The organism is Neisseria sp. P0007.S010, assembly GCF_051962875.1.
Lineage (GTDB): Bacteria > Pseudomonadota > Gammaproteobacteria > Burkholderiales > Neisseriaceae > Neisseria > Neisseria subflava_A.
In genome coordinates, this window is record NZ_JBQCUX010000003.1 from 1 (window position 1) to 56557 (window position 56557).

General features: G+C 51.0%; 54 protein-coding genes, 2 tRNA genes and 1 pseudogene (1 of these 57 cut by a window edge). 27 read left to right on the forward strand and 30 right to left on the reverse strand.

Going from position 1 to position 56557, the window contains the following annotated elements; genetic code table 11:
* Positions 1-349 precede the first annotated feature (349 nt).
* From ACTHR7_RS02800 to ACTHR7_RS02815, 4 genes are all read right to left on the reverse strand, one after another.
* Positions 350-2062 carry a flotillin family protein gene (locus tag ACTHR7_RS02800; RefSeq protein ID WP_440370285.1) on the reverse strand — a complete coding sequence of 571 codons (1713 nt, stop codon included), beginning with the start codon at positions 2060-2062 and terminating at the stop codon, positions 350-352.
* Positions 2063-2274: 212 nt separating this feature from the next.
* The gene (locus ACTHR7_RS02805; RefSeq protein ID WP_293206003.1) at positions 2275-2940 is read right to left on the reverse strand and encodes a YqiJ family protein; all 666 of its coding nucleotides are present in this window, start codon (positions 2938-2940) and stop codon (positions 2275-2277) included.
* A 213-nt stretch (positions 2941-3153) separates the two neighbouring features.
* Positions 3154-3822: a PspA/IM30 family protein gene (locus ACTHR7_RS02810; RefSeq protein ID WP_293206001.1), complete on the reverse strand. Its 669-nt coding sequence runs from the start codon at positions 3820-3822 to the stop codon at positions 3154-3156.
* Positions 3823-3875: 53 nt separating this feature from the next.
* Complete coding sequence (locus ACTHR7_RS02815) at positions 3876-4376, reverse strand: hypothetical protein (RefSeq protein WP_070459750.1); 501 nt, start codon at positions 4374-4376, stop codon at positions 3876-3878.
* 181 nt (positions 4377-4557) lie between these two features.
* Here ACTHR7_RS02815 and polA point away from each other — a divergent pair, with 181 nt between their 5' ends.
* From polA to ACTHR7_RS02830, 3 genes are read left to right on the forward strand one after another with little or no spacing between them, the layout of a single operon-like run.
* A complete protein-coding gene (gene polA / locus ACTHR7_RS02820; RefSeq protein ID WP_440370286.1) occupies positions 4558-7353 on the forward strand; it encodes a DNA polymerase I in 2796 nt (931 codons plus the stop codon).
* Positions 7354-7399: 46 nt separating this feature from the next.
* Complete coding sequence (locus ACTHR7_RS02825; RefSeq protein WP_293205993.1) at positions 7400-8731, forward strand: AAA family ATPase; 1332 nt, start codon at positions 7400-7402, stop codon at positions 8729-8731.
* A gap of 5 nt (positions 8732-8736) precedes the next feature.
* Positions 8737-9660 (forward strand): DUF4435 domain-containing protein, encoded by a 924-nt coding sequence (locus ACTHR7_RS02830; protein ID WP_293205990.1) that lies wholly within the window; start codon positions 8737-8739, stop codon positions 9658-9660.
* 269 nt (positions 9661-9929) lie between these two features.
* Here ACTHR7_RS02830 and ACTHR7_RS02835 read toward each other — a convergent pair whose 3' ends face one another.
* Positions 9930-10376 carry a DUF1775 domain-containing protein gene (locus tag ACTHR7_RS02835; protein WP_293205987.1) on the reverse strand — a complete coding sequence of 149 codons (447 nt, stop codon included), beginning with the start codon at positions 10374-10376 and terminating at the stop codon, positions 9930-9932.
* A gap of 592 nt (positions 10377-10968) precedes the next feature.
* Here ACTHR7_RS02835 and ACTHR7_RS02840 point away from each other — a divergent pair.
* Positions 10969-11769 carry a sulfite exporter TauE/SafE family protein gene (locus tag ACTHR7_RS02840; protein ID WP_070459741.1) on the forward strand — a complete coding sequence of 267 codons (801 nt, stop codon included), beginning with the start codon at positions 10969-10971 and terminating at the stop codon, positions 11767-11769.
* 53 nt (positions 11770-11822) lie between these two features.
* On the opposite strand, the gene ACTHR7_RS02845 is transcribed toward ACTHR7_RS02840, so the two are convergent.
* From ACTHR7_RS02845 to gap, 3 genes are all read right to left on the reverse strand, one after another.
* Positions 11823-12356: an SMI1/KNR4 family protein gene (locus tag ACTHR7_RS02845; RefSeq protein WP_107867972.1), complete on the reverse strand. Its 534-nt coding sequence runs from the start codon at positions 12354-12356 to the stop codon at positions 11823-11825.
* A 154-nt stretch (positions 12357-12510) separates the two neighbouring features.
* The gene (uvrD, locus tag ACTHR7_RS02850) at positions 12511-14718 is read right to left on the reverse strand and encodes a DNA helicase II (RefSeq protein ID WP_293205980.1); all 2208 of its coding nucleotides are present in this window, start codon (positions 14716-14718) and stop codon (positions 12511-12513) included.
* Between the two features lie 100 nt (positions 14719-14818).
* Complete coding sequence (gap, locus tag ACTHR7_RS02855; RefSeq protein WP_188208850.1) at positions 14819-15847, reverse strand: type I glyceraldehyde-3-phosphate dehydrogenase; 1029 nt, start codon at positions 15845-15847, stop codon at positions 14819-14821.
* Positions 15848-16628: 781 nt separating this feature from the next.
* Between gap and ACTHR7_RS02860 the strand changes: the two genes are divergently transcribed.
* The 8 genes and pseudogenes from ACTHR7_RS02860 to ACTHR7_RS02895 all read left to right on the forward strand — a co-directional run bounded on the left by ACTHR7_RS02860 (position 16629) and on the right by ACTHR7_RS02895 (position 22606).
* Entirely contained in the window at positions 16629-18164 is a 1536-nt protein-coding gene (locus ACTHR7_RS02860; RefSeq protein ID WP_083290018.1) for a sodium-dependent transporter, read from the forward strand.
* Positions 18164-18256 carry a methionine/alanine import family NSS transporter small subunit gene (locus ACTHR7_RS02865; protein WP_036472778.1) on the forward strand — a complete coding sequence of 31 codons (93 nt, stop codon included), beginning with the start codon at positions 18164-18166 and terminating at the stop codon, positions 18254-18256. The genes ACTHR7_RS02860 and ACTHR7_RS02865 overlap by 1 nt, the downstream gene beginning before the upstream one ends.
* 232 nt (positions 18257-18488) lie before the next feature.
* Positions 18489-19961: a magnesium transporter gene (mgtE, locus tag ACTHR7_RS02870; RefSeq protein WP_440370287.1), complete on the forward strand. Its 1473-nt coding sequence runs from the start codon at positions 18489-18491 to the stop codon at positions 19959-19961.
* 100 nt (positions 19962-20061) lie between these two features.
* Positions 20062-20205, forward strand: a pseudogene (locus ACTHR7_RS02875) (FAD-dependent oxidoreductase); the annotation flags it as partial.
* A gap of 67 nt (positions 20206-20272) precedes the next feature.
* Positions 20273-20731, forward strand: a complete 459-nt coding sequence (locus ACTHR7_RS02880; RefSeq protein ID WP_440362525.1) for a methyltransferase family protein — start codon at positions 20273-20275, stop codon at positions 20729-20731.
* Positions 20732-20844: 113 nt separating this feature from the next.
* The gene (thiE, locus tag ACTHR7_RS02885; protein WP_440370288.1) at positions 20845-21462 is read left to right on the forward strand and encodes a thiamine phosphate synthase; all 618 of its coding nucleotides are present in this window, start codon (positions 20845-20847) and stop codon (positions 21460-21462) included.
* A gap of 42 nt (positions 21463-21504) precedes the next feature.
* On the forward strand, positions 21505-21699 hold the full coding sequence (gene thiS, locus ACTHR7_RS02890; RefSeq protein ID WP_440370289.1) for a sulfur carrier protein ThiS: 195 nt from the start codon (positions 21505-21507) through the stop codon (positions 21697-21699).
* Between the two features lie 118 nt (positions 21700-21817).
* Positions 21818-22606 (forward strand): thiazole synthase, encoded by a 789-nt coding sequence (locus tag ACTHR7_RS02895; protein ID WP_049332237.1) that lies wholly within the window; start codon positions 21818-21820, stop codon positions 22604-22606.
* Between the two features lie 71 nt (positions 22607-22677).
* Here the strand turns inward: ACTHR7_RS02895 and ACTHR7_RS02900 are convergent, their stop codons facing one another.
* The 9 genes from ACTHR7_RS02900 to ACTHR7_RS02940 form a co-directional block, all read right to left on the reverse strand.
* Positions 22678-23445, reverse strand: coding sequence for a uracil-DNA glycosylase family protein (locus ACTHR7_RS02900; protein WP_440370290.1), 768 nt, complete (start codon positions 23443-23445; stop codon positions 22678-22680).
* Positions 23439-23882: a ribosomal protein S18-alanine N-acetyltransferase gene (rimI, locus tag ACTHR7_RS02905; protein ID WP_440370291.1), complete on the reverse strand. Its 444-nt coding sequence runs from the start codon at positions 23880-23882 to the stop codon at positions 23439-23441. Before rimI ends, ACTHR7_RS02900 begins: the two co-directional genes overlap by 7 nt.
* Positions 23879-24553, reverse strand: coding sequence for a tRNA (adenosine(37)-N6)-threonylcarbamoyltransferase complex dimerization subunit type 1 TsaB (gene tsaB, locus ACTHR7_RS02910; RefSeq protein WP_440370292.1), 675 nt, complete (start codon positions 24551-24553; stop codon positions 23879-23881). The genes rimI and tsaB overlap by 4 nt, the downstream gene beginning before the upstream one ends.
* Before the next feature lie 162 nt (positions 24554-24715).
* On the reverse strand, positions 24716-25390 hold the full coding sequence (locus ACTHR7_RS02915) for a glutathione S-transferase family protein (RefSeq protein ID WP_440370293.1): 675 nt from the start codon (positions 25388-25390) through the stop codon (positions 24716-24718).
* Between the two features lie 8 nt (positions 25391-25398).
* Positions 25399-25794 (reverse strand): hypothetical protein, encoded by a 396-nt coding sequence (locus ACTHR7_RS02920; protein ID WP_070459667.1) that lies wholly within the window; start codon positions 25792-25794, stop codon positions 25399-25401.
* On the reverse strand, positions 25795-26961 hold the full coding sequence (locus tag ACTHR7_RS02925; protein ID WP_440370294.1) for a beta-ketoacyl-ACP synthase III: 1167 nt from the start codon (positions 26959-26961) through the stop codon (positions 25795-25797).
* A 19-nt stretch (positions 26962-26980) separates the two neighbouring features.
* Positions 26981-27226, reverse strand: coding sequence for a GNAT family N-acetyltransferase (locus tag ACTHR7_RS02930; RefSeq protein ID WP_137041221.1), 246 nt, complete (start codon positions 27224-27226; stop codon positions 26981-26983).
* 34 nt (positions 27227-27260) lie between these two features.
* Positions 27261-28169, reverse strand: coding sequence for a dialkylrecorsinol condensing enzyme (locus tag ACTHR7_RS02935; RefSeq protein ID WP_440370295.1), 909 nt, complete (start codon positions 28167-28169; stop codon positions 27261-27263).
* A gap of 308 nt (positions 28170-28477) precedes the next feature.
* A tRNA-Phe gene (locus ACTHR7_RS02940) sits at positions 28478-28553 on the reverse strand.
* 203 nt (positions 28554-28756) lie between these two features.
* On the opposite strand from ACTHR7_RS02940, the gene ACTHR7_RS02945 reads away from it, so the two are divergent.
* Positions 28757-29317 (forward strand): hypothetical protein, encoded by a 561-nt coding sequence (locus ACTHR7_RS02945; RefSeq protein ID WP_440370296.1) that lies wholly within the window; start codon positions 28757-28759, stop codon positions 29315-29317.
* A 47-nt stretch (positions 29318-29364) separates the two neighbouring features.
* Here the strand turns inward: ACTHR7_RS02945 and coaD are convergent, their stop codons facing one another.
* The 3 genes from coaD to ACTHR7_RS02960 form a co-directional block, all read right to left on the reverse strand.
* Positions 29365-29877, reverse strand: a complete 513-nt coding sequence (gene coaD, locus ACTHR7_RS02950) for a pantetheine-phosphate adenylyltransferase (protein WP_440370297.1) — start codon at positions 29875-29877, stop codon at positions 29365-29367.
* A gap of 106 nt (positions 29878-29983) precedes the next feature.
* Positions 29984-30670: a Bax inhibitor-1 family protein gene (locus ACTHR7_RS02955; RefSeq protein ID WP_440370298.1), complete on the reverse strand. Its 687-nt coding sequence runs from the start codon at positions 30668-30670 to the stop codon at positions 29984-29986.
* Positions 30671-30834: 164 nt separating this feature from the next.
* Positions 30835-31110, reverse strand: coding sequence for an oxidative damage protection protein (locus ACTHR7_RS02960; RefSeq protein WP_070459650.1), 276 nt, complete (start codon positions 31108-31110; stop codon positions 30835-30837).
* Between the two features lie 127 nt (positions 31111-31237).
* Here ACTHR7_RS02960 and glnE point away from each other — a divergent pair, with 127 nt between their 5' ends.
* The 5 genes from glnE to ACTHR7_RS02985 all read left to right on the forward strand — a co-directional run bounded on the left by glnE (position 31238) and on the right by ACTHR7_RS02985 (position 38893).
* On the forward strand, positions 31238-33922 hold the full coding sequence (gene glnE, locus ACTHR7_RS02965) for a bifunctional [glutamate--ammonia ligase]-adenylyl-L-tyrosine phosphorylase/[glutamate--ammonia-ligase] adenylyltransferase (protein WP_440370299.1): 2685 nt from the start codon (positions 31238-31240) through the stop codon (positions 33920-33922).
* 267 nt (positions 33923-34189) lie between these two features.
* Positions 34190-35284: an FAD-dependent oxidoreductase gene (locus ACTHR7_RS02970; protein WP_440370300.1), complete on the forward strand. Its 1095-nt coding sequence runs from the start codon at positions 34190-34192 to the stop codon at positions 35282-35284.
* Between the two features lie 168 nt (positions 35285-35452).
* Entirely contained in the window at positions 35453-37516 is a 2064-nt protein-coding gene (gene glyS / locus ACTHR7_RS02975) for a glycine--tRNA ligase subunit beta (protein ID WP_440370301.1), read from the forward strand.
* A 162-nt stretch (positions 37517-37678) separates the two neighbouring features.
* A complete protein-coding gene (gene apbC / locus ACTHR7_RS02980) occupies positions 37679-38758 on the forward strand; it encodes an iron-sulfur cluster carrier protein ApbC (protein ID WP_107723784.1) in 1080 nt (359 codons plus the stop codon).
* A gap of 59 nt (positions 38759-38817) precedes the next feature.
* Positions 38818-38893, forward strand: a tRNA-Lys gene (locus tag ACTHR7_RS02985).
* A gap of 195 nt (positions 38894-39088) precedes the next feature.
* Here ACTHR7_RS02985 and ACTHR7_RS02990 read toward each other — a convergent pair.
* From ACTHR7_RS02990 to ACTHR7_RS03005, 4 genes are all read right to left on the reverse strand, one after another.
* Positions 39089-40342, reverse strand: coding sequence for an ABC transporter permease (locus ACTHR7_RS02990; RefSeq protein WP_293203896.1), 1254 nt, complete (start codon positions 40340-40342; stop codon positions 39089-39091).
* Positions 40339-41253, reverse strand: coding sequence for an ABC transporter ATP-binding protein (locus ACTHR7_RS02995; RefSeq protein WP_107792155.1), 915 nt, complete (start codon positions 41251-41253; stop codon positions 40339-40341). Before ACTHR7_RS02995 ends, ACTHR7_RS02990 begins: the two co-directional genes overlap by 4 nt.
* A 113-nt stretch (positions 41254-41366) precedes the next feature.
* Positions 41367-42365, reverse strand: a complete 999-nt coding sequence (locus ACTHR7_RS03000; protein ID WP_107792154.1) for a BtrH N-terminal domain-containing protein — start codon at positions 42363-42365, stop codon at positions 41367-41369.
* A gap of 71 nt (positions 42366-42436) precedes the next feature.
* Positions 42437-43285 carry an RnfABCDGE type electron transport complex subunit B gene (locus ACTHR7_RS03005; protein WP_440370344.1) on the reverse strand — a complete coding sequence of 283 codons (849 nt, stop codon included), beginning with the start codon at positions 43283-43285 and terminating at the stop codon, positions 42437-42439.
* Between the two features lie 163 nt (positions 43286-43448).
* Between ACTHR7_RS03005 and ACTHR7_RS03010 the strand changes: the two genes are divergently transcribed.
* Entirely contained in the window at positions 43449-43916 is a 468-nt protein-coding gene (locus ACTHR7_RS03010) for a YchJ family protein (protein ID WP_107768685.1), read from the forward strand.
* A 264-nt stretch (positions 43917-44180) separates the two neighbouring features.
* Here ACTHR7_RS03010 and ACTHR7_RS03015 read toward each other — a convergent pair whose 3' ends face one another.
* Complete coding sequence (locus ACTHR7_RS03015; RefSeq protein WP_003684681.1) at positions 44181-44969, reverse strand: inositol monophosphatase family protein; 789 nt, start codon at positions 44967-44969, stop codon at positions 44181-44183.
* A gap of 159 nt (positions 44970-45128) precedes the next feature.
* Here ACTHR7_RS03015 and ACTHR7_RS03020 point away from each other — a divergent pair, with 159 nt between their 5' ends.
* The 4 genes from ACTHR7_RS03020 to ACTHR7_RS03035 all read left to right on the forward strand — a co-directional run bounded on the left by ACTHR7_RS03020 (position 45129) and on the right by ACTHR7_RS03035 (position 47954).
* On the forward strand, positions 45129-45854 hold the full coding sequence (locus tag ACTHR7_RS03020) for a 16S rRNA (uracil(1498)-N(3))-methyltransferase (protein WP_293203900.1): 726 nt from the start codon (positions 45129-45131) through the stop codon (positions 45852-45854).
* 83 nt (positions 45855-45937) lie between these two features.
* Complete coding sequence (locus ACTHR7_RS03025) at positions 45938-46228, forward strand: acyl carrier protein (protein ID WP_003748215.1); 291 nt, start codon at positions 45938-45940, stop codon at positions 46226-46228.
* On the forward strand, positions 46225-47283 hold the full coding sequence (locus tag ACTHR7_RS03030; protein ID WP_107867996.1) for a beta-ketoacyl synthase N-terminal-like domain-containing protein: 1059 nt from the start codon (positions 46225-46227) through the stop codon (positions 47281-47283). Before ACTHR7_RS03025 ends, ACTHR7_RS03030 begins: the two co-directional genes overlap by 4 nt.
* Complete coding sequence (locus ACTHR7_RS03035) at positions 47265-47954, forward strand: hypothetical protein (protein ID WP_107867997.1); 690 nt, start codon at positions 47265-47267, stop codon at positions 47952-47954. The genes ACTHR7_RS03030 and ACTHR7_RS03035 overlap by 19 nt, the downstream gene beginning before the upstream one ends.
* A gap of 110 nt (positions 47955-48064) precedes the next feature.
* On the opposite strand, the gene ACTHR7_RS03040 is transcribed toward ACTHR7_RS03035, so the two are convergent.
* From ACTHR7_RS03040 to cyaY, 3 genes are all read right to left on the reverse strand, one after another.
* A complete protein-coding gene (locus ACTHR7_RS03040) occupies positions 48065-49408 on the reverse strand; it encodes a hypothetical protein (RefSeq protein ID WP_293203904.1) in 1344 nt (447 codons plus the stop codon).
* Positions 49409-49563: 155 nt separating this feature from the next.
* Positions 49564-50070, reverse strand: coding sequence for an S-ribosylhomocysteine lyase (gene luxS / locus ACTHR7_RS03045; protein WP_440370302.1), 507 nt, complete (start codon positions 50068-50070; stop codon positions 49564-49566).
* Between the two features lie 54 nt (positions 50071-50124).
* A complete protein-coding gene (gene cyaY, locus ACTHR7_RS03050) occupies positions 50125-50448 on the reverse strand; it encodes an iron donor protein CyaY (RefSeq protein ID WP_063076828.1) in 324 nt (107 codons plus the stop codon).
* Between the two features lie 50 nt (positions 50449-50498).
* Here cyaY and lptM point away from each other — a divergent pair, with 50 nt between their 5' ends.
* Together lptM and lysA are read left to right on the forward strand one after the other, a co-directional pair.
* Entirely contained in the window at positions 50499-50690 is a 192-nt protein-coding gene (gene lptM / locus ACTHR7_RS03055) for an LPS translocon maturation chaperone LptM (RefSeq protein WP_003684659.1), read from the forward strand.
* Between the two features lie 17 nt (positions 50691-50707).
* A complete protein-coding gene (gene lysA, locus ACTHR7_RS03060; RefSeq protein ID WP_440370303.1) occupies positions 50708-51928 on the forward strand; it encodes a diaminopimelate decarboxylase in 1221 nt (406 codons plus the stop codon).
* 102 nt (positions 51929-52030) lie between these two features.
* Here lysA and ACTHR7_RS03065 read toward each other — a convergent pair whose 3' ends face one another.
* Positions 52031-52258 (reverse strand): SlyX family protein, encoded by a 228-nt coding sequence (locus ACTHR7_RS03065; protein WP_107857877.1) that lies wholly within the window; start codon positions 52256-52258, stop codon positions 52031-52033.
* Between the two features lies 1 nt (position 52259).
* Positions 52260-53633 (reverse strand): Na+/H+ antiporter family protein, encoded by a 1374-nt coding sequence (locus ACTHR7_RS03070; RefSeq protein WP_440363057.1) that lies wholly within the window; start codon positions 53631-53633, stop codon positions 52260-52262.
* Positions 53634-53983: 350 nt separating this feature from the next.
* On the opposite strand from ACTHR7_RS03070, the gene ACTHR7_RS03075 reads away from it, so the two are divergent.
* Both ACTHR7_RS03075 and adhE read left to right on the forward strand, forming a co-directional pair.
* The gene (locus ACTHR7_RS03075; protein WP_440370304.1) at positions 53984-55303 is read left to right on the forward strand and encodes an MFS transporter; all 1320 of its coding nucleotides are present in this window, start codon (positions 53984-53986) and stop codon (positions 55301-55303) included.
* A 317-nt stretch (positions 55304-55620) separates the two neighbouring features.
* A protein-coding gene (gene adhE, locus ACTHR7_RS03080) for a bifunctional acetaldehyde-CoA/alcohol dehydrogenase (protein WP_440370305.1) crosses the window boundary here: on the forward strand, positions 55621-56557 show its 5' portion. The gene runs 1679 nt beyond the window's last position; the window shows 937 of its 2616 coding nt (coding positions 1-937); its start codon is at positions 55621-55623; the stop codon falls past the right edge of the window.

Sequence of the window (56557 nt, forward strand, 5' to 3'; positions counted from 1 at the left end):
AAGGTGCTCATGGAAAATCCCCTAAATGTCTTGGTGGGAATTTAGGGGATTTTGGGGAATTTTGCAAAGGTCTCAGATGGTAAGTTTGAAATCGAAACGGTAGAACTGGCTTTTATGACTAAATTGTTGGTGGATCATTATTGAAGCAGTTAGCCTTGTGATTCATTTAAAATAACCCCCAATCTTTTTATCCTAAAAAATAGATTAGATGAATCCTAATTTATTGCAACCGCAATAGAATTGAATTTATCAATATTGAAAATATTAGTGTTTTTCTGAGCTTGCATACAAAAAAGACCGTCTGAAAACCTGTTTCAGACGGCCTTTAAATCATTATGACGGTATCTGTTTATGATTGGTCGATGGTTTTATCAAGTCCTTGGGTCAGGCCGTTGATGTCGCCACCATTCAATCCCAACTCTTTCAAGAGACCGTCAACCAACGGGGCTTGGCTGCGGTAGCGCAGGGCGCTGTTGACCATTTGGTCTGCAAGGCTGGCTTGTGTGGTTTGGCCGTCTGAAGCACCTTCCGCGCTGTTTGCACCACCGGCAAAGCCACCTAGACCATTGACTTGCAAGATTTTGATGTCTTCGATTTTTTCCATTGGGCGGACGGATTCGCGGATGATGTCCGGCAGGTGTTTTAAGAGGGCAAGGCGGACTTGCATTTCAACCTGTTCAACGCTCAGGACGTTGGCAGCTTCGTTCACAGCGCGGGTACCTTCTGCATCAACCTTGTATTGTTGCTCTTGCGCTTGCGCCAACAGAATTTTGGCATCGGCCTCACCTTTGGCTTGCAGGCGGTGTTTTTCGGCTTCGGCTTCAGCAGCAATACGCACGGCTTCTGCGCGGTCTTGTGCGGCTTGTTTTTCTGCTTCAGCGGCAACAGTGAGCGAAATCGCATCTTTTTGCGCGGCTTCTTCTGCGGCAATCAATTCAACCGCTTTGGCACGCTCGGCGCGTTCGGTTTCGCGTACGGTAATCACGCTCTCTTCTTCGCGAACGGCGGCGGCGCGGGTTTTGTCGGCTTCGGCCTTGGCTTCGGATTCGGCACGCGATTTTTCGGCAACGGCGATGGCGCGGTCTTGCTCGGCCAATTCGATGGCTTTGCGGCGTTCAACCTCGGCCTGCTCAACGGCTTGGGCTTTTCTAATGTCTTCGTTTTTAATGTCGCGTTCGGCGGCAATGCGTTTCAAATCCACTTCGCGTTCAGCGGCAATTTTGGCTTCTTCCGCTTCACGTTTTTTCTGAGATTCTTGCTCGGCAATGCTGGCCTCTTGTTCGGCACGGCGGACGGCAATCTCACGCTCTTGTTCGAGTTTGGCGTATTCTTCTTCGCGCGAGATTTTCAGGCGTTGCTGCTCGGCTTCGAGGTTTTTGGTTTTGATTGCCAAATCGGTGTCTTGTTCGATTTCGTTACGTTTTTTGCGGCGGCCTTCGATGGTTTCGGTCAGTTTGGTCAAACCTTCCGCGTCAAAGGCGTTTTGCGGGTTAAAGAACTCAAAGCTGGTTTGGTCGAGGCCGGTCAGGGAAACGGTTTCGAGTTCGAGACCGTTTTTGAACAAGTCTTCGCTCACGACTTGTTGCACTTTCTGAACGAAATCAACACGTTTCTCATGCAATTCTTCCATTGCCATTTCAGCGGCAACGGCGCGCAGGGCGTCAACGAATTTACCTTCGACGAGGTCTTTCAACTCATCGGGAGACATGGTTTTCATACCCAGCGTTTGTGCGGCGGTCGCAATGCTCTCGGCGCTGGGTTTAACGCGGACGTAAAATTCCGCCATCACGTCAACGCGCATACGGTCGCGGGTAATCAGCGCTTGTTGGGCAGCGCGGCGCACTTCAAGGCGCAGTGTATTCATGTTGACGGGGATGATTTCGTGCAATACGGGCAGCACCATCGCACCGCCGTTCATGATGACTTTTTCACCACCAAAACCGGTGCGGACAAATGAAACTTCTTTGCTGGCACGGCGATACAGACGGGTCAGGATGAGGCCGAGTACAAACAGCGCGACGAGTATGACGCCGGCGATAGTGCCGATGGAGACCAAATTCATGGTTTTTCCTTTCTTCTTGTTAATATGCCTTTTGGGGCGGTGGATTCAGAAGGCTTTGAGAGAAAGAGGCCGTCTGAAAGGGTTAAAAATATGGGTTGAAATAATAGGGTGGTTGTTTTTTCTCATTGTTATTTCAAATTTCTAGATGGTGAGGATAGAGCGGTGAAGTATCTATTTTTACCGTATCGATAAATCAGCAGTTTCAGACGGCCTTAATCAACCAAGCTGCCGCTCGGATTCAAAATCGCTTTAAATGTATTTCCATCCAACGACACTAGCAATACCGCATCTCCTTGTTTTAATACATCTTCAGAGTCAGGCTCTACCATCACATAATGCTGTTGGCCGTAAGCATCTTTCACGCGCACTTGCGCCGCATTGCCTACCCGAGCTTCGCCCAACACCACCGTGCCGACGCGCCCGATCAAACTTTCCTGCGAAACGGCAGTGGTTTCATCTTTTGGCATAATTTTGTACAAACCGCTAGCCGTTACGCGTACTAAGGGCAGGGAAAGAAACCAAACGATGACTGCTGCCAGTGTGCCATTCAGATAACTGCCGAATACAGTGGCAAAGGCCGTCTGAAACAGATAACCCGTTAATCCGTATACGGCAAGAAACACCACCATCAACATCAACACCGGGATACGTCCGACATACAGCCAGCTCAGGAAACGCACGAATATGCCTGCATCCACCACATCCAATCCGACCTCGGCGTGCGCGGTTTCGGTCAGGCTGTCGGGTAACAGGTTGTCCAACCAGTCGCTGATACCGCCTGCCAGCATGGAAATGACTTCCAACACACCGAGCAAAACCATTAGCGCAATGGCAATACCGAAAATTTCAGTTTCAGGGGCGTTGATTAAATTCCACATATTGCATTTCCTTATTCTTTTTAATTTTCAGACGGCATATATTTTATTTTAAAGTTAAGCAGATTGGATATGGGTTTTTTATTAATTTGTCGTAACTGACAGGATTTTTCCCAATCCGGCATCTTCTTGTTATTGAGGCGTGTATGGTTCTCTTTTTTCAGACGGCCCCGTGAAGATAGAGGCCGTCTGAAACTGCAATTTTCTCAATATGGCTTATGATTTCGCTTTCAATGCTGCCAATCTTTCGGCAATGCGGTTGTTGCGGCTTAAGTCTTCCAGTTCTTTCAGCTTTGCCAACTGCGCCGCATCGGTGCTGTTGTGTACCGAGTTTTGGCGACCCATCACACGGTCGAAAGCATTGCCGCTTTTTTCGGCATCACGGGCGATACGGTTGAGGTTGCTGCCGTTGCCACCGGCTGTTTTGCCTGTACCCATGCTTTGCTGTGTGGCACGCCAGTCTTGCAACTGCTGCTGCATCTCGCGTTTTTTCGCCTGCAGGGCAGCGATAAAGCCTTCCAGCTCTTTTTCTTGTGCAGCACAGTCAGCAATGGTGTTTTCCAAGATGGGCAGACGCGCTTCGATGTCCATCTGCTCGGCGATACCCGCTTCGGCAAGGTCATCGCGACCGGCATCTACGGCGGCTTGCAGATTGGCATCGATGGCCTCGTGGCGGTTGCTTTCATCGGCCATTTTCTTAGCGGCAAGGTGTTTCTGCGCCAACACTTTGCCCAATTCAGCACGCACCTCATCTACTGCGCGCTCAATTTCGCGGATGCTTTCGTTCATAACCGCTTCAGGCGCGAGGTTTTCCGCCGCATCAATCAGGGCATGAAAACCGCCGCTCACCAGACGGCCTACTCGGCGGGATAGGGTTTCGCTCATTTGGATTTTCCTTTCACTAAAATGTGTTTGTTTCATTTGGTATGGAGGCAGTCTTAAACTTCATTTGCCTGTTGTACAATCTTCGCCAGTTTCAAAGTGTTTTCAAGCTGTTGCAATACGCTGTCGTCGTATGCCGCGCCTTTGCCGGTTACGGCGAGTTGCAGGATGCTGTCAGTCAGGCGGACGATGCGCCACATCAGTTCGCGCTCGTATTTTTTCAAATCGTCGAGGTCGGCTTCTTCGGGCAGGTCGGCGGCGAGTGTTGCGCCTAAGTCGGGCAGTTGTTCAAACAACCTCGCCACGATATGCGAATGCACTCCGGCCTGTTTTTCAGCGTGCAAGATTTCGTGTTTTGCCGCTTGGAAAAACTGCTCCTGCGCCGTCAGTGCGGAGCTGTAATCGCGTGTCTGCGTATGCGCCAAGCGTGCCAGCTTGAGCAATTCGCGGATTTTTTCAGACGGCGTATTCGCACCTTCGATTTTAAGTTCGGCAATAAAATCAGAATCTTCCTGAGTGATGCGCACACTAATTGGGATACGGTTCGTTGCATTCATATTCGTTTGATTTGGTTTGTATTCATTTGAATACAAATATACAAGATGGGATTCTGAGGCGCAATACCTGAAACCGTATATTTATGTAAACATCAGGCCGTCTGGAACTTGATTTTCGGTTTTCAGACGGCCTTTTCCTTTATAATCCGTACATTATTTTCATACACACAGCAGGTTTTCCATGTCCAACAAACCCACACTCCTTCTCGTTGACGGCTCTTCTTATCTTTACCGCGCCTATCATGCTATGGGGCAGAATTTGTCCGCGCCCGACGGTGCACCGACTGGGGCGATGTATGGCGTGTTGAACATGCTGCGCCGGCTGCGGGCGGATTATGTGCACGACTATTGCGCGGTGGTGTTTGATGCGAAGGGCAAAAATTTTCGCCATGAGATGTTCCCCGACTATAAGGCGACGCGCCCGCCGATGCCGGATGATTTGCGCCCGCAGGCGGAAGCCTTGCCGGATTTGGTGCGCCTGATGGGCTGGCCGGTATTGGTGATTCCGCAAGTGGAAGCGGACGACGTTATCGGCACTTTGGCTAAGATGGCTAGCGAAGCAGGGTGGAACGTGGTGGTATCTACCGGCGATAAGGACATGGCGCAGTTGGTGAACGAGCGCGTAACGCTGGTGAACACGATGAGCGGCGAAACGCTGGATATTGAAGGCGTGAAGGAAAAATTCGGTGTGCGCCCCGACCAAATCCGCGATTATCTCGCGCTGATGGGTGACAAGGTGGACAACGTGCCGGGTGTGGAAAAATGCGGCCCGAAAACGGCGGTGAAGTGGCTGGAAGCTTACGGCTCGCTGGCTGGTGTGATGGAACACGCTGCCGAAGTCAAAGGCAAGGTGGGAGAAAACCTGCAAGCTGCTTTGGAACAACTGCCGCTGTCGTATGATTTGGTAACGATTAAAACCGATTTGGATTTGCACACCGAGCTTTCAGACGGCCTCGAAAGCCTGCGCCGTACTACGCCTAAATGGGCGCAGCTGGTTGTCGATTTCAAACGCTGGGGCTTCCGCACTTGGTTGAAAGAAGCGGAAAGCCGTATGCACGAAGCGCAAAACACGGATTTGTTCGGCAGCGAGCATATCGGCGAACAAGCCGCATTGGCGATGGAAACACAGCCTGAAAAACAACCCGAACTCGCCCCAGCCCCCGAAAAGCTGGATTATCAAGCCGTTACCACCGAAGCGCAGTTTGCCGCCTTGTTGGACAAACTGGCTCAGGCGGACAAAATCGGCATCGATACGGAAACCACGTCCCTAGACGCGATGAACGCCGCGCTGGTCGGTATCAGCATCGCGTTCCAAGCAGGCGAAGCGGTTTACATCCCCGTAGGACACAGTCTGACTGCCGCGCCCAAACAGCTTGATTTGCAAGACGTATTAGGCTGTCTGAAACCGCATTTGGAAAACCCCGTCCTGAAAAAAATCGGGCAAAACCTCAAATACGACCAACACGTTTTCGCCAACTACGACATCGCCCTGAACAGCATTGCCGGCGATTCCATGCTCGCTTCCTACATCATCGAGAGCCATCTGGGACACAGTTTGGATGAATTGTCCAAACGCTGGTTGGGCTTGGAAACCATTACTTACGAATCGCTGTGTGGCAAAGGCGCGAAGCAAATCGGTTTTGCCGACGTCGCCATTGAGCAGGCGACCGAATACGCCGCCCAAGACGCCGATTTCGCCCTGCGCCTCGAAGCGCACCTGCGCGCGCAAATGGACGCCAAGCAGCTTGAAATGTATGAAAAAATGGAACTGCCTGTCGCGCAGGTATTGTTTGAAATGGAACGCAACGGCGTACAAATCGACCGCGCCGAACTCGCCCGCCAAAGCGCGGAACTCGGCGCCGAGCTGATGAAGCTCGAACAAGAAGCCTACGCCGCCGCAGGCCAGCCGTTCAACCTCAACTCGCCCAAACAGCTTCAAGAAATCCTGTTCGACAAAATGGGCATCCCCACCAAAGGCCTGAAAAAAACCGCCAAAGGCGGCATTTCCACCAATGAAGCCGTGCTCGAACAGCTCGCGCCCGACTACCCCCTGCCCAAAATCATCCTGCAAAACCGCAGCCTGGCAAAACTCAAATCCACCTACACCGACAAACTGCCCGAAATGATTTCCCCAAAAGACGGCCGCGTGCATACCACTTACGCCCAAGCCGTCGCCATTACCGGCCGCCTCGCCAGCAACAACCCCAACCTGCAAAACATCCCGATCCGCACCGCCGAAGGCCGCCGCGTGCGCCGCGCCTTTACCGCACCGCAAGGCAGCGTCATCGTTTCCGCCGACTATTCCCAAATCGAGCTGCGCATCATGGCGCACCTCTCCGGCGACAAAACCCTCATCGCTGCGTTCCAAAACGGCGAAGACGTTCACCGCCGCACCGCTGCCGAAGTGTTCGGCATCGTCCCCGAAAACGTCTCGTCCGAACAACGCCGCTACGCCAAAACCATCAACTTCGGCCTGATTTACGGCATGGGTCAATACGGCCTTGCCAAATCATTGGGCATCGACAACATCTCCGCCAAAAACTTTATCGACCGCTACTTCGCCCGCTATCCCGGCGTCGCCGAATACATGCAGCGCACCAAAGAGCAAGCCGCCGCCCAAGGCTTCGTCGAAACCCTGTTCGGCCGCCGCCTCTACCTGCCCGACATCCACAACAAAAACGCCAACGCCCGCGCCGGAGCCGAACGCGCCGCCATCAACGCCCCCATGCAAGGCACTGCCTCCGACCTCATCAAACGCGCCATGATAGACGTATCCCGCTGGCTGGCTTCAGATGACCTGAAGAGCAAGCTGATTATGCAGGTGCATGACGAACTGGTGTTGGAAGTACCCGAAGCCGAACTGGATTTAGTCAAAGAAAAACTGCCGCGGATTATGGCGAAAGTGGACGAAGGGATGTTGAACGTGCCGCTGGTGGCGGAGGTTGGCGTGGGGATGAATTGGGAAGAAGCGCATTGAGTTAGTAACACCACTTATTTATTTTGAACTTAAGGAAATATTTATTATGTCGAATAAAATCACTCGTATTGAAATCAAAAAATTATTTGGTATTTTCAATTATAATATAAATTTAACCAGTAAAGAAAATTTTATTAAGATTATTACTGCTCCTAATGGTTATGGAAAATCTACGATTTTAAAAATTATTGAAGCATTTGCTCAAAATAATCTTTTATTTTTCATACATACTGATTTTCAAGAAATTAGATTTTTCATATCTAATCAAAATAAACCTATTACTTTTCGAAAAATAAAAAGTAATTACTATATTGATGAAATAAATATAACTTTCTTGCATAATAAATTATTGTTAGATAGTAATTTTTTTGATGCTATTGCTAATTTAGAAAATTTTCTGCCAATATACAGGATTGGAGAAAATCAATGGAAATCTTTTGACTCAGAAGATATTATCTTGACCTTTCCAGAAATACTTAGAAAGTTTAAGAACCACACTTCTATATTTGAGTTAACTAGAAATTTTGAATGGCTGATAGAGATTACTCAACAAATCCAAGTATTATACATATCGACAAATAGATTAATTAATTTTAGCCATATACAAAATTATGGAGAAGTATCTGATTATGAGAAAAATAGCCTTACAATATTTGGTTTACAAAATAGTATACAGGAATTAATACAACAATCCCTAAGAATACAATTTACTGAAAATCGAAAAAGAGAAGCTTCCTTTCCAGAAAGATTATTGAAGCAATTAGATAAGTCTAATACATCAAACAGAACAACCAAAATTTTTTCATTATTAACAAAAATTAGTAAGTACGAAGAGAACTTTCAAGATTTAGGGATATTGTCAAATGTAGCATTAAATCCTAATTCAATTCAGTCTCTAATTCTTCATATCAAAGATAATACAGGAGAAAAAGTTTTAGAGGTTTATTTGACTGATATTGTGGAACGTCTTGCAAAATTAGAGCCTTTAGCAAAAAAAATCTCCCTTTTTACCCAAAATCTAAATACTTTACTTTCTTTTAAATATATAAAAGTTTCTCCTGAGATAGGATTTGAAATATATCCTATGGGTAAGCAAAAATATATTAAAAACATCTCATTAGATGAGCTATCTTCTGGTGAGCAGCATTTAATATTATTGATAGGTAAATTAATTTTTAATATTGATTCTGATACACTAGTTTTAATTGATGAGCCAGAAATTTCTTTACATCCTGCATGGCAAGAAGAGTTTGTAAATATTTTGATAAAAATACAAGAAATTAATAGCTTTTCTGTAGTGATCGCTACACATGCCCCTGCATTGATTAATGGAAATTGGGATAATGTTCTAGAATTATCTGAGCAATATTTGGGATGATTGAAATGATTAAACCACATAAATCATTAAAGGATGTTGCCCAATCACCTACGTACATAATTAATGAGGCAAAATTAATTTTCAATTCATGTAAAAAAATAACATTGGTGGTAGAGGGAGAAACAGATAGAGATTTATTAGTTCCTTTTTTTATAGGGAAGCCAATTAGATTTACGGAGTCGAAAGGTAAAGACAAAAGTTTAAATATGCTGGATCTCCTAAACCAAAAATCGGAAGTAGAAAAGCGTGGAATTTATTTCTTGATAGACGTGGATTATGATTATTTATGTAGTAGAATAAAAGAAGATTCCAATTTAATTTATTCTTTTTATTGTACTGATACTAAAACATTTTTCTTTAATGATATAGAAACATTTTTAGTTAACTCACAAGCATTAACTAAGTTGCTTGTGAATTTACACCCTAAAGATAATGTCGATATTAACGATTGTCTTAGACTTCTTCTTCCTAAACTAGAAAATTTTTCTAGGGAAGTAGGAGCTATTCGGGCAGCAAATGAAATGTTGGCTGATAAAAGAACGATCTTAGACGGAGTGGATTTATTTGAATTTATTTCGTTCAATAATTCTAATCTATCTAACTGGAACATGTCTTTTGATATAGAAAATCTCAGGAAAAGGTTATCTTCATGTTCCCCTAGAAAGAGTGATATAGATGATTTATTTGAAAAAGCATATGAGCTAAAGCAAACTGAACCTAAATGGAGACTAAGTCGTGGACATGATGTTACAGAAATTTTAAAAGATTTCTTTTTGCACCATACAAAAAAGTACCTTTTAAAGGAAGATAAATCTGGTAAAAAATATGCTTCTGATATAGAAGTTCTTTTGAGAATCGCTGCTGAACAAGAAGAGTTTCTCAAAACAAATGTAGGAACTAAGATTTTACAATTATTACATAACGCATAGCTCGTATTCTGTATATCTTTTGTGCATGCTTTATCGCTAGCTGTTGGTTGAATACTTAAAATATGAGACCTTTGCAAAAAAGCCCTCCCTCGCCAGCCGAAAACCTGTGTTTAGGTTTCAGCTGTCGGAGGAAAAGGAATTTTGCAAAGGTCTCAACCCATTTAGTTTTCAGACGGCCTTATATTTGGCAGATATACATTTTGGCCTGATTGGCGACAGATTCGGCTTTTAGATGAATCTGCAAGAATCAGGCTGGTGCACGCAGCCGATTAACGAAGGTGGATGGTCGGTTGATAGCCTTTTGCTTCTTCCGAACCGTCGAAAGGCACAACAACGCCGTCTTCGTAGGTGATGTATGCTTTGTATTTAACGGAAACATCGCCTTTAGGATTGAGCGCAATAAAAGGGAACGCAGTAAATTCGCCAGCTTCCATGCGACCTTTGTAAGTAATGCTGACGATATTGCCTTCAGCATTTTTCTCGGTCGTATAAGTCCAACCCGGCATAGGATGGACGAACAACAATTTAACGCCTTCAGCAACAACCATTTTCACTTTAGTCACCGCTTTGCCGCGATTAGTCGGCACATTCAGGCGGAAATGGTCTGATTTTCCTGCAATACTGTCCACGCCGTTGGCGTAATTGCGAATCGTCACATGTGCCTGAGCATCCATCATAAACGCGGACAAGGCTAAAGCTGAAAATAATAGTTTCATTTTATTAGGGAATCTCCGTTGTAAGAATAAATAAAAATCTCACCGTTGAAGGCTTGCCCGAATCCTAGCAGAGAATATCTATCAGATGAGCATATCTTTTATTTGTATGATAAAGAACAAATAATCAAATATGGATATAAGAATTTTCATTAATCGCTGATGGATTAATTGCTAGATGAATCATTAATATTGTTAATAAATAATGGGTATTTTAGATAAAAGGCGGTCTGAAAAAGTTTCAGACGGCCTTTATTTTTTAAAAGTTGTATAGAGTATATGATCTGCAACCTGTCTTATCTTAGCATGTTTCAAACGATTTTCTTAAATAAGAATTTTCTTGCTTAAGTTAACTAACTTATAGTATATTTTTACATAAATTAATATTGTTGACAAAATCGACAATATTAATCAACATATTAAAAATTTCTTTAGTCATTATTATACGTATTTAAGATTGCGAGGAGGGTGTGGAGTCTGAAGTACGTTACCTGACATATTGAGTTTAGGGTGTTTGGGATAACTATTTCTCAGATGTTTCGTGTAAACACCACCTGTATACAAAAATTTAAATTTAATCAAGAGGAAACAATCCATGGAACAATTATTTATTCCCGGCAGTATTATTGCCGATTATTTTTATCTCGGCCTTTTCCTGCTGGTTGTCGCGTCTTTGATTGCGGGCTATGTCGATGCTATTGCGGGCGGAGCAGGGCTGATTTTGATTCCCGCATTTTTGATGGTAGGTTTACCGCCTCAGGTCGCGTTGGCACAGGAAAAATTGGTGAGTACCATCGGTACGGTGGCTGCGATTAAAAATTTTATGAAGAGCAGTTCGATTGTATGGCATATTGTGCCGGTTGGCATTGTTGCGGCTTTAATTGGGGCATTTGTCGGTGCAAAAGTCATTTTGATTCTTCCGGTGGAAACCATCAATTACATTATTCTTGCGTTTTTGCCCATAGGCTTGCTGGCAACTTTGTTTAAAGGTGTTTTGCTGAAAAAAGAAGACGAGCGTGGCGAGATAAAAAAATCCGTTATCGCCGTATTTTTAACTTGTCTGATTGTTGGTTTTTATGACGGTTTTTTTGGCCCGGGTACAGGTAGTATTTTCATCATTGCTTTGTTTGTCATTAACAAATTGTCGTTGTTGCAGGCTTCGGCTACTTCCAAGATTTTCAATTTTGCTTCCAATATCGGGGCATTTGTTGCCTTCTTGATAGCAGGGAAAATGGCGTTCCTAATCGGAATCCCGATGATTTTAGCAAATTTGTTGGGCAACCATTTTGGCAGCCTCCATGCTATCAATTCAAACGGAGAAGTTATTCGTAAGGTTTTGGTCGTAACGGTTTTGCTGATTATCGTTTCAATGGCATATAAGGCTTTTTCGGCTTAATTAGGTAGATGTTAAAAGGCCGTCTGAAAAATTTTCAGACGGCCTACTTTTTATTAGTTATCTAAAAACTCATCTTCATGCCGCAAGTTGCGGATAAAGGTTTCGAAATCGGGGGCAAGTTCGATTATTTCAAAATCCCATTCTTGTTCGACAAGCACCACTTTCGGCTCGCCGTCTTTTCCACACTCTCGATAGTCCAAGGCAAACAGGGCATGACCTCCTGACGGGTCGGTGGCCAAATACACGCCGATAGGTGGATACTCCCATTCTTCCAGCCAAAGTTTTTGCCCCATCGCGCCGCACAAACTCCCTTCTTTTTCAAAACCGATTCCCGACATCTCGCAAATTTGCACATGATCTTTCGCCCATGAATTTTTCTGCGTGGTCGGAAAGCAGTTTTTAACAAATATCCCGCCGTTTTGTACTGCCATCAATTCAATAAAACTTTGCGGCAATTTATAGCCTAGCTCACTTTCTACGGCAGCCAAAATTTCAGGTGTAAATGGGGCTTCTTTGTAGTTTTTATCTGCCCAACTATTAGTTTTCCATACGGAGGACAAATCAAAATCTTTAAAAACTTGGGACATAATGTTCTTCCTTATTGATTTCAGCTATAAACAGGGGTTAGGTATCTATACCCGACTTTTATCGTCCGTCATTCCCGCCTGCGCGAGAATGACGGCGGAGGTTTGGGCAAAATTTGCTGTTACCGGATTCAGACGGCCTATGCCATCTTCCTTTTCACATCTCTTCCAATTTCGCAAACTTGGTATCCAGCTCTTTCACGCCTTGTTTGCCGAAGTTGATGGTCAGTCGGGCGGATTCGCCTTTGTCCACGGCATCGATGATGACGCCGGTGCCGAATTTGGCGTGGCGGACGTTTTGGCCGATGCGGAAGCCTGCGTAGGTTTGCGGCTGTTTGAAGTCGTCGATGATTTTGTCTTTGAATGTGGCGGTTTGGCGCGGGCTGCCGTAGCTGTCGTAGGCGGTCTTTTTGACGGATAGGTAGTGCAATACTTCGGGCGGGATTTCTTCGACGAAGCGGGAGACGATGCCGAATTGGGTTTGTCCGTGCAGCATGCGTTGTTGCGCCATGGTGATGTAGAGGCGTTTGCGGGCGCGGGTGATGGCGACGTACATGAGGCGGCGTTCTTCTTCGAGGCCGCCGCGTTCGGCAAGGCTCATTTCGCTGGGGAAGCGGCCTTCTTCCATGCCGGTGAGGAAGATGGCGTTAAATTCCAAGCCTTTGGAGGCGTGGACGGTCATGAGTTGGACGGCTTTTTCGCCTGCGCCTGCTTGGTTTTCGCCGGATTCGAGGGCGGCGTTGCTTAGAAAGGCGAGGATGGGGAAGGCGGGGTCGTCTGAAATGTTTTCAGGCAGGGTTTCAAAGTTGCTGTCTTCGGGTTTGAATTCGATGGCGGCGTTGACGAGTTCATCGAGGTTGTCGAGGCGGTCTTGGTTGTCGCCTTTTGGGGTTCGGTAGTGTTCGGTCAGTCCGCTGTCTTTGAGGATGCCGACGATGATTTCGGACAGGGGCATTTGTCCGACTTGGTTGCGAAGGGCTTCAATCAGGCGGACGAAGGCGGCGATTTTGGTGGCTTTTGAGCCGGCATTGCAGGCTGCCTGCCAGAGGGTGATGCCTTGTTCGTTTGAGGCCGTCTGAAGGTTTTCGATGGTGCGTGCGCCGATGCCGCGCGGTGGGAAGTTAATCACGCGCAAGAGGGCGTTGTCGTCGTCGGGATTGACGGCGAGACGCAGGTAGGCGAGGGCGTGTTTGATTTCTTGGCGTTCGTAAAAGCGCAAGCCGCCGTAGATTTTGTAGGGGATGCCGCTGCGGAACAGGCTTTGTTCGATGACGCGGGATTGGGCGTTGCTGCGGTAGAGGACGGCGATTTCGTCCAAATCCCAGCCTTCGCGTTCGAGGGCTTTGGTTTCATCCACGATGAATTGGGCTTCTTCGAGGTCGGTAAAGGCGGAGTAGTAGCGGATTTTGTCGCCTGCTTCGGCGTCGGTGCGCAGGTTTTTGCCGAGGCGTTCGTCGTTGTTTTCGATGACGGAGTTGGCGGCGGCGAGGATGTTGCCGACGGAGCGGTAGTTTTGTTCGAGTTTGACGGGCGCGTCGATGTGGAATTCTCCCATCAGCGCGGTCATGTTGCCGACGTTTGCGCCACGGAATCGGTAAATGCTTTGGTCGTCGTCGCCGACGGCAAAGACGGCGGCGTGGTTGCCGGCAATCAGTTTCAGCCACGCGTATTGCAGCTTGTTGGTGTCTTGAAACTCGTCGACCAGAATGTGGTTGAATCGGTTTTGGTAGTGCTGGCGCAGGATTTCGTTGTTTTGCAGCATTTCGTAGCTGCGGAGCATGAGTTCGGCAAAATCGACCACGCCTTCGCGTTGGCAGATTTTGTCGTATTCGGCGTAGCACTCAATCATGCGACGTGTGTGCGGATCAGGTGCGCTCAAGACGGAAGCGCGTAAACCGAATTCTTTTTGCGCGTTGATAAAGCCTTGCAATGAACGCGGTGCGATGATTTCTTCGGCGATGTTGAGGCTTTTGAGCAGGCGTTTGATCAGGGAAAGTTGGTCGCCGCTGTCGAGGATTTGGAAGGAAGAGGGCAGGCCTGCGTCGCGGTGGTGCAGGCGCAAAAAGCGGTGGCAGAGGCCGTGGAACGTGCCGAGCCACATGGCGCGGATGTTGACTGGAATCATTGCGCCCAAACGGGTCTGCATTTCTTTGGCGGCTTTGTTGGTAAACGTTACCGCCATAATGCTGTGCACGCTGGCTTGTCCGCTTTGCAAAAGCCAGGCGATACGCGTGGTCAGTACGCGCGTTTTGCCGCTGCCTGCGCCTGCCAAAACGAGGGCGGATTGCGGCGGCCAGGTTACGGCGGAGAGTTGTTCGGGGTTTAAGCCTTGCAGGAGGTTGGGGGCGGATTCGTTGGGAAACATGAAGAGGCCGTCTGAAAATAAATGGGAATGCGATATTTTAAAGGAAATACAAAAGGCCGTCTGAAAAGATGTTTCAGACGGCCTTTGTATTGGAAGCCGATTAGAACGGACGTACTTCCAAACCGAACATACGGCGCGCGGTGTTCAGCATTTGGCAGCTGAAGCCCCACTCGTTGTCGTACCATGCGAACACTTTAACCATTTTGCCTGCGGTGACTTTGGTCAGCGTAGAGTCGAATGTGCTGGCTTGGGTGGTGTGGTTAAAGTCCATAGAAACCAGTGGCAGGGTATTGTAGGCCAATACGCCTTTCAGACGGCCTTCTTCGGAAGCGGCTTTCATCAGCGCGTTGATTTCTTCGGCGGAAGTGTCGCGGCCTGCTTGGAAGCTCAGGTCAACCAGGGAAACGTTGACGGTCGGTACGCGGATGGCCAGGCCGTCGAGTTTGCCTTTGAGGGCAGGCAATACCAAGCCGACGGCTTTTGCAGCACCGGTTTTGGTCGGAATCATGTTTTCCACGCCGCTACGCGCACGGCGCAGGTCTTTGTGGCGTACGTCGGTTACGGTTTGGTCGTTGGTCAGCGCGTGGATGGTGGTCATCACGCCGTTTACGATGCCGATGTTTTCGTTCAACACTTTGGCCACAGGCGCCAGGCAGTTGGTGGTACAAGACGCGTTGGAGATAACGGTCATGTCGTCGGTAATCACGTCGTCGTTTACGCCGTAAACGATGGTTGCGTCAACGTCATCGCCGCCGGGAGCGGAAATCAGCACTTTTTTCGCGCCGCTTTCCAAGTGGATTTTGGCTTTCTCTTTGCTGGTGAACGCGCCAGTACATTCCATTACCAGGTCAACGCCCAATTCGCCCCATGGCAATTCGGCTGGGTTGCGGGTAGAGAAGTAAGGGATTTTTTTACCGTCGATGATGAGGTGTTTCTCATCGTGGGAAACTTCAGAGTTGAAGCGGCCGTGAACAGTGTCGAATTTGGTCAGGTGAGCATTGGTCTCGATGCTGCCGCTGGCGTTGATGGCAACGATGTCGAGTTGGTCTTGCAGTTTGTAGTCAAAAATAGCGCGCACTACTTGGCGGCCGATGCGGCCGTAGCCGTTGATGGCAACTTTGATACCCATGGCTTTTCCTCTTCTTTTGGGTTTGGGTTTGGGTGGGGAGTGAATGGTGGCAATTATAGCAAAAATGTAGTGCTGTGTAATTAATGTTTTATTGAAAATTTTAGGTTCGATTATTTTTAATTGTAGATGATTAGAGTAGAAATACAGGTTTAAATTTAATGTTATTTAATATTTTTTGAAATTTCATTTTTTATTAATTCTGTTTTTAGTGTTTTATGCTCGTTTTAAATCATGGTAATGAATGAAACGGGAAAAGGCGGATTGTTTTTGTTTATATTAAACAGAATTTGAGTGTGGCTTTTGATTACAACATACAACAGTGTAATTTTCAGACGGCCCGGGTTTAATCGAGCAAAAGGAAAAGACCGTCTGAACATTTTTGATGACATGGAATTTAAACGCCTTGGATTCCCGGTTTTCCTTGCCGGATAAGGGGAGGGCGGTTTTTAGCAAAGGGGAAAATTGTCGGAACAAGGGAGGGAAAAACGGTGGATTGAGCTGTGTTTGGGGGTTATATAAATAAGTGTATGAAGGTTTTAGTCGTAGTGTATGAAGATTTTGCTTGTGATTTTAATTTAATTATGACTTGTCAACACTGTTAAATTTTTTTACGATAAGGTCAGATTATGTTTGCATGGCCATAAGCGGTGCATCCTCTATACCGGATATTATCCTTGTCCGAATATCTACTTTAACCGACCGGCTTGCCCGGCCTGATTCCTAAATATATACGCGCAAGGCTGAACGGCCTTGGCGGCACTCGACTTTTAAGAGGTTCATCGTGTCAAATTCTCAATCCAGCGAACGCGCGACGTTTAGCAGTCGCCGCGCCTTTATGTTTGCTGCCATCGGCTCGGCCGTGGGCTTAGGCAACATTTGGCGATTCCCTTACATCGCTTTCGACAACGGCGGCGGTGCTTTCGTCCTCCCTTACTTGGTTGCGCTGTTGACGGCAGGTATTCCGCTGTTGCTGCTCGACTACGCCATCGGCCACCGTTACCGCGGTTCGCCACCTTTGGCTTTCCGCCGCCTCGGCCGTTTGTTTGAGCCGATGGGTTGGTGGAACTTCCTGACCAACGTCATCATCTGTATCTACTACGCCGTGATTGTCGGCTGGGCGGCAAGCTATGCCTATTATTCTTTGACTTCGGCATGGGGTGCGGATCCGCAGGCATTCTTCTTCAAAGACTTCCTGCAAATGGCCGATGCCAAAGACTTGGGCTTGGATTTTGTCGGCAAAGTTGCCGGCCCGCTGATTGCCGTCTGGGTGTTTACGCTGGCAATTATGGCTTTGGGCGTACAAAAAGGCGTGGCCGGTTCATCTACATTCTTCATGCCTTTGTTGGTGGTGATGTTCGTCATCATGGTGGGCATTGCGCTGACTCTGCCGGGTGCGGCAAAAGGTTTGAACGCTTTGTTTACGCCTGACTGGAGCCGTTTGGCGGATCCGAAAGTCTGGGTAGCCGCATATGGCCAGATTTTCTTCTCGCTCTCCATCTGCTTCGGCATCATGATTACTTATTCTTCTTACCTGAAGAAAAAAACCGACTTGGGCGGTACTGGCTTGGTTGTCGGCTTTGCCAACAGCAGCTTTGAGTTGCTCGCCGGTATCGGCGTATTTGCCGCATTGGGCTTTATGGCTCAAGCCGCAGGCAAAGAAGTCAGCGAAGTGGCATCCAACGGTATCGGTTTGGCGTTTATCGCGTTCCCGACCATCATTAACCAAGCCCCTATGGGTGCGTTGATCGGCGTGTTGTTCTTCGGCTCTCTGGTGTTTGCCGGTGTCACTTCGATGATTTCCATCGTTGAAGTGATTGTGGCTGCGATTCAAGACAAAATGAACATTGGCCGTGTCAGCGCAACGCTGATTGCAGGCGTGCCAATGGCAATTATTTCTACCTTGCTGTTCGGTACGACTACCGGCCTGCCTGTGTTGGATGTGTTGGACAAATTCATCAATACCTACGGCATTGTGGCTTCCGGTTTTATTTATGTTTTGGCGATTGTCTTGTTGAACAAGCTGCCGGAACTGCGCAACCACTTGAACGCGCTGTCTTCCATCCGTGTCGGTAAAGTGTGGACTGCCAGCGTGGTGGTTACCGTCGCTATGCTCGGCTATATGCTGTATCAAGATACTGCCAGCCTCTTAAAAGAGAATTACAGCGGCTATCCTGACAGCTTCCTCAATATCTTCGGTTGGGGCATGGTAGGCACTCTCTTGGTATTGTCCGTCCTGCTATCTTTCTTGCCGTGGAAACATGGTCAGAACTTCAACGTCAAAGACGAACATGAACACGAACGTGAAGGAGACGAATAATGAGTACTTCAGCCATTATTATGATGCTTGTCGCATTGATCGTCATTTGGGGCGGATTCATCGTCTCCGTCCTGCGCCTGCCTAAAGAATAAGGTTTGAGCAAATGAAAAGGCCGTCTGAAATTTAAATTTCAGACGGCCTTTCCCGTTAAAAATGGTAAAACGGCCTAAAAAAGAGTAGAATATGGACCGTTTACAACTCTGCGCCTCTCAGCAGGCTTGAATTATGGACCTTCCCAGTTCGTCTTTGAACTTCCCATCTGATACACAACAACAATAATCATCCCGCCGAAATGCCTTCCCGCGTCTGGCGGGCGGAGCATTTATGAGCATCGAACAAACCCCTCCGAATCTCGACAATATCCCCGACAATGATGTGGTAGAAGACCGCATTTCTGACGATCGCATCTCTGACGATATCGACCGCATCCACGCCTTATGCGAAATCCTTGAGCCGTCATTTGAACAAATCGAAGCAGGCATGCCGATTGAAGACGAAAGCCTGTGCGACAAGTTCACCGAGCTGACCGTCCTCTTGGCCGAGTTGCACCCTGCCGACGTGGCCGCCGTCTTGGAATCTCTGCCACCGCGCGAGCGTAACATCGTTTGGCTTTTGGTCGCCCCTGAAGACGACGGCGAAGTCTTGCTGGAAGTATCCGACGCCGTACGCGAAACGCTGATCGAGTCCATGGACAAAGACGAGCTGTTGGCCGCCGTCGATGATTTGGACGCAGACGAATTGGCAGAACTGGCAGACGACTTGCCGCACCAAGTGGTGTACGAAGCGCTGCAAACGCGTGATGAAGAAGAGCGCGAGCAGGTCAAAGCGGCGATGTCTTACGAAGACAACCAAGTCGGCGCGATTATGGACTTTGAATTGGTCAGCATCCGCGCCGATGTGGCGTGTGAAGTCGTATTGCGCTACTTGCGCCGTTTCGACAGCCTGCCCGACCATACCGACAAGATTTTCGTGGTCGATGAAAACGACGTGTTGCAAGGCGTGCTGCCCATCCGCAAACTCTTGGTCGCCGACCCCGAAGACATGGTGGCGGACGTAATGGCCACCGATGTCGTGCGCTTCCGTCCCGAAGACGACGTGGAAGAAGCAGCGCAGGCGTTTGAACGTTATGACTTGGTGACCGCGCCGGTTGTCGATGAAAACAAAAAGCTGATCGGCAGGATCACCATTGACGAAATGGTAGACGTGATCCGTGAAGAATCCGAAGCCGACATGTTGAACATGGCCGGTTTGCAAGAAGAAGAGGACTTGTTCGCCCCGATTTTAGACTCGGTGAAAAACCGCTGGATGTGGCTCGCCATCAACCTGTGTACCGCCTTTATCGCCAGCCGCGTAATTGGCGCATTTGAAGGCAGTATCGAGAAAATCGTCGCACTGGCTGCGCTGATGCCCATCGTCGCCGGTATCGGCGGCAACTCCGGCAACCAAACCATCACCATGATCGTCCGCGCCATGGCGATGGGACAAATGACCGGCACACAGGCAGGCCGCCTGCTGAAAAAAGAAGTCGGTGTCGCCCTCGTCAACGGCATTATTTGGGGCACCGTGATGGGCGTGATTTCATGGCTGCTCTACGGCAACATCGGCATCGGTTTGGTCATGGTGGCCGCGATGACCTTGAACCTTTTGCTTGCCGCGACCGTCGGCGTCCTCATTCCCGTTATGATGGACAAAGCCGGACGCGACCCGGCATTGGGCAGCTCGGTGCTGATTACCGCGGTAACCGACTCCGGCGGCTTCCTGATTTTCTTGGGATTGGCAACCATATTCCTGTTGTAATAGGAAAAAAGGACGTGTTCGACACGTCCTTTTTCAAACCGTTTAAAAGGCCGAGACCTTTGCAAAAAAGCCCTTCCCCCCAACAGCCGAAACCTAAACACAGATTTTCGGCTGTTTCCGCCACGGTTTCATGATTTCTCCCGCTGTAACCGCCGCCGCCGTCAGATTGGCAGTGGCACTGTTTGACGGAAAAGACGCGCCCGAACGTGATGAAGAAAGCGGTTTGGCGTATATTGAAAAATAAGTTTTAGGTAAAATAAGCTTTAGTTCGTCTGAAAACGTCGCGCTATAAGTTTTATAAAGGTAACAATATGAATTTAGAAACCAAAATTCCGCCGCCTGCGATATGTTTTATTTGTGCGTTGTTGATGTACATCTCTACCCAAGTGTCGGCGTTAGCCGACATATTGCCGCGCTTTCCTATATTGCTGTCGGTTGTTTTCATGGTGTTTGGGACTCTGTTGAGCGTATTAGGTGTGTGGGCGTTTCGCCGTGTGCGCACGACCGTCAGCCCGCTAAACCCCGAACAAACCGAACACTTCGTTTCAGACGGCGTGTACCGTTTCAGCCGCAACCCGATGTATGCGGGTCTGGGCTGCTGGCTGGTCGCCTGGGCGGGCTATTTGGCGCACCCGCTGCCGTGGTTGTTTTTGGCTGCATTTGTTGCCTATATGACACGCTTTCAAATCATGCCCGAAGAACGCGTTTTGGAGCAGAAATTCGGTGCAGAGTACGAGTCTTATTGTCGGCGCGTCCGCCGTTGGTTATAAAAGCGAAAGCTTCCCATCAAGTATCGCCCCTCTTCTGCTCTACGGCATGAATGCGAATACTCGATGTTTTTAGACAACCTTTATTGCTCCGCAAGAAATGAAAAGGACACCCTATGACCTTCCCGCCCCTAAAATCCCCGCTTAAATTCTACGCCGTTGTTCCCACCGCCGATTGGGTCGAGCGCATGGTCGAAGCAGGTGCCAACACGGTGCAACTGCGCTGCAAAACCCTGCACGGCGATGAATTGAAATGCGAAATCGCCCGCTGCGTCGCCGCCTGTCAGGGCAGCCGCACGCAGCTTTTCATCAACGACCACTGGCGCGAGGCGATAGAAGCGGGCGCATACGGCGTACATCTCGGACAGGAAGACATGGACACCGCCGACCTTGCCGCCATCACCGCCGCCGGTTTGCGCTTGGGTTTGAGTACGCACTCCGTCGCCGAACTCGACCGCGCTTTGTCCGTACACCCCAGCTATGTCGCCAGCGGCGCGATTTTTCCGACTACGACCAAACAAATGCCAACCGCCCCGCAAGGTTTGGACAAACTGCGCGAATACGTCAGACAGGCACGCGGCACGCCCGTCGTCGCCATCGGCGGCATCGATTTGAACAACGCCGAAGATGTGCTTGCCACCGGCGTTTCCTCGCTCGCTGTTGTCCGCGCCGTGACCGAAGCGGAAAATCCCGAAGCGGTGGTTAAAGCGTTTCAGGCTTTGTGGAATGAATAAAGCCGTCTGAAAATAAGAAGTCTGACAAGAGGAGCAAACATTATGAAGATTATATTGAACAATGAAGCCATCACATTAAACGGCACAACCGTTGCCGACCTTATCACCCAAACCGCGCCGCAAAAACCGTTTGCCGTTGCCGTCAATACCCATTTTGTCGCCAAAGGCGCGTATGCGGAAACGGTTTTGAAAGAAAACGACAAAGTCGATATTGTGCGGCCGGTGGTCGGCGGATAGGCGGTTTGCAATCAACAGGTTGGGCATTTGTGCCCGACTTTTGCCTGTTTGAATATCGGGCAGGGTTGCCCGATTGCCTTATGCTTAAAATCTAAAAAACAATACAAAGGAATCCATCATGTTTACCCTATATGGAGAAACTTTCCCTTCACGGCTGCTGCTCGGTACGGCTGCTTATCCGACGCCGGAAATCCTCAAGCAGTCTGTCCAAATCGCGCAACCGGCGATGATTACCGTTTCGTTGCGCCGTGCCGGCAGCGGCGGCGAAGCGCACGGGCAGGGTTTTTGGTCGTTGTTGGAAGAAATGGGCGTGCCTGTGTTGCCCAATACCGCAGGCTGCCAAAGTGTGCAGGAAGCCGTGACCACTGCGCAAATGGCGCGCGAAGTGTTTGATACCGATTGGATCAAGCTCGAACTTATCGGCGATGATGACACGTTGCAGCCGGATGTGTTCCAACTGGTTGAAGCGGCGGAAATCCTGATTAAAGACGGCTTCAAAGTGCTGCCTTATTGCACCGAAGATTTGATTGCCTGCCGCAGATTGCTTGATGCAGGCTGTCAGGCGTTGATGCCGTGGGCGGCGCCGATTGGCACGGGTTTGGGCGCGGTTCACGCCTATGCGCTGAAAGTCCTGCGCGAACGTCTGCCCGATACGCCGTTGATTATCGATGCGGGCTTGGGTTTGCCTTCGCAGGCGGCGCAAGTGATGGAATGGGGTTTTGACGGCGTGCTGCTGAATACCGCCGTTTCCCGCAGCGGCGATCCGGTCAATATGGCACGCGCTTTTGCGCTTGCGGTCGAGTCGGGTCGTCTGGCTTATGAGGCGGAACCTGTGGAGGCGCGTGAGAAAGCGCGCGCCAGTACGCCGACGGTGGGCCAGCCTTTCTGGCATTCGGCGGAATATTGATAAACGTCAGGGCGTGTCGAACACGCCCTTTTTTGTTGGTGAAAAACCTGATTTCAGATTGAACAGAATGTTCAGACGGCCTTGGCCAAAAGCTGTTTCAATGGCTTTAAGATTTGCCATGCCTGAGCTTTGAGTTGCGGCTGCATCAGCAGGCGGGCGGGGTGGGGAATGACGAAATGCGGCCGCTCTGCGCACAATTCGTTCATCAGCCCGATCATGTCGGGGCTGTCGAAGATTTTGCCGAGGAACAATACTGCGCGCGCTTGCGATGCAGTCAGCTCGTTTTGCATTTCTGCAAGCTCGGAGCGGATGTGTTCGGCATCGGGGAGGGAGGTAAATACGGGCGCTGTTTTGACCCATGCGGTTTTGTGCGCCTGCTCGGGCTTGAGGCCGATGGCGGCGAGGATGTTGTCGAGAAGCGTGCCGACGTCGCCGCTAAACAGCGTACCGTGCAGGCTGTCTTCGGTAGACGGGCAAATGCTGACCACCATGATTTCAGACGGCCTGATGGTTACGTCAAGGCGTGGCAGATTGTCTGAATGTGCGGCTTTTTCTGTTTTTGCCTGTGTTTCGACAATGGCTTTGGGTACCGCTTCGGGAACGCGGACGACAGGTTTGGCCGTTTGCGCAGTGGCAATGGCGGCAGTGCGTGCCTGATGGGCGCCTGCGGATAAAGTGCGCACGGCTTGCGCGGTATCGGCAGCAATGGTTTTGGGGCGGACGGGTGCGGCTGATGCTGCGGCTTGAGGCGCGGCATGGATGATTTTGGCGTTTTGGTTCAGCCACATGTGGCCCAAACCCAAGGCTTCGTGCAGGTGCAGATAGCGGCTGCTTAACATGATTTCTCCATCAATACGGCATCTTCGCTGCCACCATCGGGCAGGGCGTAGTAGTTTTTGCGGCGGCCGCAGGTTTGGAAACCGTGTTTGCGGTAGAGCTGTTGCGCGGTTTCATTGCTTGAGCGGACTTCGAGTAGCAATCGGGTTGCGCCTTGTTGTTGCACTGCGTTTTGCCAGTGTTGCAGCAGGGCGGACGCAATGCCTTGGCGGCGGTATTCGGGCGCGACGGCAATCAGGTGCAGCTCGGATTCGTCAAATACGGTTTGCCACACGATAAAGCCGGTAATTTGGTGGTCGGTTTGACTGAGCCAAACACTGTCGGGATGGTGTTGAACGGCTGATTCAAACTGCTGCGCCGTCCACGACGAGGGATTGCCTTGTGCGTCGATGGTGGCAAGAGCGGGGCAGTCGGCAAGTACGGCTGGGCGCAGGTTCACGGTTTGGCCTTTTGTTGGGCTTGCTCTTGTGCGGTCAGGGCAATTTTATTGCGGACGTAGAGCAGCTCGGCATGCGCCGAGTCAGTAGCAAGATAGCGGCCGCTGCGGGCAAGTTTAAGATAGTCGGCGGCGGTCGGCATATCGGCTTGACCGTCAAAAGGCGGTTTGTCGGCGAGGGCAAAGGCATTGCCGATGCCACCGGTAGGCGTTTTGCCTTCGGGCGCGGTAATAGAGGCGGCTTTGCCAACCGTGAAATCGCTCAAGCGGACGTGGTTTTGCGTATCAAACCATGCGTAGAACACTTCGCCCATGCGCGCATCGGTGGCCGCCAGTACGCAGCTTGATGGCGACAGCAACGAAGCGGCGGCATCGAGGCAGGGAATGCCGATCATGGGCGTGTCAAACGGCGTAGCCAAACCTTGTGCAACCGCCGCGCCGATACGCAGGCCGGTAAATGCGCCGGGGCCTTGTGCATAAACGATGCAGCCCAAATCGGCGGCAGTGATGCCCGCTTCTTTAAAGAGGCGTTCGATTTGCGGCAGGATTTGTTCGGATTGCTTAGTGCCGACGTTTTCATGAAACAGGCGGATTTCGCCTTGATGTTCCAATGCGATGGACAAAAAGGATGTGCTGGTGTCGATGGCAAGAGTCGGGCGGTTGTTGGTTGGCATGGTGTATTTTTTTAGAAGGATATGGGTTGCCATTATAGTGGAACGGCGAGGGGGAACAAAGCACTCGGGCGGCGCTTGGGTAAAAACGCCGTTTATCGCAAAGCTATTCGATAAGTGAACCAAGGTTTCAGGCCGTCTGAAAACGTTTCAGACGGCCTTGTTTTATTTGTCGAGTTTCAATAAAGGCGAACCTGCTTTTTCAACGGCGCGGCGGTAGGCTTCATGCGCTTCGATGCGCTGCAAATAGGCGCGGATATTGGGGTAATCGGCAAAATCGAAGCGGTCGGCCGCGGCTTGCAGCGGATAGCTCATCATGATGTCGGCACCGCTGAGGCTGTTGCCGACCAACCATTCGCGGTTTTCCAACTCGCTGTTGATGTGGGCAAGATGCAGCGCGGCTTGCGGATGGATAAAGCTGTTTTTGACGCTGCCGCTGATTTTGCGGGCAATCGGTTTGACGAAAAACGGCATGGGTGCGCTTTCAATCCGGCGGAACACCAGCCCGAGCAGCAATAACGGCATCAGCGAACCTTCGGCATAATGCAGCCAGCGTTGATATTGCCAGTATTCGCGGCTGTCGCGTTCGGGCATCAGACGGCCGTTGCCGTAGGTTTGAATCAGGTAGTCGGTAATCGCGCCGCTTTCCGCCAAGATAAAGCCGTCATCATCCAATAAAGGCGATTTGCCCAAGGGATGGATGGCTTTAAGTTCGTCAGGGGCGAGCAAAGTGTCGGGATGGCGGCGGTAGGTTTGCAGGCGGTAGGGCGTACCGAGGATTTCAAGCAGCCAAACAATGCGCAGGGCGCGGGATTGGTTGAGCGAATGCAGGGTAATCATGAGGGACTTTAAATATTGGTTTGTTTGAGGCCGTCTATGCTGATTTGGCAGGCATCGGCGTATTTTTGCAGGGTTTTGGCCGGTAGTTTGGCGAACACTTCGGGGCGGAAATGCCGACGAAGCTGCCATTTCCATACGCCTGCCGCCAGGGCCAAGCCGGTTTCATCATAACGGCAGCGGAACATATGGTAGTACAGCGGCGAGTATTCGCCTTTTTTGACGGCTTCGCGCGCGGCCTGCGTTTGGGCATCGAGTTCGAACACCGCCATTTCGGTGGCGTAGGCTTCGTCCTGCCAACCGTTGCTGGTGGCCGCTTCGTAGTGGCCGTCGCGGGTGCCGTAGATGACTTTGCGGTGGCCGTGGTAGCTGGCGCTGTTGTCTTGAGGAATGTCGTCAATCTTCATTCAGACGGCCTTTACTGCTTCCAAAAGCATGAAACATGTTGAAAAGCGTCCGCTTTCCGGAACGTAACACAGGATTTTTTGGCCGTGTTCGATGGGAAAAGTGCGCATAAATTCTTCAAGGATGATGTAAATCGAGGCCGAACCCGTGTTGCCCTTGTTGTGCAGATTGGTAAACCATTTTTCCTGCGGAATGTCGAAGCCGATGTTTTTCAGGCCGTCTGAAAGGCGGTCGCGGAAAAAGCCGGAAGAGTAGTGGGGCAGGAACCAATCGATTTCTTCGGCGCGGATGCCGTGTTTGGCGGCGATTTGGGAGAGGGGTTTTTCCACCGTATAACGGACGATGTTTTCGTTTAGCAGTTTGACGTCCTGCTTGACCGCCATCAGGCTGTGGCGGCGGCCGTAATCGGCATCGGCGTGTTTCCAGCCTTCAAATACGCCGTCGCGGAATTCTGCGCCGGCATACATGCAGGGTGGCATTTCGTTGGCGTAGGAAAGCAGGTCTATCCAATGGATTTTCAGGCTGAGGCTGTCTGAATTGGGGCGGTCGGACAGATACACCGCGCCTGCGCCGTCAGACAGCATCCAGCGCAAAAAGTCTTTTTCAAACCCGATTTCAGGGGACGCGTTTTCCAGTTTTTTATGGTCGGTTTCGCTTTGAAACACTTCGCCGCGCATGACTGCCGAGGCATTTTCGGAAGCAACGGAAACCGCATGTGCATGTTCGCCGGTACGCACGGCGTTGTAAGCGTGTTTCATCGCCGCCATACCTGCCGCACATACGCCTGCCATGCTGAACACTTCGCAAGGCGGCATATCCAGCAAGCCATGCACCATCACGCCGTGTCCGGGCATGGTTTGGTCGGGATAGGAAGTGGCGCAGGCCAGGCTGCCGATGGCTTCTGCAGGAACGCCTTGGGCAAACAGACCGTTGACCGCTTCGGCAGCCAATTCGGCATTGGTGTGCGTCGTGCGTCGGCTTTCGGGGTCGATAGCGTAATGGCGCGACAAAATGCCGTTGGAACGCAAAATCATACGGCGCACGCGTGAAGGCACATCGCCTGCCATGCCGAGGACGGCTTCCATTTCGTCATTACCGACGGGGGCATTGGGCAAGAAGGCAGAAACGCGGTTGAGATAAACGTCTTTGAGTGTGTTATTCGATGTCATGATGTGTTTGTCAAAATAATCAACCGATAAACCGCGCCGCGTAGTCGCAGCTTGCAGTCAACGGGATGTGGTGTGTTTCGGCGTATTCCATCAGCGCGCTTACCAGCAGTTTGGCAATGCCGCGATGACGGAAGTTGGGCGAGACCACGGTATGGTTTATGTCCCAGCCGCCGTTGTGTTCGGTATAGCTGATGTAGCCTGCTTCCAAACCGTCAATATCGATTTGAAAGCGACGGCGTTCGGGGTAGTGGATAACTTCGGGCATGATGGATTCCTAGTTTGAGGCCGTCTGAAACGTATTATCTTCCTGACGGTTGTTCATAATAGTCCGCCAGTTTTTTCAGACGGCCTTTGAGCAGCGGATGCAGCAGTTTTTTCAAAATTACGCTGACGGGCAAAACTACCAAAATCATCAACAATAAAAAGACGATGTAGAAACACAGCAAGGCACGGCGCAAGAGCGGGGAAATGCGGCCTGCCGCCATCAAAAGCTTGCCCCAGACGAAGAAGCTGCGGCCGGCGGCGCGTTCGCTGAAAATCAATTTTTCATTGACCGTCACCGCGCCCATATTTTGAAACAGGGTTTCGTCCAAAGGTTGTTGGTTTAACAGTGCATCGCGCAATTTCGTACCAAACCGCGCCGCATCCGCCAATTCTTCTTCAGCAATGCCGGCGGAGGGCAGGGAGCGGAAATAGCGCTTGTCGCCGGTCAGCATCCATGCGGGCGTGGTAATGAAACTTGCCGCGCTGTTGCAGTCATCGATTTTTACGATGTTGCCGATGAGTTTGGCGCCGTTTTGTTTCAGCAAAGATTTCATTTTTTCCTGCGCGCCCAGCCACATATTGCGGCAGCCGATAAGCGTGATGACCGGTTTGCCGTCCAGTAGCCGGCGCGTTTCTTCGCGTTGCAAAAAGGCGGTCATCGGTTGCGAAGGAGAGAGGAACCAAACAGTGTAGGCAATGACCACCACATCGTAATCTTCGGATGGAATTTGCGGTGGCAAAATCGGGGTGGGTTTTAAATGGACGGTTTCAGGAAAGGTATCGAAAAAACGCCAAAACGGCCATGGAAACGGAAATGCCTGCTCCGGTACGATATTGACGCAATCGACCTGTACGCCGGCTGTTTGCAACGGCGCGGCAAAATTTCGCGCCAGGCTGGAGAGCTGCCCCGTTTGCGAGTAATGCACAATCAGCACTTTTTTCATTATCTTCCCTGCAATGAGTAAGTTATGGTTGGTTTGGACGGTATTATATAGTAAACCGACCAGCCTTGAACTTTATTCATATTCAGTATGTCCGTGAAGGTTTCAGCCGATTTGGATGGAAGCGCCGTATTCTATCGGAATGGGGCGGTGAAGCGGATTTTTATGCTATGCCAACATGAACAACGGCCGTCTGAAATTTTTCAGACGGCCTTGTGTGGAAATCGGGACGCATGGTCTGGAACAGGATTTGCGCTAAGTATGGCGTGCAAATCGTATAGATAAAAAAATAACCGCTTCAAGGCGGTGGGTGGTGGCCAGAGGCGGAATCGAACCGCCGACACACGGATTTTCAATCCGTTGCTCTACCAACTGAGCTATCTGGCCTTCGCGTGTTTCGTTGCGAGATGTGAATTAAACCAAATTTCGTTGCCTTGTGCAAGCGTTTGTGGCTTTATTTTTGAGGCGGTAAATTAAGATTTTGTTTTGTATTGAATTATTTTTCGTTTTAATTGGCGGTTTTTAGGTTTGCTGGTTTGATTTTCAGACGGCCTAAGATACAATCGGCTTTTTTGCTTTGGATTTATGCCATGCTGTATGTGTTTGTTCGTGATATGTGGGATGTTTTGCGTTTGCGCTACCGTTCGCCGGAGACGTATTTGTATTCGCCGTTGGTAATGGCGGCGGTGTTGCTGCTGTTGGGTGTGGTGAACGCGGCCAGCATGTTGCCTTTGTTTGGCAGTGGCGCGGCGGCGGTGTGCCTGTCGGTGATTCTGGTGATTGTGAAATGGTTGGTGTTGAGCCGCTCGATGCGCAAGGTGCTGCATTATTACGGTGCGCCCCGGTTGCCTTTGTGGGGCTTTATTTTGGTGTCTGAGGCTTTGCTGCTGCCGCTGTTGCTGGTGTTGTATGTGCCGGCGTTGGCTGCGTTTGCGCTGCTGTGGCAGGCTTGGGTTTTTGTGGTGCAGGTACGCGGTTTGATGTGGATGGGGAATGCGACGGTAGGCCGTGTTTTGGTGGGCTATCTGTTGTATGGTATCGGCGTGCTGTGTGTGGGTACGGTGATTTTGATGCTGTTTATTGCCGCCGGTTGGTTGGACATGGAAACGTTGAATCAAAACCTGCAGGCGTTGATGTCTGCCCGTAAATAATCAATGAAAATTGGAAGGCCGTCTGAAATGTTCAGACGGCCTTTGTTTTATGTGTTTGTTTCGTGGTCTTGCAGGATTTTTTGATAGACGGGGTCGGGGAGGTAGCGGCCTATCATGTCGCGCCAGCCTTGTGGACCGACCAAGCCTTTGACCATGGTGGAAGACACTTCGGCTATTTCGCGCGGCGGCATCAGGAAGACGGTGGAAATTTCGGGAGCGATGTCGCTGTTGATGTAGCGCATCGAGCGTTCGTATTCGTAGTCGGCGGTGGAGCGGATGCCGCGGACGATGAAATTGGCGTTGGCTTCGCGGGCGTAATCGACCAAAAAGCGGTTTCCAAACACGCTGATGCGGACGTTGGGGAAGGGGTGGGTAATGGCATCGAGCATGGCGCGGCGTTCTTCTATGGTGTAGGTGTTGCGCTTTTCGGGATTGGTGCCGATGGCGACGATGAGTTCGTCAAAGAGGGATTGGGCTTCCTGTATCATCCACAGGTGGCCGAGGGTGGGAGGGTCGAAGCTGCCTGCGTACACGGCACGGCGTGGAGTGGTCGTGGTCATTTTGGGTTGGGAATGGGGTTTGTGTACGTTCAGGATAGGGGAGTTTGCCGGTGATGTCAAAAATCAAAAAGGCCGTCTGAACTTTCAGACGGCCTTTGCGGCTTTATCAGTCGTCACCGCTAATAGAGATGAGGATTCTCAAGAGGCTGCTGAAAATGTTGTAGATGGAGATGAAGATGGTCAGCGCCGCGCTGATGTGGCTGTCTTCACCGCCGTCGATAACGGCACGCACCTGCCACATAATCATCAGGGAACTGAAGACAACGAAGCCGGCTGCGATGGTCAGGCTCAGGGCTGGGATGTTGAGGAAGATGTTGGCCACAACGGCAATCATGAGTACGATCGCACCGGCACCGAGGAAGCTGCCGAGTTTGTTCATGTTCATTGTGGTGCGGCGTGCCATGGCGGACATGGTGAAGAATACACCGGCGGTCATGGCGGCGGCCGTACCGACGATTTGCGCGCCGTTGTTAATCACTAAGGCGTATTGCAACATAGGGCTGATGGCAAGGCCCATACCGAAAGTGAAGATCATCAACAGGGCTACGCCGACGTTGCTGTAACGGTTTTTCTCAATCAGGAAGGTCATGCCGTAGAAGAAGCCGAAGAAGGCGGCCAGGGCAATCCAATATGAACCGAACATGGAGAAAATGTTAAAGCCTGTTTTGGCGGAAAAGAACGCGCCGGCAACAGCAGGAATGAAAGACAGGCCGAGCAGGCGGTAGGTTTTTTGCAGGACGGTATTTTTGGCAACCGAGCCTTGCGAGGTATAGTCGTAAACGTCGTTTTGCATGGCGTTTGCTCCAGTGTGGATTGAAAATGAATGAAATTTGGATTTTAACAGAGAATCAGGGGTTTGTATGATTTATCTGTTCTATTTGCCTAATATGCGGGGCAATCGGGAATTTTAAAGGCCGTCTGAAAATCGGGTTTCAGACGGCCTTGGCTTTTCAATGCTTATTTAGGCTCTTGCGGAACGTAGCCTTGTACGGCATCTGCTCCGTCGCCGAAGAAGTATTGTTCCATCTGCTGGGCGAGGTATTCGCGTGCGCGCGGATCGGCAAGGCTTAGACGGTTTTCGTTGATCAGCATGGTTTGGTGGCGGGTCCAAGCTATCCATGCTTCTTGGGAAACGTTTTCGAAGATGCGTTTGCCCAGTTCGTTGGGCAGCGGCGGAAATTTCATGCCTTCGGCTTCTTTGCCGAGTTTGACGCAGTGAACCATACGGGTCATGGCGGTTTCCTTATGATGGGTTGCAAAGTTGGTATTTTAGCCGATTGCACGGATAGGGGAAAGCGTGGCTTTCAGACGGCCTGAAAGCTTGCTATGATGGTCTTTTCTGTTTATTCAGGCAAAGATTATGAACCGCCTTGATACTGCCCGCCGTTATTCCCTTTTTCTCGCCCGTAATCTTGATTCCGGCAAACTCAAGCCCGAAATTTTCCTGCCTATGCTGGACAAGGCGTTGACCGAAGCTGATTTTCAAGCTTTTGCCGATTGGGACAAAATCCGTGCGGAAGAAAACGAGGAAGAATTGGCGCGGCAGTTGCGCGAGTTGCGCCGTTATGTCGTGTCGCAGATTATCGTGCGCGATATCAACCGCATCAGCGATTTGAACGAAGTTACCCGCACGATTACGCTGTTTGCCGATTTTGCCGTCAATACCGCGCTGGATTTTGCCTACGCCTATTATCGGGACATGTACGGCACGCCGATCGGGCGTTATACGAAATCGCCGCAGCATTTGAGCGTGGTAGCGATGGGCAAGGCGGGCGGCTATGAGTTGAACGTGTCTTCCGACATCGATTTGATTTTCGTCTATCCCGAATCGGGCGACACCGACGGCAGGCGCGAACGCGGCAATCAAGAGTTTTTCACCAAAGTCGGGCAGAAACTGATTGCGCTGCTGAACGACATTACCGCCGACGGGCAGGTGTTCCGCGTCGATATGCGGCTGCGGCCGGACGGCGACTCCGGCGCGCTGGTGTTGAGTGAAACCGCGCTGGAGCAATACCTGATTACGCAAGGGCGAGAATGGGAACGCTATGCGTGGTGCAAAGGCCGCGTGGTTACGCCGCATACGAACGACATCAAAGCGCTGGTGCGCCCCTTTGTGTTCCGCAAATATCTGGATTACAGCGCATATGAAGCAATGCGCAACCTACACCGTCAAATCCGCAGCGAAGTCAGCAAAAAAGGCATGGCAGACAACATCAAACTCGGCGCGGGCGGCATCCGCGAAGTCGAATTTATCGCCCAGATTTTCCAAATGATACGCGGCGGACAAATGCGCGCGCTGCAACTGAAAGGCACGCAGGAAACGCTGAAGAAACTTGCTGAGCTGGGCATCATGCCGTCTGAAAACGTCGAAACCCTGCTGGCCGCCTACCGATTCCTGCGCGACGTCGAACACCGCCTGCAATACTGGGACGACCAGCAAACCCAAACCCTGCCGACCTCGCCCGAACAGCAACAATTGCTTGCCGAAAGCATGGGTTTCGACAGCTATGCCGCTTTTTCAGACGGCCTCAATGTTCATCGGAACAAAGTCAATCAGTTGTTCAACGAAATCTTGAGCGAACCCGAAGAACAAACGCAAAGCAACAGCGAATGGCAATGGGCATGGCAGGAAAAACCCGACGAAGAAGAACGGCTAGGCCGTCTGAAAGAATATGGGTTTGACGCCGAAACCATCGCCACGCGGCTCGACCAAATCCGCAACGGCCATAAATACCGCCACCTTTCCGCACACGCCCAGCCGCGTTTTGACGCCATTGTGCCGTTGTTGGTACAGGCGGCGGCCGAGCAACCCAACCCGACCGACACATTAATGCGGCTGTTTGACTTCCTCGAAAACATCAGTCGCCGCTCCGCCTATCTCGCCTTCCTCAACGAACATCCGCAAACCTTGGCGCACCTGGCACAAATCATGAGCCAAAGCTCATGGGTGGCGGCGTATCTGAGCAAATACCCGATTCTGCTGGACGAACTCATCAGCGCCCAGCTTTTGGATACCGTGTTTGACTGGCCGGCACTTGCCGCCTCGCTTTCAAACGACCTCAAAGCCTGCGGCGGCGACACCGAAGCGCAAATGGACACACTGCGCCATTTCCAACACGCCCAAGTCTTCCGCCTCGCCGTTCAAGACCTTGCCGGATTGTGGACGGTAGAATCACTTTCTGACCAGCTCTCCGCCCTTGCCGACATCATCCTCGCCGCCGCCGTGCCGTGCGCGTGGGCGGACATGCCCAAAAAACACCGTGACACGCCGCAATTCGCCATCATCGGCTACGGCAAACTGGGGGGTAAAGAACTCAGCTATTCCTCCGACCTCGACTTGGTCTATCTTTACGACGACCCGCATCCTGATGCAGGCGACGTGTACAGCCGCCTTGCCCGCCGCCTGACCAACTGGCTTTCCGCCGCCACCGGCGCAGGCAGCCTCTACGAAACCGACCTGCGCCTGCGCCCCAACGGCGACGCCGGCTTCCTCGCCCACAGCATCGCCGCCTTCGAAAAATACCAGCGCGAAAACGCATGGACATGGGAACACCAGTCCCTCACCCGCGCCCGTTTTATCTGCGGTACGCCTGATGTTCAGACGGCCTTCGACCGCATCCGCACCGAAATCCTCACCGCCGAACGCGACCAAACCGTTTTAGCAGGCGAAATCATCGAAATGCGCGAAAAAATGTTCCCCACTCATCCGCCGGTTGACAGCAACATCAAATACGCGCGCGGCGGCGTGGTCGATGTCGAATTTATCGTCCAATATCTGATACTTGCCCATGCCCGTCAGTATCCGCAACTCCTCGATAATTACGGAAACATCGCCCTGTTGAACATCGCTGCCGACTGCGGCCTCATCGACAAAACCCTAGCCGAACAAAGCCGCACCGCCTACCGCTTCTACCGACAGCAGCAACACAACACCAAACTGCGCGACGCCAAAAAAACCGAAGTGACGGAAGAATTGCTGACCCATTACGGCAATGTGCGAAAACTGTGGCAGGAAGTATTCGGGGCAGAAGTGAAGTTCGGATAAACAGGCGGACGTATTCAGCGTCAAAGCCTGCACGGCAACACAATTTACTGCCACGACAAACTCACTCTAAATAGTAGGTTTTATGTAAGGAAGATATTTTTATAAAAGCTGATTGGCAGCTTGAGGGAAGATTTTTGTTTACGTATTACTGATTCAGCCCGAACATGATCTGCAAAAACTGTTCTCATTTTGTGTCGATATTGTGATAAAGCAAAACAAGTTCTAAAATATGCAGTTCATTTTCATATTAAAAACAAGGAGAAACTAATGTCTAAGATTGCTGTACTCGGTGGCGGTCTGTCGGGCCGTCTGATGGCGTTCCAGCTGGCAGAGCAGGGCATTTCGGTCGAGTTGTTTGAGAAAGGCGAACGCGACGGCGCGCAAGCCGCCGCTTATGTTGCCGCGGCCATGTTGGCGCCGTCTGCCGAAGCGGTGGAGGCAACGCCCGAAGTCATCCGTTTAGGCAAACAAAGCATTGCGCTTTGGCGCGCTATTGTCGGCCGTCTGAATACGCCGGTGATGATGCAGGAAAACGGCAGCCTGATTGTCTGGCACACGCAGGACAAGCCGCTTTCTGCCGAGTTTGCCCGTCATTTGAAGCGCGGCGGCGTGGCAGAACATGAAACCATACGTTGGAACGCGGATGAAATCGCGGCAAACGAGCCGCAACTGGCAGGGCGGTTTTCAGACGGCCTGTATCTGCCGACAGAAGGGCAACTGGACGGACGGCAGGTATTGAATGCGCTTGCCGATGCTTTGGAATCAATGAATGTAGCGTGTCATTGGTCGTGCGAACGCGAAGTCGAAGATTTGGCGGCGCAATACGATTGGATCATCGACTGCCGCGGTTATGGCGCAAAGAGCGCGTGGAACAGGCCGTCTGAAAGCATTTTGCGCGGCGTTCGTGGCGAAGTGGCGCGCGTTTACGCACCCGAAATCGAGCTGTCCCGCCCCGTGCGCCTGCTGCATCCGCGCTATCCTTTGTATATCGCGCCGAAGGAAAACCATATTTTTGTGATTGGTGCGACCCAAATCGAAAGCGAAAGCCAAGCGCCGGCAAGCGTGCGTTCCGGTTTGGAACTTTTGTCTGCGCTGTATGCCGTGCATCCGGCCTTTGGCGAGGCGAATCTTTTGGAACTGGCCACCGGCCTGCGCCCGACTTTAAACCACCACAATCCCGAAATCCGCTTCAACCGCGAACGCCGCCTGATTGAAGTCAACGGCCTGTTCCGCCACGGCTTTATGATTTCTCCGGCCGTTACCGGTGCGGCCGTGCGTTTGGCCGGCGCGCTGTTTGCCGGAAGCGACATTCCCGAATACGACGAAACCAGCGGTTTGCCGTATATCCGCGTCGCAAATTGAAGCCGTTGCGTACGAAGTTGCTTGAAAATCGGGCAAATTGTTTGTGAAAGACAGCCACAGGCCGTCTGAAAATGATAAAATCGCCGTCAATTCAATTAACCTTGCGTCTGAAAACCGCATGATGCCGTATTCAGACGCTAAACCAATTTCCTATTTAACGATAAGCACATGACAACCCAAACCCTTTTAATCGAACTTCTCACTGAAGAACTCCCGCCAAAAGCCCTCAATAATCTGGGCAACCATTTTGCCGCTTCTGTTGCCGAAGGCTTGGAAAAAGCGCAACTGATTGACGGCGCAGCCGAATACACTGCCTACGCTTCTCCGCGCCGTTTGGCCGTTCAAGTCAAAAACGTGAAGGCCGTTCAAGCCGATCAAAAAATCGTGAAAAAAGGCCCGGCCGTGGCGAATGCCATGAAAGACGGTGCGCCGACTAAGGCTTTGGAAGGTTTTGCGCGCGGTGCGGGTGCGAAAATCGAAGACCTGACTATCATCCACGACGGCAAGCAGGATGTGTACGCCTACGAATACGTCCAAACCGGCAAACCGTTGGGCGAACTCTTGGAAGATATTATCAATCAAGCTGTTAAGAAGCTGCCGATTCCGAAAGTCATGCGTTGGGGCAGCAGCACATTTACTTTCGTGCGCCCTGTACACAGCCTGATCGTGCTGCACGGCGGCGACGTCGTAAACGTCAGCGTTTTGGGTCTGCAAAGCGGCAACAAAACATTGGGTCACCGCTTCCTTTCCAGCGGCGAAATCGCCATTGAAAATGCCGACAGCTACGCCGCACAAATGCGCGAGCAAGGCAAAGTGGAAGCATCGTTTGCCGAACGCAAAGCCGCCATTCAGACGGCCTTGAACGAGCAGGCAGGCCGTCTGAACGCGACCGTTGCCGCCGATGAAGCCTTGTTGGACGAAGTGACAGCATTGGTCGAATGGCCTGTGGTATTGGAAGCCGGTTTTGAAGAACACTTCCTCGCCGTGCCTCAAGAATGCCTGATTCTGACCATGCAGCAAAACCAAAAATATTTCCCGCTGCTCGATCAAAACGGCAAACTGATGAACCGCTTCCTGCTGGTATCCAACCTGCAAACCGAAGATCCATCGCACATCATTCAAGGCAACGAACGCGTTTTGCGCGCGCGCCTGTCTGATGCCGAGTTCTTCTACAAACAAGACCAAAAAGCGACTTTGGAAAGCCGCCTGCCGAAATTGTCCAGCGTGGTTTACCACAACAAAATCGGTTCGCAAGCCGAGCGCATCGAACGTCTGCAAAGCATTGCCGCCCATATCGCCAAAGCATTGGGCGCGGATGCCGCCGCAGCCGAGCGCGCCGCACGTTTGGCCAAAGCCGACTTGGTGACCGAAATGGTCGGCGAGTTCCCCGAACTGCAAGGCACCATGGGCAAATACTATGCCCGCTTGGACGGCGAAACCGAAGAAATCGCCGAAGCCATCGAGCAGCACTACCAACCGCGTTTTGCCGGCGACAACCTGCCGAACGGCAAAGTGGCAACCGCCGTTGCTTTGGCCGACAAACTGGAAACCTTGGTCGGCATTTGGGGTATCGGCCTGATTCCGACCGGCGACAAAGACCCCTACGCCCTGCGCCGCTCTGCATTGGGTATTTTGCGTATGCTGATGCAGTACGGTTTGGACGTAAACGAACTGATTCAGACGGCCTTCAACAGCTTCCCGCAAGGTTTGCTCAACGAGAAAACGCCGTCTGAAACCGCCGACTTCATGCAGGCGCGTTTGGCCGTGTTGTTGCAAAACGATTATCCGCAAGACATCGTTGCCGCTGTATTGGCGAAACAGCCGCGCCGTTTGGACGACGTAGTGGCCAAACTGCAGGCCGTTGCCGCGTTCAAACAGTTGCCTGAAGCCGCTGCATTGGCCGCAGCCAACAAACGCGTGCAAAATCTGCTGAAAAAAGCCGATGCCGAGTTGGGCGCGGTTAACGAAAGCCTGCTGCAACAGGACGAAGAAAAAGCCTTGTACGCCGCTGCTCAAGGTTTGCAGCCGAAAATCTCTGCCGCCGTTGCCGAAGGCAATTTCCAAACTGCTTTGTCCGAGCTGGCTTCCGTCAAACCGCAAGTCGATGCATTCTTCGACGGCGTGATGGTAATGGCTGAAGATGCCGCCGTGAAGCAAAACCGTTTGAACCTGTTGAACCGCTTGGCAGAACAAATGAACGCAGTTGCCGACATTGCGCTCTTGAGCGAATAAGGCCGCGTTTCAGTTGACCCTTTTTTCAGGCTGCCCGATGATTCAGGCAGCCTGAAGTTTTTCGGGCGTATCCCTTGCATGGCGTTCAAGGGTATAATTCGGCAGATTTGTCGCACGACAAATCGCGCACATAAACAATTTCCCACATTCAAGAGGCAGATTATGAATATCCCAGCCATCCGAACCGCACTCGATGCCGTGTTGATTCCCACCACAATACGCACTTTGGGCAGCGAAAAAGCCGTTTCGCTTCTGGAAGAGCATTCAGACGGCCTGCATATCGGCCTGAAATTCGCGTTCCCAGTTGCCCATATTGCCGCAGACATTGCCAACGCCGTTCAAGAAGCCGTCATTTCGCATACCGGCGATACCCACATTCACTTGAGTATCGATACCGAAATCGGTACGCATAAAGTTCAACCTGGCGTAGCAACCATCAAAGGCGTGAAAAACATCATCGCCGTTGCATCGGGCAAAGGCGGCGTCGGCAAATCAACGACCACAGCCAACCTTGCCACCGCAATGGCCAGAATGGGCGCGCGCGTCGGCGTACTCGATGCCGACCTGTACGGCCCAAGCCAGCCCACCATGCTCGGCGTACAAGACCGCAAACCCGACCAACAAAACAAAAAACTCATTCCTGTTGAAGCCGAAAGCGGCATTCAAGTGATGTCCATCGGTTTCCTTGTCGATACCGACCAAGCCGTCGTTTGGCGCGGCCCGATGGTCAGCCAAGCCTTGCAACAGCTTATGTTCCAAAGCGAATGGGACAATGTCGATTATCTCTTCATCGACCTGCCGCCCGGTACCGGTGATATCCAATTGACCCTGTCGCAAAAAATCCCTGTGACCGGCTCCGTTGTCGTGACCACGCCGCAAGACATCGCCCTGATTGATGCACGCAAAGCCGTGGATATGTTCAACAAAGTCAATATTCCGATTTTGGGCGTTTTGGAAAACATGTCTGTCCATATTTGCACCAACTGCGGCCATGCCGAAGCAATCTTCGGCGCAGAAGGCGGCAAAAACTTGGCAGAGCGTTTGAACGTACCATTGCTCGGCCAGCTTCCGTTGAGCCTGCCTGTACGCGAAGCTATGGACAGTGGCACATCTTCAGCCTTGTTTGAAAACAACCAAACCATCGCCGACATTTACACCGAAGCCGCATTCCAAATCGCGCTGGCCATTGCCGATAAAGGCAAAGACTTCAGCAGCCGCTTCCCGAAAATCGTTGTCGAATAAAAAAGTTTAAAAAAGGTGTTGACAGCTGTGTGCACTATCTCTATAATGCACAGCTTATCGGGTCGTTAGCTCAGTCGGTAGAGCAGCGGACTTTTAATCCGTTGGTCGAGCGTTCGAATCGCTCACGACCCACCAAATATAAAAACCTGCTTTGAAAAAAGCAGGTTTTTATACGTTTGGATTTTGGGATTTTATTGAGCATATTTTATTATTGAGACAATCCATAGCGCATCAAGCATCAGGCCGTCTGAAAATATCTTTCAGACGGCCTGAAGTTTTTTATAGGAATGTTTTTGAGAAATAAGCTTTCTACTTAGGGCAGACAAACGTTTAAAACCTTACCTGCGTCTGCAACTGCCTACGATAAACCAATACGGCAGCAGTCAGCGTGGCAAAAGAGAATGCAGACAATAAAAGCAGATAACGGCCGACTCCGTCCAGTCCGCTGCGGTTGAGCAGCAATTCCTGAAAAGCCTTCAAGCCCCAAGCCATTGGGGAAATCCAAGTGAATTGCTGCATGGTTTCGGGCATGACGTGGGCGGGTACCATAATGCCGCCGATTGCCGCCATCAGGATAATGCCACCGCCACCGAGGACGACGGCGTGTTCGGTGGATTTGGCGCAGACGCTGATTAACAGTGCGTAGCCAAGTGCGGCGGCGCTGACGGCGGCGGACAGCAGCGCGTAGGGAACAAGGCTACCGTTGAGTATGAGGGCGGGTACGCCGATTTCGGGCAGCAGGTAGCGGCCGAGCAGCAGCATTCCGACAAACTGAAGCTGATTAATCAGGAAATAGGGGACAAGTTTCGCTGCAATCAGGCCGGATGCGGAAGCGCGGGCGAGGCGCAGGCGGGTGATGGTGTTGGTCTGGCGTTCTAATGCCATGACGTTCGACAGCGGTATCATAATGAAAAACATACCGAAAATCAGCCATGCGGGTACGCTGTACTGTACGGCGTTGGGTTTTTCCACTGTGCCGCTTCCTGCGCTCAGGTAATGCTCTTCCAGCATTTTTTTATCTAAAAAGCTGCGCACGGCGGCGAATTGTTCGTCGTTTTTTTCATCCACTTTTTTCTGGATGTCTTTGCGGATAGAGCGGGGCAGTTTTTTATTGTCGATTTTGATGCCGTCGTTGTTGTCGAAATAATCGTCTAGCCGCGTTTGGGTGTAGTGCTGCTGCAAAACGCCTTTGACAGCCGCCAGCCATGAAGGCTCGGTATCGGGCGGTACATAGATTTGCAGGGCTTTGTCGTCGGCGATTTTGCCGGAAGCGGGGTTCGGGTTGTGCAGCACCAGTTGGAAACGTTTGTCGTGTAGGCCGTTTTGCGCGTCGGTCAGTTTTTCAGACGGCATCAGTGTGACATGGATTTGTTCTTTCTCCAGCGCGGCGGCCAGCGCGGTATTGATACTGTCGTTTGCTACGCCAACCAGCGCGATGCGGCTGTCAGTATGCGGATCTTGGTCGCGGCTCAGCGCCAACGACATAATCAGCATGAAGGCGATGGGCATCACAAACAACACGGCCAAACCGTGCAGGTCGCGGCAGAGCAGTTTGAGTTCTTTGAGGAGGGAGGAAATCGTCATTGTGGATTTTGCTTATCTGTTGCCGGTTCGTCTTTGCGCAGGAAATCAAGGTAAAACGTTTCCAGCGAACCGTGTCCCTGCTGGAAGTAGCGGATTTGTGCGCCGCTTTGTTGCAGGGCGGCGTAAACGGCGGCGGCATCGTGCGTTGTTTCCATCATGCCGCGGCTATCCACTTGCTTGGCACCCAAAGCGGTCAGCGTTTGAGGCGGCAGTGGCGGTTTGACGGTAAAGCGCACGACACCTGTTTGCGTGCTTAAAAGCTCGTCCAAACCGCCGTGGTACACCAGCTTGCCGTGTTGCAGCAGCGCGATTTTGTCGCAAAGCTGCTCGATTTCCGACAGATAGTGCGAGGTGTAGACCACCGTTACTCCCTGCCGCGTCAAATCCGCCACGCTGTCGAGGATAAAGCGGCGTGACTGCGGGTCGATGCCGACCGTGATTTCGTCGAGGAACACCAGTTGCGGCGTGTTAATCAGGCCGATGGCAAAATTCAGGCGACGTTTAAGCCCGCCCGAAAGATGCTTTGCCGCTTTGTTTTTGTGGGCGGTCAGGTCGGTCTGTTCTAGAAGCGCATTCAGACGGCCTTTGTCGCGCACTTTGTAAAGTGAGGCGAAAAACAGCAGGTTGTCCCATACCGAAAGCTGCGGATAAAACGCGAAATCCTGCGGCACCAAACCGATTTTCTGACGTTCGCTGCGGCCCAACAGGCGCAACGGCTTGCCGTCAAACAAAATTTCGCCCTGCCGTACGTCCTGCAAGCCTGCCAAAAGCGACATCAGCGTCGTTTTCCCCGCACCGTTGTGACCGAGCAGCCCCAAACATTCGCCGTCGGCAATATCGAACGACACATTGTCCAGCGCGGCAGTTTCGGCTTTGGGATAACGGTGGGAGAGGGATTGGATGTGAATCATGGTTTCAGACGGCCTTAGTATGGATGGAGCATAGTGAAATCATTGACAAAGGTGGCATTAGGTCATCTGTGTACAAACGGGCACAGAAAATTTCTCGCTACCGCATAACCCCATTATTTCAATAATCCCCGCCATAACGCTTCTTCATCATCCGCAATTTTGCGCAGAAATTCAGCGATGTTGCGGCAGCCGTTTTCAGACGGCTTTTTGCACTGCTTCACGCACATGGCTGCGAATTGACGCCATTGGTCGCCGATGGCGGTCATTTGTTCCGAGGCCGTCTGAAACGTGGGGTTGTCGCAGATACGGGCGGCCTGCTCGAGGAAATAGGCGTAGATATAGCGGAAACCTGCGCCGCCGGTGCCGATTTCTTCCTGCATCCGCACGAGATGGCCGAGGAACAGCTTTTGGTATTTGTCATTTTGTTTGGCAGGCAGGGATTCGATTTTTTTGGCCAGTGTGCGGATGCCTTTTACACCGATGAAAAAGACCGGTGCGAGCATATGTTTGGCGTTTTTGCGTATGGCTTTGCGGATAATGGCGGGCAAGTCTGCCATGATTTTTTCAGACGGCCTGTTATCTTCCAAGGTGTACATCATGCCTTTTGCCGCCAATACGCCTTTGGCGAAGCGCGCCCGTTGCAAATCTTCGGCGGCGCAGCGCTGCACGGTTTCAAATACGGGGTCGCTGATCAGGTAGTCGCCGCCGTCTTTGCCGTATACCAAGAGATTGTGTGCGTTGAAATGGAAACGCATTTGCGGCGGGAAATACGGCAGCCAGAATACGGAGGTCTGCAAACCCGCCAGCTTGCCCGATGAAAGCGCGGCATCCAGCGCGTCTTGTCCCTTTTGGGCATTGGAAAATTTGCGGACGGACAATTTCAGCCCCAATGCCTTGCAGGTGTTTTTGATGATGCCGCGCGGTGCGATGCGGTAGGAAACCAGCGGCATGCCGTTTAATTTGATCAGCGGCATCCAGACAAATGTCAGCGCGTGGGCAATGCCGAAAATCATGGCTTCGTCTAAATTGTGGCCATGGTATTTGAGCAGGGTGGACATCACACCGCTTTCGCAATGGGCGGTATGTTGGTGTGGAAATTCTTGTATGGTCATAAAGTTATTGGTTTTCGTGCAATGTTTTCAGACGGCTTGAAGCGGTCGGAATGGGTTTGTTGTTTTAGAAATCAGCGGGCTTCTTTAGCCGCTTCCTGCTCGGCTTTGTGGCGGCGCAGAAATTCGATGGCGGCGGCTTTTTCGGCTTCGTTGCCGTATTTGGCATCACGTTGGGCGCGGCGCAGTTCGGCGCGTTCTTTGGCTTCTTCGATTTGGCGCGCTTTGAAGTCTTCGCGGTTGTCGGAGGAGACGAGTTTGTCCTGTTGCGATTGCGCTTTTGCCATGGCTTTGGCAATCAAATCCATGGGGTTGAATGCGGCGCTTGGTGCGGCTGTTTGGGTTTGTGCCTGTGCGGCCTGTTTGGCTTTGACGGCGGCTTCGCGTTGCGCCAGCAGGGCTTTGCGTTCGGCATCGTCGCGCTGTTTGCGCGCGGTATGGCGTTCGAAACGGCTTTGTGCGTGTTCGGCGGCGGCAAAGCGCGGTTCGGCAGAGGTGCTGAAACGGCGTGCGGACGGCAGGAAGGGCTGCGATACGGGAACCATGTCGATGCAGTCGACGGGGCAGGGGGTAACGCACAAGCTGCAGCCGGTGCATTCGTCGCTGATGACGGTGTGCATCAGTTTGGACGCGCCCATAATGGCATCGACAGGGCAGGCGCGGATGCAGGCGGTACAACCGATGCAGACGGCCTCGTCAATCAGGGCTACGGCTTTGATTTGTGTTTTTGCCTGGGCGAGGTAGGGTTTGCCCAACAGGTCGGCAATATCTTTCATGACGGTTTCCCCACCCGGCGCGCACAGGTTTACCGGCGCTTCTCCTACCGACAGGGCGCGCGCATAGGGTAGGCAGCCTTCATAGCCGCACTCACGACATTGGGTTTGCGGCAACAGGCGGCTGATGCTTTGGATGGGAATGTTCATCATGGATAGTCAAAATCGAAAAGGCGCATTATATCAGATTGTTGCGTTTATTTTGGCGAAACCCGCTTTGCTTATTTTAGCGAAACTCGCTACGCTCGTTTTCAGACGGCCTGAGCCGGGTTTGCGTTATAATTTTGAAATGGATTTATTCGGGTAATTAGGAATGACGGCTACACTTTGTCCCTGTCAGTCGGGACGTGTTTATACGGAATGTTGCGCACCGTTTCATGCGTGTGAGGCGGCGGCCTCGAAGGCGGAAGAGTTGATGCGTTCGCGTTACAGTGCGTATGTTTTGCAGGAAATCGACTATATCGTGGACACGACTGTCCCTGCGCAGCAGAATTTGTTGGACAAGCAGGATTTGGCGTCGTGGAGTAAGCAGACGCAGTGGTCGGGATTGAAGGTTATCCGTCATGTGCCGTTTGGCAAACTGCATGCTTTGGTCGAGTTTGAGGCGTATTTTGAGGAGAATGGGCAAACTGAGTGCCATCATGAATTGTCGGCGTTCGTGAAAATAGACGGGCGTTGGTACTTTATTGATCTGACCGTTGCTTTGCCGACGATGAAACAGCCTTGTTTGTGCGGTTCGGGCAAAAAGTTTAAGGCGTGTTGCGGACAGTTTTTCAAATAGTAGTGTAAACAGGCCGTCTGAACGTTCAGACGGCCTGAGCTGTTTTTGCAGATAAAAAAAACCATTCATACTAAGGGAGAAGTATGAATGGCCAATACATTGCGGGAAAACGTCTTACTTGCTGCACCGCCCAAAAGGGATGAAAGAGCGGTGTTGTGTCAGCGATTAATATTCTACCGTTTTTAGTATTAAATGCTGTTAAGAAGTGAAATAATTTCAATAAGTTGCAAGATAATCGTGATTTTTTGAAGATAAACGGTATTTTTACTGATTTTCTCGAATCCATTTCACCCATTGCTGAAACAGCTCGGGTTGCAATGCGGCGATGACGGAACGCTTAAATACATGTTCGCCGCTCCAAAAATCGTCGCCCTCCAAAGTAGTCAGGCAGCCGCCGGCTTCTTCAAAAATCAATGCGCCGGCAGCGTAGTCCCACAGCTTTTGTCCGCCGTGGATGTAAATATCGTAGCGGCCGCTGGCAAGGTAGCACCAATCGAGCGTGCTGCTGCCCATGCTGCGGATCGTGCCGAATGGGGCAAGGGTATTCATGCGGCTGGCAAGTTTGCCCGAACGCAGGTATTTGATTTCCACGCCGGCAATGGATTCGTTGAGTTTTTTGTTTTCCGAACGCAGTGGCAGCGGAGTACCGTTGAGGAATGCGCCTTTGCCGCGTTCGGCATAGAAACATTCGCCGCTGACCGGATTGTAAATCACGCCCAATTCAGCGTGGCCGTTTTTAACCAGCGCGACGGATACGGCAAAATGCGGCAAACCGTTGACGAAGTTGTTTGTGCCGTCGATAGGGTCGACAATCCACAGGCCGTCTGAATGTTCGTTCCACAAACGGGTTTGCTCCTGAACGCTCATCTCCTCGCCCAACATCGGACAATCCTCCAATAAGGGCAGGGCGGCGGCAAAAGCGGTTTGTGCGGCCAAATCTGCTTCACTCAAAACCGAGCCGTCTTCCTTGCGTCGTGACGGCGTGTTCAGAAAACGCGGCATGACTTCGGTTTGGGCGATGTGGCGGACGACTTTCTGTAAACGATATAGCACGGTGTATCCTTGTTTTTTGCAGTTTTGCGTGACAGTGGATTAAAATTCGGGAAGTTTTAAATTATAGTGGATGAAATCGAAATCAGGCAGGAGTATGTCGCCGTGTTTCAATTTCGTTCACGAAAGTTCAAATTATATACATGAATAAAGCAGGAAACCATGCCCCGATTTTATGTTGATTTTGCCTTAAGCCCCGACAGCGTGGTCGAATTGCCCGATAATGTGGTGCGCCATCTGAATGTATTGCGCGTGAAAAACACAGAAGAAATCGTGTTGTTCAACGGCAATGGCAAGGCATATCCGGCTTTGTCCGAAGTTTTGGAAAAACGCCGCGCCAGCGTGCGGATTTTGCGTGAAGAGGCAACGGACAACGAATCGCCGCTGAACATTACGTTGGTACAGGCGGTATCCGCCGCAGAGCGCATGGATTTCACTTTGCAGAAAAGCGTGGAATTGGGCGTGGCAGAAATTCGTCCGGTCATCAGCGAACGCTGTGTCGTCCGCTTGAGCGGCGAACGCGCTGAAAAGCGGGTGGCGCGTTGGCAGGAAATCGTCGTTTCGGCGTGTGAACAAAGCGGCCGCAATATTGTGCCGAAGGTTTTGCCGCTGACGACTTATGCACAGGCTCTGCAGCAGTTGCCTCAGGAAACGAGCAAACTGTTAATGAGCTTGAACCGCGCACAAAAACTGAGCGATGTTCGGCCGCAATCCGGTAAGGTCGTGTTTATGGTCGGCCCGGAAGGCGGCTGGACGGAGAAGGAAGAGCAGCAGGCATTTGATGCCGGTTTTCAATCCGTTACGCTCGGCAAACGGGTGTTGCGTACCGAAACCGCCTCACTTGCGGCCATCGCCGCCATGCAGACGCTTTGGGGCGATTTTGCATAAAGTTCAGGCCGTCTGAAAACGAGCGTAGCGAGTTTTGTTAAAACAAGCTGTTGCTTCATGAGATAAAAATGGGAGTTTAAAAAATGTCTTACACCTTTACACTGGCCGAGCACGAGCTGGAAGCGGAATTGAAAAAGTTAATCGTGCAAGAGGCCGATAAGGCCGACGATGTGGATATGGATGATTTCACCGACGATGCGCTTTTGTTTGGCGATGACAGTCCGGTCGGTTTGGATTCGCTTGATGCGCTGCAAATCAGCGTTGCTTTGCAACAGTATTTCCAAGTGCGCCTGCAGGGCGACCGGATGGTGCGCAAACATATGATGTGCGTACGCGATTTGGCGGCGTTTATCCGTGCGGAGCATGGCGCGTGAGTTGGGTTTGCGGTACGGCGGCCACTTCTACCTTGAATCCGCAAATGGATTTCAGACGGCCTGATGCGGTGTCTTATACGTTTTTAAACCAGCCGCAGCAGGCTGCTTATTTTCGTGCATTTGCCGGCGACAGTTTGGGGCGGAAGGAATTTGCGGATATCGCCGAACAACATTTGCGACAAGCTGCCGAAAATGCAGGCTGGCCGTCTGAAAGCTGGCATGATGCGCCGGTGTTTATCGGTTCCAGTTCCTATTCCATCTCCGAATATGAAAACCGCCATTTTGCGGGCAATAGGGCGGTAGAAGAACACAATTTGCTTTATCTTGCCGAAGATTTGCGCCGGCGCAGCGGCAATCGGCAGATTTTCAGTTTCGCTACTGCCTGCACTTCATCCGCCCATGCGCTGATTCAGGCGGATTATTATTTGCGCGGCGGGGCGGAGCGTGCCTTTGTGCTTGGTATTGAAAATCTCAACCAGCTGACTTTGCTGCATTTTCACAGCTTGGGTTTGCTGGCCGAGCAGTATCGGCCTTTTGGCGGAAACGGTTTGATTTTAGGCGAAGGTGTTGCTGCGCTTGCCTTATCTTCCGTCGCTCCCGAGTCTTCTTCAGGCCGTCTGAAACTTATCGGACACGCCGCCAATACAGGCAATGACCTGATTCAAAGCGATGGACAAGCGCAGGAGCAAGTGATGCGATGCGCTTTGGATGTTGCAGGCATCGCTCCTGAAAGCATTGCAGCCGTTAAAACACACGGCATCGGCACGGCTGACAGCGATGCCGCCGAATTGGCCGCACTGGAAAATATATTCGGTACACTGCCGCCTTTGATGGCGTTCAAGCCGCAAATCGGACACACGCTTGGCGCAACGGCAGCACTTGAAACAGCCCTGCTTTTATCCGCTTTAAAACAAGGTGGAAGCAGCGATTATCAGGGGCGAGAAATTCGTTTTTCCGAGTGCGCAGCTTCACAAAAAGGCGGCTTTTTCTGTTTGGCCAATCAGTTTGGCTTTGGCGGCAGCAACACATCTTTGGTATGGCAATGGCAACCGTAAATCCTAATATCCGTATTACCGCCGCCGTGCGTTTTGATACGGACGCCGACACCGGCGGTAAAATCCTCAAACAAACCTTAAAGCAGCAAAGCAGTATAGATACCCGCCGCCTCAGCCGCTTGAGTTTGATTGCCGCGCTTGGTGCAGGGCAACTGAAGGAACAAAGCGAAATCCGTTCTGATTGCGCTGTTTTTCTCGGTACACCGTTTTCTTCGCCATCCGTATTTGAAAAAATGGCAGACAATGTACTGAACCATCACGCCGCGATGCCGTTTGATTTTATCGCCAATCTGCACAACTCCCCAGTCTTTCATGCCGCGCAAGCGTTAGGCACGCATGGTGCAACTTTGGTCGTTACTGCCGACAACAATGTAGATACCTGCTTTCAGCCATTTTTGCTGGCGATACAGTCTTTGCAAAATGGCGGACAAGCTGCGGTTGGCTGGGCGTATGAACATCAAGCAGCCCGTGCCGATACCCAAGAAGGCAGTATCTGGATTTTGCTTGAAGCCGGTGCAGAGCAGGGGGTTCCCGTTGTGTTGAATGATGAAGGTATTCAGGCTGATAGGCCGTCTGAAAAGCCGCAATATTATTGGCAAAATATCGTCGATTGGATAGAAGCAGTAATGGCGCACGAGGGTAAGGTTGTAAAGAAATGTACTTTGGCGTGATGGGGAAAATGATTTTAGAGAATGAGTTTGTTTGTTGAAGTAAATAGGTTGTGAGCCATTAAAAAGGCCGTCTGAAAATATTTTCAGACGGCCTTTTGTATAAAAATCAATCAACGAGACATCTCACCTTGAATAGCGCGGATATTCGCTTTACGGGCGTTGATGGTACGGGTCAGTTGTTGGATTTTAATTTGATCGCCTTTTTGTTTGGCCGCATTCAGCTGTGTTTGAAGGCGGGTAATGGCGGCCTGTTCGTTGCGAATTTCTCCTTGTAATACCTGTTTACGTGTTTCTTTAGGTTTGGGTTGTGGTGCAGCAATGGTTGCAGGAATGGTACGAATTGGTGCTTTGCGGCGGATGTCTTGCTGGCTGTTTTGCTTGGCCTGGCGTTTCTGTATGCTGTTGCGTAGGAGGATATTCAGACGCGGATTAGCAGCTTCGGCAGTATTGGTAACGCCACCGATCGGACCATTTAGCAGAATTTTGATGTCGTTATCGACATCTTTATCGCTGAAGAGTGCATCAGTGGTTGGTCCATATGCTTTGGGCAATGGGGTTTTGGTAGGCTTCGTTGGAGTTGCTGCCGCTGGTATGGGTTCGGTCGGCTTGACCGAGTCTGTCAGTGCGAAAATCTCGGTTGTAGATCCTGTTAATATATTGGTTTTGTCGGACGATGCAGAAGAGTTTTCAGCATTAAGTGGTTTAGTTACTGTTTTTTTAATATTGGTTGTGCGGTTTATCGATGTTTTGGAAACAGTTTGTTCTGTGTGTGTAACTTCAGTTTTGGCCGGTTCTTCGGCTGTTGTACTTTTTGCTGTCTTGTTGTCCAATGGCTCCAAATCTAGAGAATGATTCAGGAATTGGGTGGTGGTAGCTTGGTCAGTGTGCACGTTCGGGGCGGCGAGAGTTTGGGTAGATGTCTGCTCAGTATGAGGAGAGAAAAAGCTATCCGATCTATGACTTTCCTGAGGGGTAGTTTGTACCTGAGCGATAGGTGCAGAGGGGTATACTTGAACAACAGGTGTGGTATTGAATATGGCGAAAGTATTAACGGGATATTGCTTGGTTTCAACAGGAGCTATTGCCGTTTGTGTTTCTATAACAGGAACATAGTGATCAGCCGTTGATCTAGTAGTTTTTTGGTTTGTTACTCCTGTTTTATCGAAAATGTTCTGTGTTCCAACCAATTTCGGATCTGTTTGTTGCTCTGTAAGAGTCGAATTCAAATTTAGCTGCTCAGCGTTTGTTTGAAATACATTTGTTTCTACTGGACTGTACGAATCGGTAACGCGGCAGGTATTGTTGATCTGGTGTGAGGTATAAACGGTGATGCCTTCAACATTGCAGACATACTCGGCAGCATTAGCGGCGGCGGGGAGGGTCAGGCTGAGGGCAATGGCGGTTTTGCAGAAAAACGGTTTCATAAAGGCAATAGAATCAGGTTGTTTGTTCAAAGTGTAATTATACTATGTACACTGTCAGCATCCGCCAACTTATTTTTAGGCGGTGTAAAACTGTGGCTGAAAGGTTGAAAATTGGAATAAAAGGTCTTAGGCCGTCTGAAACTTGTCATACTAAAGTTTCAGACGGCCTTTGCTGTCATAGCGTATTAAGCGTTCAACAGGCTTTCGTCCAATGTCAGTTCTTCGTTTTTATTGACGGCGACTTTGCGTGCCAAAACGTTTTGGGCGATTTCGTGTGCTTCGGCAAGCGAGTGCATCAGGTAAGTACCGCATTGGTATTCGTTCAGCTCGGGGATTTTGCTTTGGTCTTGAACGGTCAAAACATCCTGCATTGAAGCGAGCCATGCGTCGGCCACTTTTTGCTCGTCGGGCGTACCGATGAGGCTCATGTAGAAACCGGTACGGCAGCCCATCGGGGAAATGTCGATGATTTCAACGCTGTTGCCGTTTAAGTGGTCGCGCATAAAGCCTGCGAACAGATGCTCCAGCGTGTGAATGCCTTTTTCGGGCAGGATTTCTTTGTTGGGAATGCAGAAACGCAGGTCAAACACGGTAATGGTGTCGCCTTTGGGCGTGGTCATGGTTTTTGCCACGCGTACGGCAGGGGCGTGCATACGGGTGTGGTCGACTTTGAAACTGTCTAGTAGGGGCATTTGGGTGTCCTTTGAGGTAAATAGATTTTTAGCTAGGGATGTTTGGAGACTGAATCACAATTCTGCAATCTCAATTGCCTCGCCCGAAGCCGCACTCAGTGCTTCGTTCAAAACATCGTAGAAATCGCGGCTGTCGCGTGTTGCCAGCCATTTGCCGTTTTGCTCGGCGAAATGGTAGCCGCCGCTTTTGGCGGCAATCCACAATTCTTGGTTGGGCGTGTGGCGGTTGACGATGATTTGTGTGCCGTTTTCGGCTTCGATGGTCAGTACGTTTCCGGCAAACTGGCAGTCAAAATCCCAGCCGTTTTCGTCGATTTGGTCTTCGATGTGTTCGAACAATTCTTCGCTCATACGGATGAATTCGCTTTCGGTCATCATGGCTTTTTATGTGGTTTTTGTTTAAGATACCGAATCTTGCCACATTCGTAATGATGAAGAAAGTTTTACTGATGAAATACGGCGTATTTTTTGCAGCGGCAACGGCTCTGCTGCTTTCTGCCTGCGGCTACAAAGGCGACCTCTACCTGCCCAAAGAAGGCGACAAGGCGCGCTTCGGCGTGATTCAGACCGGCTTGAAATTCGATACGGCTAAAGAGCCGACCACTCAAACTAACGATTAAAAAAAGACTTCACAAACATGACCTTATCCTGCGAACAAATCCCTTATTCCCACCTTGCCGAGGAATTCGGCACGCCGCTTTATGTGTACAGCAAATCTGCGCTGACCGAGGCGTTTGACAACTACCAAACCGCGTTTGCTGCTTTGAATCCGCTTGTCTGCTACGCGGTTAAAGCCAATGGCAACCTGAGCATCATCAAACACTTTGCTTCTTTGGGGAGCGGTTTTGACATTGTGTCCGGCGGCGAGTTGGCGCGTGTTTTGGCGGCCGGCGGCGATGCGGCGAAAACGATTTTTTCTGGTGTGGGCAAGAGTGAGGCAGAAATTGAATTTGCGCTGAATGCGGGCGTGAAATGCTTCAATATGGAGAGCATTCCCGAAATCGACCGTATTCAGAAAGTTGCCGCGCGTTTGGGTAAAGTCGCTCCGGTTTCCTTGCGCGTCAATCCTGATGTCGATGCCAAAACCCACCCTTATATCTCCACCGGTTTGAAAGCCAATAAATTCGGTATTGCCTATGCCGATGCGCTTGAGGCCTATCGTCATGCTTCCCGACAAAGCCATTTGAAAATCATCGGTATCGACTGCCATATCGGCTCGCAACTGACCGACCTCAGCCCGCTTATCGAAGCCTGCGAACGTATCTTGGCCTTGGTCGACCAACTGGCAGACGAAGGTATTGTGTTGGAACACTTGGACTTGGGCGGCGGTGTCGGCATTGTTTACCAAGACGAAAATGTGCCTGATTTGGGCGTGTATGCCCAAGCCGTTCAAAAACTGATCGGTACACGCCGTCTGAAACTGGTTCTCGAGCCAGGCCGCAGCTTGGTTGGTAATGCCGGTGCGTTGTTGACGCGCGTCGAGTTCGTCAAACATGGCGAAGAGAAAAACTTTGTGATGGTCGATGCGGCGATGAACGATTTGATGCGTCCGGCACTTTATGACGCCTATCATCACATTGAAGCGGTCGAAACCAAAGACATTGAGCCTCTGATGGCCAATATCGTCGGCCCGATTTGCGAAACCGGCGACTTCCTCGGCAAAGACCGCACCATCGCCTGCGAAGAAGGGGATTTGTTGCTTATCCGCAGCGCCGGTGCGTATGGCTCAAGCATGGCGAGCAACTACAACACGCGCAACCGTGCGGCGGAAGTATTGGTTGACGGTAGCGAATGCAAACTTATCCGCCAACGTGAAACCGTCGAGCAGCAAATGGCCAACGAATTGGCTTGTTTGTAAGGTTTGATTGTTTAAAAGGCCGTCTGAAAGCTTGATTGACTTTCAGACGGCCTTTGTTATGAAAGAAAAGGGCATATATCAAACACGCCCTTTTTTAGGTTATCAATAATGCGGCGGAATCTCGTCGCGCAGGCTGTACGGTTCGCGTTCGCCATTTGCGCCTTTGTCCTGCATCCGTTGATACAGAAGCCGCAACTGGCCTTGCTGCAAATCCAAAGCCTGCTGCATCTTGGCGATGGTGTCGTTCAGACTGCCGATTAAATCTTCCTGCAAGGCCGTCTGAATTTCCAGCTCTGTGACGCGGTATTCCAATTCCTGAATATCGCTCATATTACAGCACCATCGCGGCAATCCAGCCGGCAGCCATCAGCGGGATATTGTAGTGGATAAAAGTCGGGATAACTGAATCGCGGATGTGGTCGTGTTGACCGTCGGCGTTCAGACCCATGGTCGGACCGAGCGTTGAGTCGGAAGCAGGGGAGCCTGCATCACCCAGCGCGCCTGCCGTGCCGACAATGGCCACGGTAGCCATTGGGGAGAAGCCCAAGCTGATGCACAAAGGCACATAAATCGCGGTAATAATCGGCAAGGTGGAGAAAGACGAGCCGATGCCCATGGTTACCAGCAAGCCGACGCACAACATGGTCAATGCGGCCATGCCTTTATTGCCGCCGAACAAAGCCATGCTGCGTTCGACCAAAGGCTGAATGTCGCCGGTTGCGTTCATTACGGCGGCGAAACCTTGCGCCGCAATCATAATAAAGCCGACCATCGCCATCATTTTGATGCCTTCGCCGAACACATCGCTGGCGGCGGAGCGGTTCATCACGCCCAACATCATAAACACGGCAAAGCCCAACATAGCGCCCAACACCAGCGAACCATCATACAAAAGCTGAATGGCAAAACACACGGCAATCGCCACGGCCGCCACCAAGCTGCGATAGGTTGACGGCTCTTGTTGTTGCACTGCCGCACGATTGTCTTCCGTGTCAGTGGTATTGTTTTGATAAATGCGCGGTTTGCGGTAGTGCAAAAAGGCCAGCAGCAAGCCGGACACCATGCCCAAAGCCGGAATCGCCATTGCGTGCATCACATTGATGCCGCTGGTGTCCATGCCTGCCGAGCGGATATTGCCCAACATGATGTCGTTCAAGAAGATGGCACCGAAGCCGTAAGGCAGGAACATATAAGTCGTTACCAAGCCAAACGTAATTACGCAGGCCACCAAGCGGCGGTCGAGTTTCAAACGGTTGAACACCAACAGCAGCGGCGGAATAATCATCGGGATAAACGCAATATGAATCGGCACAACGTTTTGGCTCATCACACCCATGCACAAAATAATCGCCAGCAGCAGCCATTTGACCGCACCTTCACCTTTCGCATTGCCTTCGCCGCCGTTGAGTTTGCGGATAATCACGCCGGCGAGCTGTTGTGGCAGACCGGAATGCGTGATGGCCATGGCAAACGCGCCGAGCATGGCATAAGACAGCGCGATTTGCGCCCCACCTTTCAGGCCTTCGTTAAAAACAGGAATAATCCCTTGCTGCACCACATCGCCGGCCGCGTTGGTTACATTCTCCAAAGGCATACCGGCCACCAAGCCGCCGACAAACGCGCCGACAGCCAAGCTGAGTACCACATGCACGCGCGATAAAGACAGCACAAGCATGATGATGACCGCAATTACAACCGCATTCATATCGTTCTCCGTTGTTTCAGACGGCCTGTTATGTAAAAACAGGCAATCATCTGTTTACATATTACAAATAAACATCATAACCCAAGCATGAAGCCTTTGCAAAAAACGGCAGGCCGTCTGAAACCCAAACCATCAACTTTCAGACGGCCTGCCGTGAACCCTTATTCAGAGTTTTAATAGGGCGTGCGGTTCTGGCGATAAAAATATCTAAAAAACACGCGCTTCCTATTCTTTGCATATGGTACCAATGTTAAAATCGACACAATGTTTCGGTTTCAGGTTTGTCACTGAAATTAAAGCAGTTATTGATAAAATCCAATTCAATAATACGCAAACAAAGGAAAGAAACTATGGATATTCTGACGCGGCTGCACAATCTGCCGCCCTCCCGCTTTCATTACAAACTTCTGGTTTTGGTCGGCATAGGCTGGTTGTTTGATGCTATGGATACAGGCTTGGTGTCGTTTGTATTGCCGGCTTTGGGCAAAGATTGGGCGCTGGCTCCGGCGCAGTTGGGTTGGATTGTCAGCATTGCCTTTGTCGGCATGGCTCTGGGCGCAGTATTCAGCGGCTGGCTGGCGGATAGGTTCGGACGGAAAACCGTTTTTGCCGGCACGATGGTGGTGTACAGCATTACCACAGGTTTGTGCGCGCTTGCGCCTGATTTGACGGTTTTGCTGGTGTGCCGCTTTTTTGTCGGCGTCGGTTTGGGCGGCCAGCTGCCCGTCGCCGTGTCGCTGGTCAGCGAATATGCGCCGCCGAAAGTACGCGGCCGTTTTATTGTGTTGCTGGAAAGCTTTTGGGGCTTGGGCTGGCTCTCGGCCGCGCTGGTGTCTTATTTCTTTATTCCGCAAACCGGCTGGCACAGCGCGTTTTTATTCGGCGCCTTGCCCCTGTTTTATGTGCCGTTGGTGTTGAAATTCGTTCCCGAATCCGTGCCTTACCTGCTTTCCCGCGGCAAAATCAACGAAGCACACCGTTTGGTATCCGCGCTGGAAATCCAATCGGGCATCACGCCGTCGATAGAAGCCGTTGCCGCACCGGCCGCCCCGCGCGAACGCATCCGCTTCGTTCAGCTTTGGCAACATCCGTTTGCACGGCGCACGCTGATGCTGTGGCTGGTTTGGTTCGGCATCGTGTTTTCGTATTACGGCATTTTCACTTGGTTGCCCAAATTGCTGGTCGAGCAGGGCAATACTGTGGTCAAAACCTTTGAATATGTGCTGGTGATGATTGTGGCGCAACTGCCCGGCTATATAGCCGCCGCGGCTTTGGTGGAAAGAATCGGCCGCAAAGCAACGCTGGCAGGCTTTCTGGCCGCGTGCGCAGTGTGCGCATGGTTTTTCGGGCAAAGCACCACTGCGGCCGAAGTCATGATTTGGGGTAGCCTGATGTCCTTCTTCAACTTGGGCGCATGGGGCGTTTTATACACCTACACCCCCGAACTCTACCCCTTGCGCTTCCGTGCTTTCGCATCCGGCTGGGCAGGCGCCATCGGTCGCGTCGGCGGCATACTTGCGCCCATGGTAGTAGCGGCGATGGTGGGCAATAGCGGCGGCTTTGGCAAAATCTTTATGATGTTTGCGCTGGTTATGCTGCTGATTGTGGCAGTAGTCTTGGTATTGGGTGAGGAAACCAAAGGCCGTACGCTGGAAGACATTAGCCAATAAAAGATAGACATGAAAAAGGCCGTCTGAAAAATATTTTCAGACGGCCTTTTTCATTTACGTTTGTAATTTTAATACATCGATTTTCTGTTTTTATCTTAATTATCGAGGAAAGCGACGAAGAATAACCGTCTTTGTTTTTGCGTAGATAAAAATATTATACTTCAAAGAATTAAAATGAATAAACGATAAAATGGCCGTCTGAAAAGTTCAATCATGGTTTGTGATGTAGGTCAAAGCAAAATGTAACTAAATTACCTATAGTTATCGTAGTGAAAATTTATTGACCTTATTGCCACCTTTTATTAAGGAGATACACCATGAACGCATCAGCCGACAACGTCGTCAGCCCAGCCGTAGCCGAGGTAAACAGCCTGATTGACAAGGGTTTATGGGCATTGGACGAGTTTCTTAAGCTCGATCAGGAGCAGATTGACTTTATTGTGGCCAAAGCCTCTATCGCCGCGCTGGACAAACATGGTGTACTCGCCATGCACGCGGTAGAAGAAACAGGGCGCGGCGTGTTTGAGGATAAGGCGACGAAAAACCTGTTTGCCTGCGAAAACGTCGTGCGCCGCCTGCGCGATTTGAAAACCGTGGGTGTCATCAGCGAAAACGATGTAACCGGTATTACGGAAATTGCCGATCCGGTCGGCGTGGTTTGCGGTATCGTACCGACAACCAATCCGACTTCCACCACCATTTTCAAATCCCTCATTGCGCTGAAAACCCGCAATCCGATTATTTTCTCATTCCACCCGTCCGCCCAGCAGTGTTCCGCCCATGCAGCGCGTATCGTGCGCGATGCGGCGATTGCGGCCGGTGCGCCGGAAAACTGTATCCAGTGGATTGAAAAGCCGTCTATGGAAGGCACTTCCGCGCTGATGAAGCATCCGGGCGTGGCAACGATTTTGGCGACCGGCGGCAATGCGATGGTGGAAGCCGCGTACTCTTGCGGCAAACCTGCGCTCGGCGTCGGGGCGGGCAACGTACCTGCTTATGTTGAAAAAACGGCAGACATCAAACAGGTGGCACACGATATTGTGATGTCGAAATCTTTCGACAACGGCATGGTGTGCGCCAGCGAGCAAGCGGTGATTGCCGATAAAGAGATTTACAAAGAGTTGGCCGAAGAATTCAAATCCTACGGCGTGTACTTTGCCAACAAAAAAGAAAAAGCCATGCTCGAAGAGTTTATCTTCGGTGTAACGGCGAATTGCGCCAGCTGCGGCGGGGCGAAACTCAATTCTGCGGTAG

Bases quoted from the DNA above. Each gene is read 5' to 3' on its own strand.
- ACTHR7_RS03000 (WP_107792154.1), bottom strand. From the start codon at position 42,365: ATGACCATACAAGAATTTCCACACCAACATACCGCCCATTGCGAAAGC.
- ACTHR7_RS02970 (WP_440370300.1), top strand. From the start codon at position 34,190: ATGTCTAAGATTGCTGTACTCGGTGGCGGTCTGTCGGGCCGTCTGATG.
- ACTHR7_RS02995 (WP_107792155.1), bottom strand. From the start codon at position 41,253: ATGATTCACATCCAATCCCTCTCCCACCGTTATCCCAAAGCCGAAACT.
- ACTHR7_RS02915 (WP_440370293.1), bottom strand. From the start codon at position 25,390: ATGATTACCCTGCATTCGCTCAACCAATCCCGCGCCCTGCGCATTGTT.
- ACTHR7_RS03010 (WP_107768685.1), top strand. From the start codon at position 43,449: ATGACGGCTACACTTTGTCCCTGTCAGTCGGGACGTGTTTATACGGAA.
- gap (WP_188208850.1), bottom strand. From the start codon at position 15,847: ATGGGTATCAAAGTTGCCATCAACGGCTACGGCCGCATCGGCCGCCAA.
- glyS (WP_440370301.1), top strand. From the start codon at position 35,453: ATGACAACCCAAACCCTTTTAATCGAACTTCTCACTGAAGAACTCCCG.
- lysA (WP_440370303.1), top strand. From the start codon at position 50,708: ATGACCTTATCCTGCGAACAAATCCCTTATTCCCACCTTGCCGAGGAA.
- ACTHR7_RS02865 (WP_036472778.1), top strand. From the start codon at position 18,164: ATGAGTACTTCAGCCATTATTATGATGCTTGTCGCATTGATCGTCATT.
- ACTHR7_RS03025 (WP_003748215.1), top strand. From the start codon at position 45,938: ATGTCTTACACCTTTACACTGGCCGAGCACGAGCTGGAAGCGGAATTG.
- ACTHR7_RS02925 (WP_440370294.1), bottom strand. From the start codon at position 26,961: ATGACATCGAATAACACACTCAAAGACGTTTATCTCAACCGCGTTTCT.
- ACTHR7_RS03035 (WP_107867997.1), top strand. From the start codon at position 47,265: ATGGCAATGGCAACCGTAAATCCTAATATCCGTATTACCGCCGCCGTG.
- ACTHR7_RS03065 (WP_107857877.1), bottom strand. From the start codon at position 52,258: ATGAGCGATATTCAGGAATTGGAATACCGCGTCACAGAGCTGGAAATT.
- ACTHR7_RS02960 (WP_070459650.1), bottom strand. From the start codon at position 31,110: ATGACCCGTATGGTTCACTGCGTCAAACTCGGCAAAGAAGCCGAAGGC.
- ACTHR7_RS02840 (WP_070459741.1), top strand. From the start codon at position 10,969: ATGGAACAATTATTTATTCCCGGCAGTATTATTGCCGATTATTTTTAT.
- ACTHR7_RS02825 (WP_293205993.1), top strand. From the start codon at position 7,400: ATGTCGAATAAAATCACTCGTATTGAAATCAAAAAATTATTTGGTATT.
- ACTHR7_RS02800 (WP_440370285.1), bottom strand. From the start codon at position 2,062: ATGAATTTGGTCTCCATCGGCACTATCGCCGGCGTCATACTCGTCGCG.
- apbC (WP_107723784.1), top strand. From the start codon at position 37,679: ATGAATATCCCAGCCATCCGAACCGCACTCGATGCCGTGTTGATTCCC.
- glnE (WP_440370299.1), top strand. From the start codon at position 31,238: ATGAACCGCCTTGATACTGCCCGCCGTTATTCCCTTTTTCTCGCCCGT.
- ACTHR7_RS03070 (WP_440363057.1), bottom strand. From the start codon at position 53,633: ATGAATGCGGTTGTAATTGCGGTCATCATCATGCTTGTGCTGTCTTTA.
- coaD (WP_440370297.1), bottom strand. From the start codon at position 29,877: ATGACCACGACCACTCCACGCCGTGCCGTGTACGCAGGCAGCTTCGAC.
- ACTHR7_RS02805 (WP_293206003.1), bottom strand. From the start codon at position 2,940: ATGTGGAATTTAATCAACGCCCCTGAAACTGAAATTTTCGGTATTGCC.
- ACTHR7_RS02810 (WP_293206001.1), bottom strand. From the start codon at position 3,822: ATGAGCGAAACCCTATCCCGCCGAGTAGGCCGTCTGGTGAGCGGCGGT.
- uvrD (WP_293205980.1), bottom strand. From the start codon at position 14,718: ATGTTTCCCAACGAATCCGCCCCCAACCTCCTGCAAGGCTTAAACCCC.
- lptM (WP_003684659.1), top strand. From the start codon at position 50,499: ATGATGAAGAAAGTTTTACTGATGAAATACGGCGTATTTTTTGCAGCG.
- ACTHR7_RS03020 (WP_293203900.1), top strand. From the start codon at position 45,129: ATGCCCCGATTTTATGTTGATTTTGCCTTAAGCCCCGACAGCGTGGTC.
- ACTHR7_RS02880 (WP_440362525.1), top strand. From the start codon at position 20,273: ATGAATTTAGAAACCAAAATTCCGCCGCCTGCGATATGTTTTATTTGT.
- ACTHR7_RS02920 (WP_070459667.1), bottom strand. From the start codon at position 25,794: ATGAAGATTGACGACATTCCTCAAGACAACAGCGCCAGCTACCACGGC.
- polA (WP_440370286.1), top strand. From the start codon at position 4,558: ATGTCCAACAAACCCACACTCCTTCTCGTTGACGGCTCTTCTTATCTT.
- ACTHR7_RS03005 (WP_440370344.1), bottom strand. From the start codon at position 43,285: ATGAACATTCCCATCCAAAGCATCAGCCGCCTGTTGCCGCAAACCCAA.
- ACTHR7_RS02945 (WP_440370296.1), top strand. From the start codon at position 28,757: ATGCTGTATGTGTTTGTTCGTGATATGTGGGATGTTTTGCGTTTGCGC.
- ACTHR7_RS03075 (WP_440370304.1), top strand. From the start codon at position 53,984: ATGGATATTCTGACGCGGCTGCACAATCTGCCGCCCTCCCGCTTTCAT.
- ACTHR7_RS02895 (WP_049332237.1), top strand. From the start codon at position 21,818: ATGTTTACCCTATATGGAGAAACTTTCCCTTCACGGCTGCTGCTCGGT.
- ACTHR7_RS02990 (WP_293203896.1), bottom strand. From the start codon at position 40,342: ATGACGATTTCCTCCCTCCTCAAAGAACTCAAACTGCTCTGCCGCGAC.
- ACTHR7_RS02830 (WP_293205990.1), top strand. From the start codon at position 8,737: ATGATTAAACCACATAAATCATTAAAGGATGTTGCCCAATCACCTACG.
- cyaY (WP_063076828.1), bottom strand. From the start codon at position 50,448: ATGATGACCGAAAGCGAATTCATCCGTATGAGCGAAGAATTGTTCGAA.
- thiE (WP_440370288.1), top strand. From the start codon at position 20,845: ATGACCTTCCCGCCCCTAAAATCCCCGCTTAAATTCTACGCCGTTGTT.
- luxS (WP_440370302.1), bottom strand. From the start codon at position 50,070: ATGCCCCTACTAGACAGTTTCAAAGTCGACCACACCCGTATGCACGCC.
- mgtE (WP_440370287.1), top strand. From the start codon at position 18,489: ATGAGCATCGAACAAACCCCTCCGAATCTCGACAATATCCCCGACAAT.
- tsaB (WP_440370292.1), bottom strand. From the start codon at position 24,553: ATGCCAACCAACAACCGCCCGACTCTTGCCATCGACACCAGCACATCC.
- ACTHR7_RS02900 (WP_440370290.1), bottom strand. From the start codon at position 23,445: ATGTTAAGCAGCCGCTATCTGCACCTGCACGAAGCCTTGGGTTTGGGC.
- thiS (WP_440370289.1), top strand. From the start codon at position 21,505: ATGAAGATTATATTGAACAATGAAGCCATCACATTAAACGGCACAACC.
- ACTHR7_RS02935 (WP_440370295.1), bottom strand. From the start codon at position 28,169: ATGAAAAAAGTGCTGATTGTGCATTACTCGCAAACGGGGCAGCTCTCC.
- ACTHR7_RS02815 (WP_070459750.1), bottom strand. From the start codon at position 4,376: ATGAATGCAACGAACCGTATCCCAATTAGTGTGCGCATCACTCAGGAA.
- ACTHR7_RS02845 (WP_107867972.1), bottom strand. From the start codon at position 12,356: ATGTCCCAAGTTTTTAAAGATTTTGATTTGTCCTCCGTATGGAAAACT.
- ACTHR7_RS02930 (WP_137041221.1), bottom strand. From the start codon at position 27,226: ATGCCCGAAGTTATCCACTACCCCGAACGCCGTCGCTTTCAAATCGAT.
- ACTHR7_RS02835 (WP_293205987.1), bottom strand. From the start codon at position 10,376: ATGAAACTATTATTTTCAGCTTTAGCCTTGTCCGCGTTTATGATGGAT.
- ACTHR7_RS02955 (WP_440370298.1), bottom strand. From the start codon at position 30,670: ATGCAAAACGACGTTTACGACTATACCTCGCAAGGCTCGGTTGCCAAA.